Annotated in this window: 47 protein-coding genes and 10 pseudogenes (2 of these 57 running past the window's edge); 42 read left to right on the forward strand and 15 right to left on the reverse strand. The window is 38.3% G+C overall.

Annotated elements, in window-relative coordinates; translation table 11 throughout:
* Together ABFG93_RS21695 and ABFG93_RS21700 are read left to right on the forward strand one after the other, a co-directional pair.
* Nucleotides 1–609 carry the 3' portion of a glycoside hydrolase family 32 protein gene (locus ABFG93_RS21695; protein ID WP_347553182.1) on the forward strand. The gene continues 189 nt to the left of window position 1, outside the view, so the window shows 609 of its 798 coding nt (coding positions 190–798); its start codon lies beyond the left edge, outside the window; its stop codon occupies nucleotides 607–609.
* Nucleotides 519–1,199 (forward strand): glycoside hydrolase family 32 protein, encoded by a 681-nt coding sequence (locus ABFG93_RS21700; RefSeq protein WP_347553183.1) that lies wholly within the window; start codon nucleotides 519–521, stop codon nucleotides 1,197–1,199. The genes ABFG93_RS21695 and ABFG93_RS21700 overlap by 91 nt, the downstream gene beginning before the upstream one ends.
* Before the next feature lie 533 nt (nucleotides 1,200–1,732).
* Here ABFG93_RS21700 and ABFG93_RS23215 read toward each other — a convergent pair.
* A complete protein-coding gene (locus ABFG93_RS23215) occupies nucleotides 1,733–2,011 on the reverse strand; it encodes a histidine phosphatase family protein (RefSeq protein WP_431522113.1) in 279 nt (92 codons plus the stop codon).
* A gap of 248 nt (nucleotides 2,012–2,259) precedes the next feature.
* On the opposite strand from ABFG93_RS23215, the gene ABFG93_RS21705 reads away from it, so the two are divergent.
* The 10 genes and pseudogenes from ABFG93_RS21705 to ABFG93_RS21750 all read left to right on the forward strand — a co-directional run bounded on the left by ABFG93_RS21705 (nucleotide 2,260) and on the right by ABFG93_RS21750 (nucleotide 13,418).
* Entirely contained in the window at nucleotides 2,260–2,889 is a 630-nt protein-coding gene (locus ABFG93_RS21705) for a hypothetical protein (RefSeq protein ID WP_347553184.1), read from the forward strand.
* Between the two features lie 192 nt (nucleotides 2,890–3,081).
* Nucleotides 3,082–4,161 (forward strand): hypothetical protein, encoded by a 1,080-nt coding sequence (locus ABFG93_RS21710; protein ID WP_347553185.1) that lies wholly within the window; start codon nucleotides 3,082–3,084, stop codon nucleotides 4,159–4,161.
* A 200-nt stretch (nucleotides 4,162–4,361) separates the two neighbouring features.
* Nucleotides 4,362–4,814 carry a hypothetical protein gene (locus ABFG93_RS21715; protein WP_347553186.1) on the forward strand — a complete coding sequence of 151 codons (453 nt, stop codon included), beginning with the start codon at nucleotides 4,362–4,364 and terminating at the stop codon, nucleotides 4,812–4,814.
* Nucleotides 4,815–5,662: 848 nt separating this feature from the next.
* Nucleotides 5,663–6,136: a DUF4367 domain-containing protein gene (locus tag ABFG93_RS21720; RefSeq protein ID WP_347553187.1), complete on the forward strand. Its 474-nt coding sequence runs from the start codon at nucleotides 5,663–5,665 to the stop codon at nucleotides 6,134–6,136.
* 349 nt (nucleotides 6,137–6,485) lie between these two features.
* Complete coding sequence (locus ABFG93_RS21725; RefSeq protein WP_347553235.1) at nucleotides 6,486–6,875, forward strand: DUF4871 domain-containing protein; 390 nt, start codon at nucleotides 6,486–6,488, stop codon at nucleotides 6,873–6,875.
* A gap of 2,164 nt (nucleotides 6,876–9,039) precedes the next feature.
* The gene (locus tag ABFG93_RS21730; protein ID WP_347553188.1) at nucleotides 9,040–9,816 is read left to right on the forward strand and encodes a peptidoglycan DD-metalloendopeptidase family protein; all 777 of its coding nucleotides are present in this window, start codon (nucleotides 9,040–9,042) and stop codon (nucleotides 9,814–9,816) included.
* Between the two features lie 30 nt (nucleotides 9,817–9,846).
* Nucleotides 9,847–10,203 carry an SH3 domain-containing protein gene (locus ABFG93_RS21735; protein WP_347553189.1) on the forward strand — a complete coding sequence of 119 codons (357 nt, stop codon included), beginning with the start codon at nucleotides 9,847–9,849 and terminating at the stop codon, nucleotides 10,201–10,203.
* Nucleotides 10,204–10,743: 540 nt separating this feature from the next.
* A pseudogene (locus ABFG93_RS21740) lies at nucleotides 10,744–11,169 on the forward strand (NAD(P)/FAD-dependent oxidoreductase); the annotation flags it as partial.
* A 161-nt stretch (nucleotides 11,170–11,330) separates the two neighbouring features.
* Entirely contained in the window at nucleotides 11,331–12,308 is a 978-nt protein-coding gene (locus ABFG93_RS21745; RefSeq protein WP_347553190.1) for an ornithine cyclodeaminase family protein, read from the forward strand.
* A 294-nt stretch (nucleotides 12,309–12,602) separates the two neighbouring features.
* A complete protein-coding gene (locus tag ABFG93_RS21750) occupies nucleotides 12,603–13,418 on the forward strand; it encodes a YitT family protein (RefSeq protein ID WP_347553191.1) in 816 nt (271 codons plus the stop codon).
* Between the two features lie 280 nt (nucleotides 13,419–13,698).
* On the opposite strand, the pseudogene ABFG93_RS21755 reads toward ABFG93_RS21750, so the two are convergent.
* Nucleotides 13,699–14,069 (reverse strand): annotated as a pseudogene (locus ABFG93_RS21755) (YolD-like family protein).
* 483 nt (nucleotides 14,070–14,552) lie between these two features.
* Between ABFG93_RS21755 and ABFG93_RS21760 the strand changes: the two are divergent.
* The 7 genes and pseudogenes from ABFG93_RS21760 to ABFG93_RS21790 all read left to right on the forward strand — a co-directional run.
* Nucleotides 14,553–15,506 (forward strand): CobW family GTP-binding protein, encoded by a 954-nt coding sequence (locus ABFG93_RS21760; RefSeq protein WP_347553193.1) that lies wholly within the window; start codon nucleotides 14,553–14,555, stop codon nucleotides 15,504–15,506.
* Nucleotides 15,507–15,752: 246 nt separating this feature from the next.
* Nucleotides 15,753–16,101: pseudogene (locus ABFG93_RS21765) on the forward strand (GTP cyclohydrolase, FolE2/MptA family); the annotation flags it as partial.
* A 177-nt stretch (nucleotides 16,102–16,278) separates the two neighbouring features.
* A complete protein-coding gene (locus ABFG93_RS21770; RefSeq protein ID WP_347553194.1) occupies nucleotides 16,279–17,289 on the forward strand; it encodes a permease in 1,011 nt (336 codons plus the stop codon).
* Between the two features lie 16 nt (nucleotides 17,290–17,305).
* Nucleotides 17,306–18,280, forward strand: coding sequence for a TIGR03943 family putative permease subunit (locus ABFG93_RS21775; protein WP_347553195.1), 975 nt, complete (start codon nucleotides 17,306–17,308; stop codon nucleotides 18,278–18,280).
* Nucleotides 18,281–18,396: 116 nt separating this feature from the next.
* Nucleotides 18,397–19,539: an NAD(P)-binding domain-containing protein gene (locus ABFG93_RS21780; protein WP_347553196.1), complete on the forward strand. Its 1,143-nt coding sequence runs from the start codon at nucleotides 18,397–18,399 to the stop codon at nucleotides 19,537–19,539.
* Between the two features lie 36 nt (nucleotides 19,540–19,575).
* Nucleotides 19,576–19,845: pseudogene (locus tag ABFG93_RS21785) on the forward strand (GTP-binding protein); the annotation flags it as partial.
* Between the two features lie 7 nt (nucleotides 19,846–19,852).
* A pseudogene (locus ABFG93_RS21790) lies at nucleotides 19,853–20,143 on the forward strand (group II intron maturase-specific domain-containing protein); the annotation flags it as partial.
* 154 nt (nucleotides 20,144–20,297) lie between these two features.
* Here the strand turns inward: ABFG93_RS21790 and ABFG93_RS21795 are convergent.
* The 6 genes and pseudogenes from ABFG93_RS21795 to ABFG93_RS21820 all read right to left on the reverse strand — a co-directional run bounded on the left by ABFG93_RS21795 (nucleotide 20,298) and on the right by ABFG93_RS21820 (nucleotide 25,489).
* The gene (locus ABFG93_RS21795; RefSeq protein ID WP_347553236.1) at nucleotides 20,298–20,900 is read right to left on the reverse strand and encodes a biotin transporter BioY; all 603 of its coding nucleotides are present in this window, start codon (nucleotides 20,898–20,900) and stop codon (nucleotides 20,298–20,300) included.
* A 68-nt stretch (nucleotides 20,901–20,968) separates the two neighbouring features.
* Nucleotides 20,969–21,397, reverse strand: a pseudogene (locus ABFG93_RS21800) (radical SAM protein); the annotation flags it as partial.
* Between the two features lie 95 nt (nucleotides 21,398–21,492).
* Nucleotides 21,493–22,197 (reverse strand): dethiobiotin synthase, encoded by a 705-nt coding sequence (gene bioD / locus ABFG93_RS21805; protein ID WP_347553197.1) that lies wholly within the window; start codon nucleotides 22,195–22,197, stop codon nucleotides 21,493–21,495.
* Nucleotides 22,197–23,375 carry an 8-amino-7-oxononanoate synthase gene (gene bioF, locus ABFG93_RS21810; protein WP_347553198.1) on the reverse strand — a complete coding sequence of 393 codons (1,179 nt, stop codon included), beginning with the start codon at nucleotides 23,373–23,375 and terminating at the stop codon, nucleotides 22,197–22,199. Before bioF ends, bioD begins: the two co-directional genes overlap by 1 nt.
* Nucleotides 23,335–24,720, reverse strand: a complete 1,386-nt coding sequence (gene bioA, locus ABFG93_RS21815; RefSeq protein WP_347553199.1) for an adenosylmethionine--8-amino-7-oxononanoate transaminase — start codon at nucleotides 24,718–24,720, stop codon at nucleotides 23,335–23,337. Before bioA ends, bioF begins: the two co-directional genes overlap by 41 nt.
* Nucleotides 24,707–25,489 (reverse strand): 6-carboxyhexanoate--CoA ligase, encoded by a 783-nt coding sequence (locus tag ABFG93_RS21820; protein WP_347553200.1) that lies wholly within the window; start codon nucleotides 25,487–25,489, stop codon nucleotides 24,707–24,709. The genes bioA and ABFG93_RS21820 overlap by 14 nt, the downstream gene beginning before the upstream one ends.
* 965 nt (nucleotides 25,490–26,454) lie before the next feature.
* Between ABFG93_RS21820 and ABFG93_RS21825 the strand changes: the two genes are divergently transcribed.
* Both ABFG93_RS21825 and ABFG93_RS21830 read left to right on the forward strand, forming a co-directional pair.
* Complete coding sequence (locus ABFG93_RS21825; protein WP_347553201.1) at nucleotides 26,455–26,640, forward strand: hypothetical protein; 186 nt, start codon at nucleotides 26,455–26,457, stop codon at nucleotides 26,638–26,640.
* Nucleotides 26,641–26,659: 19 nt separating this feature from the next.
* Nucleotides 26,660–26,983 carry a hypothetical protein gene (locus tag ABFG93_RS21830; protein ID WP_347553202.1) on the forward strand — a complete coding sequence of 108 codons (324 nt, stop codon included), beginning with the start codon at nucleotides 26,660–26,662 and terminating at the stop codon, nucleotides 26,981–26,983.
* A gap of 254 nt (nucleotides 26,984–27,237) precedes the next feature.
* Here the strand turns inward: ABFG93_RS21830 and ABFG93_RS21835 are convergent, their stop codons facing one another.
* Both ABFG93_RS21835 and ABFG93_RS21840 read right to left on the reverse strand, forming a co-directional pair.
* Nucleotides 27,238–28,173: an NADP-dependent oxidoreductase gene (locus ABFG93_RS21835; protein ID WP_061860143.1), complete on the reverse strand. Its 936-nt coding sequence runs from the start codon at nucleotides 28,171–28,173 to the stop codon at nucleotides 27,238–27,240.
* Between the two features lie 136 nt (nucleotides 28,174–28,309).
* On the reverse strand, nucleotides 28,310–29,044 hold the full coding sequence (locus ABFG93_RS21840) for a winged helix-turn-helix domain-containing protein (RefSeq protein ID WP_347553203.1): 735 nt from the start codon (nucleotides 29,042–29,044) through the stop codon (nucleotides 28,310–28,312).
* A 441-nt stretch (nucleotides 29,045–29,485) separates the two neighbouring features.
* Here ABFG93_RS21840 and ABFG93_RS21845 point away from each other — a divergent pair, with 441 nt between their 5' ends.
* The 5 genes from ABFG93_RS21845 (at nucleotide 29,486) to ABFG93_RS21865 (ending at nucleotide 32,196) form a co-directional block, all read left to right on the forward strand.
* Entirely contained in the window at nucleotides 29,486–29,803 is a 318-nt protein-coding gene (locus ABFG93_RS21845) for a hypothetical protein (RefSeq protein WP_279774050.1), read from the forward strand.
* A 58-nt stretch (nucleotides 29,804–29,861) separates the two neighbouring features.
* Nucleotides 29,862–30,128: a hypothetical protein gene (locus tag ABFG93_RS21850; RefSeq protein ID WP_347553204.1), complete on the forward strand. Its 267-nt coding sequence runs from the start codon at nucleotides 29,862–29,864 to the stop codon at nucleotides 30,126–30,128.
* Nucleotides 30,129–30,547: 419 nt separating this feature from the next.
* On the forward strand, nucleotides 30,548–30,985 hold the full coding sequence (locus ABFG93_RS21855; protein WP_347553205.1) for an SRPBCC domain-containing protein: 438 nt from the start codon (nucleotides 30,548–30,550) through the stop codon (nucleotides 30,983–30,985).
* 190 nt (nucleotides 30,986–31,175) lie between these two features.
* Complete coding sequence (locus ABFG93_RS21860; protein ID WP_347553206.1) at nucleotides 31,176–31,526, forward strand: hypothetical protein; 351 nt, start codon at nucleotides 31,176–31,178, stop codon at nucleotides 31,524–31,526.
* Nucleotides 31,527–31,776: 250 nt separating this feature from the next.
* On the forward strand, nucleotides 31,777–32,196 hold the full coding sequence (locus ABFG93_RS21865; protein ID WP_347553207.1) for a GNAT family N-acetyltransferase: 420 nt from the start codon (nucleotides 31,777–31,779) through the stop codon (nucleotides 32,194–32,196).
* A 59-nt stretch (nucleotides 32,197–32,255) separates the two neighbouring features.
* Here the strand turns inward: ABFG93_RS21865 and ABFG93_RS21870 are convergent, their stop codons facing one another.
* On the reverse strand, nucleotides 32,256–32,525 hold the full coding sequence (locus tag ABFG93_RS21870; RefSeq protein ID WP_347553208.1) for a hypothetical protein: 270 nt from the start codon (nucleotides 32,523–32,525) through the stop codon (nucleotides 32,256–32,258).
* 250 nt (nucleotides 32,526–32,775) lie between these two features.
* Nucleotides 32,776–33,543: a DeoR/GlpR family DNA-binding transcription regulator gene (locus ABFG93_RS21875; protein ID WP_347553237.1), complete on the reverse strand. Its 768-nt coding sequence runs from the start codon at nucleotides 33,541–33,543 to the stop codon at nucleotides 32,776–32,778.
* 419 nt (nucleotides 33,544–33,962) lie between these two features.
* On the opposite strand from ABFG93_RS21875, the gene ABFG93_RS21880 reads away from it, so the two are divergent.
* The 6 genes and pseudogenes from ABFG93_RS21880 (at nucleotide 33,963) to ABFG93_RS23230 (ending at nucleotide 41,218) form a co-directional block, all read left to right on the forward strand.
* On the forward strand, nucleotides 33,963–34,940 hold the full coding sequence (locus ABFG93_RS21880; RefSeq protein ID WP_347553209.1) for a substrate-binding domain-containing protein: 978 nt from the start codon (nucleotides 33,963–33,965) through the stop codon (nucleotides 34,938–34,940).
* A gap of 72 nt (nucleotides 34,941–35,012) precedes the next feature.
* Entirely contained in the window at nucleotides 35,013–36,569 is a 1,557-nt protein-coding gene (locus ABFG93_RS21885) for a sugar ABC transporter ATP-binding protein (protein WP_347553210.1), read from the forward strand.
* A complete protein-coding gene (locus tag ABFG93_RS21890; RefSeq protein ID WP_347553211.1) occupies nucleotides 36,566–37,561 on the forward strand; it encodes an ABC transporter permease in 996 nt (331 codons plus the stop codon). The genes ABFG93_RS21885 and ABFG93_RS21890 overlap by 4 nt, the downstream gene beginning before the upstream one ends.
* A 72-nt stretch (nucleotides 37,562–37,633) precedes the next feature.
* A pseudogene (locus tag ABFG93_RS23220) lies at nucleotides 37,634–38,653 on the forward strand (glycoside hydrolase family 32 protein); the annotation flags it as partial.
* Nucleotides 38,654–38,701: 48 nt separating this feature from the next.
* Nucleotides 38,702–39,139, forward strand: a pseudogene (locus tag ABFG93_RS23225) (family 16 glycoside hydrolase); the annotation flags it as partial.
* A gap of 321 nt (nucleotides 39,140–39,460) precedes the next feature.
* Nucleotides 39,461–41,218, forward strand: coding sequence for a GH32 C-terminal domain-containing protein (locus ABFG93_RS23230; protein ID WP_431522114.1), 1,758 nt, complete (start codon nucleotides 39,461–39,463; stop codon nucleotides 41,216–41,218).
* 101 nt (nucleotides 41,219–41,319) lie between these two features.
* Here the strand turns inward: ABFG93_RS23230 and ABFG93_RS23235 are convergent.
* Nucleotides 41,320–41,542: pseudogene (locus ABFG93_RS23235) on the reverse strand (IS3 family transposase); the annotation flags it as partial.
* A 623-nt stretch (nucleotides 41,543–42,165) separates the two neighbouring features.
* Here ABFG93_RS23235 and ABFG93_RS21905 point away from each other — a divergent pair.
* The 8 genes from ABFG93_RS21905 to aspA all read left to right on the forward strand — a co-directional run bounded on the left by ABFG93_RS21905 (nucleotide 42,166) and on the right by aspA (nucleotide 54,569).
* Entirely contained in the window at nucleotides 42,166–43,923 is a 1,758-nt protein-coding gene (locus tag ABFG93_RS21905; RefSeq protein WP_347553212.1) for a cache domain-containing sensor histidine kinase, read from the forward strand.
* A 43-nt stretch (nucleotides 43,924–43,966) separates the two neighbouring features.
* Entirely contained in the window at nucleotides 43,967–45,154 is a 1,188-nt protein-coding gene (locus ABFG93_RS21910) for a response regulator transcription factor (RefSeq protein WP_347553213.1), read from the forward strand.
* Between the two features lie 18 nt (nucleotides 45,155–45,172).
* Nucleotides 45,173–46,438, forward strand: a complete 1,266-nt coding sequence (locus ABFG93_RS21915; RefSeq protein WP_347553214.1) for an ABC transporter substrate-binding protein — start codon at nucleotides 45,173–45,175, stop codon at nucleotides 46,436–46,438.
* A gap of 146 nt (nucleotides 46,439–46,584) precedes the next feature.
* The gene (locus tag ABFG93_RS21920) at nucleotides 46,585–48,060 is read left to right on the forward strand and encodes a glycoside hydrolase family 68 protein (RefSeq protein ID WP_347553215.1); all 1,476 of its coding nucleotides are present in this window, start codon (nucleotides 46,585–46,587) and stop codon (nucleotides 48,058–48,060) included.
* Nucleotides 48,061–48,223: 163 nt separating this feature from the next.
* On the forward strand, nucleotides 48,224–49,711 hold the full coding sequence (locus ABFG93_RS21925; RefSeq protein WP_347553239.1) for a glycoside hydrolase family 32 protein: 1,488 nt from the start codon (nucleotides 48,224–48,226) through the stop codon (nucleotides 49,709–49,711).
* A 929-nt stretch (nucleotides 49,712–50,640) separates the two neighbouring features.
* Nucleotides 50,641–52,068 carry a Na+/H+ antiporter NhaC gene (gene nhaC / locus ABFG93_RS21930; protein ID WP_347553216.1) on the forward strand — a complete coding sequence of 476 codons (1,428 nt, stop codon included), beginning with the start codon at nucleotides 50,641–50,643 and terminating at the stop codon, nucleotides 52,066–52,068.
* A 39-nt stretch (nucleotides 52,069–52,107) separates the two neighbouring features.
* Nucleotides 52,108–53,124, forward strand: coding sequence for an asparaginase (locus tag ABFG93_RS21935; protein ID WP_347553217.1), 1,017 nt, complete (start codon nucleotides 52,108–52,110; stop codon nucleotides 53,122–53,124).
* A 32-nt stretch (nucleotides 53,125–53,156) separates the two neighbouring features.
* Nucleotides 53,157–54,569: an aspartate ammonia-lyase gene (gene aspA / locus ABFG93_RS21940; protein WP_347553218.1), complete on the forward strand. Its 1,413-nt coding sequence runs from the start codon at nucleotides 53,157–53,159 to the stop codon at nucleotides 54,567–54,569.
* Nucleotide 54,570: 1 nt separating this feature from the next.
* On the opposite strand, the gene ABFG93_RS21945 is transcribed toward aspA, so the two are convergent.
* On the reverse strand, nucleotides 54,571–54,924 hold the full coding sequence (locus ABFG93_RS21945) for a helix-turn-helix domain-containing protein (RefSeq protein WP_347553219.1): 354 nt from the start codon (nucleotides 54,922–54,924) through the stop codon (nucleotides 54,571–54,573).
* A gap of 130 nt (nucleotides 54,925–55,054) precedes the next feature.
* Between ABFG93_RS21945 and ABFG93_RS21950 the strand changes: the two genes are divergently transcribed.
* Entirely contained in the window at nucleotides 55,055–56,032 is a 978-nt protein-coding gene (locus ABFG93_RS21950; RefSeq protein WP_347553220.1) for an asparaginase, read from the forward strand.
* A 148-nt stretch (nucleotides 56,033–56,180) separates the two neighbouring features.
* Nucleotides 56,181–56,369 (forward strand): annotated as a pseudogene (locus ABFG93_RS21955) (IS110 family transposase); the annotation flags it as partial.
* A 690-nt stretch (nucleotides 56,370–57,059) separates the two neighbouring features.
* On the opposite strand, the gene ABFG93_RS21960 reads toward ABFG93_RS21955, so the two are convergent.
* On the reverse strand, nucleotides 57,060–57,671 hold the 3' portion of the coding sequence (locus ABFG93_RS21960) for a collagen-like protein (protein ID WP_347553221.1). The gene runs 495 nt beyond the window's last position; 612 of the gene's 1,107 nt are visible here — the last part of the coding sequence; its start codon lies beyond the right edge, outside the window — the gene reads right to left on this strand; the stop codon is at nucleotides 57,060–57,062.

Here is a 57,671-nt window from a genome sequence, read left to right on the forward strand (position 1 = left end):
TGGGAACAGTTAGATATTGCGTTATACCCTGATGCGCTTGGAACTATATTTTCGGGGAGTGTAGTGGTGGATTGGAACAATACTTCTGGATTTTTTCCAGATGAACCTGGCTTAGTAGCTATATTTACTCACCACTTACATGAGGAAGGGAAAGAACCTGTTCAAAGTCAAAGCCTTGCATTTAGCCACGACCAAGGGAGGACTTGGACAAAGTGTCAGCATAATCCAGTCCTTGTTGATCATACAAAAATAGACTTTAGGGACCCGAAAGTGATATGGCATAAAGATAAAAGTCGATGGGTGATGGTTTTGGCCACCGGTCAAACTATATCCATTTATTCCTCTACCAATTTAATAGAATGGCAATTTGAAAGTGAATTTGGAGAATTAGTAGGTTCTCATGAAGGCGTATGGGAATGTCCTGATTTGTTTGAGCTACCTGTTAATGGAAAAAACAAATCTGAATGGGTGCTGCTAGTTAGCATTGGGGATAACCCTGATCTTGATAACGGTTCACGGTGCTGGACGCAGGAAAAGATAATTATGCTGGGGTCAGCTTTTCTGATATACCTGAGAAGGATGGGAGGCGGATTTACCTTGGTTGGATGAGCAATTGGCGCTACGCAAATGACGTTCCTACCTATGGTTGGAGAAGTCAAATGACGTTGCCGCGCGTTCTTCAACTCCATCAAGACCAGGACGGTTATACAATTATTCAAACCCCTGTGGAAGAGTTGGATTTCTATTTGACAAAAGCCCAAACGCTAAGTGATGTGATTATTTCAGATGAATCACCAATTCAGATGAAGTTGGATGAACCTTATTTTATAATGGATTTTGTTATAGAAAATGTGGACGCTGCTTCTTATCAACTTATTTTACAGCACACAGCTAATCAATTTACTTCCATTCATATCGATATGGGAAAGGGGGAACTATCGCTTGACCGAAGTACATCTGGTAAAGTAGATTTTTCCGAAAATTTTTCTCATGTCCAAACCGTAAAAATTGATCGTACAGATGTATTGAAACTTTACGCAGTAGCTGATTCTTCTTCCATAGAATTATTTATTAATGATGGAAAATACGCTTTAACCAGTCTGGTCTATCCCTATAAAATTAGCTCAGAGATTACCTTATCCAGTTCCGGAGGTAAAGTTAAGATAGCTGACGGCACTATTTTAATCCCAGCTAAATAGAATTGTCTTTAAAGAAATGAGCTTAAGGAGAACGTATTCATATCATCAGTTATACTCATTATTTGAGTTTAAACTTTCTATTGAAGAAGAGTATGGAATGGAGAAAAAAATCTTTATAAACTATTTTAGGGCGGCAGCACTGACAGACTGATCAGAAAGACCAAAACGCTTTCTATCATTCTGTAGGTGTCGCTTCGATCCTAAAGCGCCCGATAACAACGGTCTGTAAGCTGTCGCTAACAGTCCGTACGTTCCTGGTCCCTTTGCGCGAAGCGCCGGACTGAACGAGCCGAAGAGAACTGTGCCATGGAAGGCAGCCTACGGGCTGCCTTTTTTTTTGTTTTTTTCTGGAGCGTACAAAAGCGCCATCCGATTAAGGCTCAATCCGGGTGAGCCTCGATCTCTTCCCGGTTTGAACCTAAGGCGGATCACCAGCCAGTCAAGGATGTCCTCCTTTTTGGTTTTGCCAGGCGGGCGCTAATTCCCGAAAGGGTATTTTTTTGACTTTTGGCACGTAGGACGAACAAATCGCCTCACCGGACGGATGAAGAGAACCCCTTTTCAATGTTCTCCCGTTTCATCATTACGTCACAAGGAAGCGTTCGCCATTCTTGTTTTTGTGGAAACATTCTTGGAGATACCAGGGGACTAACAATGGTTTTAACTTCCGCGCTTCCTATCCATATTTGAGCAGTCTCTAGCGTTCTTTGAGTAGGACTAATAATGAGCGTGTCTTCGCTTTTTAGATGAAAAGTATCTCTTAATAAATATGCTTGCTTTTTTCCTTCTTTCGTTAAAGAAGGATTTTTTATTTTTTTACTTAATTATATTATCTATGGCCATATGGGTTGTGGTCTCTAAAGAGACAGAAAAACCTTCAAAAGAAATAAACTCGTGGAAAATGATAACATTACTGACTGCCTGGTTCTTTGTCTACTTTAGATATAACTATTACGCTTTTTCAGAGCCTGTTGTTATAGATTCATTAACGAGAGCGTTAGTTGAAAATTTCCTTCAATAAATCTCGAATTCAAGTCTTTCGCTAAAGGGGGCTATATTTTTGAAGAACAATCAAGAGTTTAAAGGTCATTGGCAAAGGTTTATTATCTTTTCGCTTTCCATTGGGCTGATAGTTGGATTTTTTTCCGTGATTTCCGACTACATCCCAAGTATAGGTGAGAAAATAATGATTCTTGAAATCGCCATTTCGTATTTAGCGGTAATGATAAACTCCTTACCAGTCTGGTTTATACTTGCTATGATTATTGGTTATAAATTTGGACGAAATATTAAGGAAGCATTATTATTTGGTGCTTTATATACAATCATCGCAATCACATTTTATTTCTTGTTTGGCTACATTTATGAAAGTTTCATTTACGAGGGGGTTATACCTGTATCAACATCTTTTAAAGATCAATTAAAAGTCTATGCAGAATGGTACGGAGCCTCAACTGTCGGTGGTCTTGTAGGGGGAACGTTGGGATATCTATTCAAAAAGAATCGGTTTGTTTTATTGTTCTTGGTTTTGGGGATAATTTTACAATTGTTTGTAAATGGTGCAAGAAGTTGGGACAACCCTGTTGGCTTTGCTCAAAATATGAGTTTTTGTCTAATGATAATAAGCATTTTTATCTATTTAGTGATAGTCATGAAAAAGAATAGTAATAAGGAACAGAGTCCCGCCTAACGAGGTGTTTTGGGAAAAAGGTTAGTTTGTAAAGAATAAATAAGGAGTTAACATAAAAGAACAGCAAGATATATCTTGAATTCGAGTCTTTCTGTATCGGGGGCTAATGTCTAGTATAGATGATATTGTCTTCGCTAAAGAGGACCTGATTTTGTTAAACAATTAATATATTTTAATAAGGAAGTTGATTTAATGCAGAATGAAAATTCATGGAGAGAAGATTTAGTTAAGATATCAGATGCAAAGCAATGGATAATTTCAAATATTCCAGGTGTTAAAAGTGTAGAAGGACCGGTAGAAGTATTCAGGTCCAATGACTGGGGAATGACAGCATCATTTGAAATTAAAAAAACTAGTGAGAGCATGGAAGTTGTCTTGAAGGTTGGATTCCTACCTCTTTTTAAAACCTCACCATCTATATACCGGACATTGGAAAGGTTAAATTCTGAGCATGTCGTATCCTTTTTGACGGGTGAAGTTAAAACTTCTCAAACTTGGCTTCTCTTTGAGAAGTTTGAAGGAAAACAAGTTAGAGAATTAGATAATGTTGACTTAATACACGAGATGGCAGTCACAATGGCTCGTTTACAAGTTGACTTCTTGAATTTAAGTGATCCAGTTAAAAAAGATATTCCTGTTTATGACTATCAGCAGTTAAAAGGGGTTCTGGAAGAATATATTTCTCAGGCAGTCGAAGAATTTGCACCTGTGTGGAATTCTGAGGCTCTACAATTGAATGAAAAATTTAATTTATCTGTCGAACACCTTAAAGCAATTTCAAACCCGGAAAATTTAGAGAACATGATAGAAGTTACCCATGAGATTTGTGATGAATTAGCCCAAATGGGTGCTCCTCTGTCTATCTATCACATTGATTTTCATACAAACAATGCATCTTTAACAGAACAGGAAGAAATATTACTTTATGATTTTGAAGAAGCTGTGATTTCTCATCCTTTCTTTGTATTAGATAAGTTATTAGACGAAGTTTCAGACCGTGATGAAAAAACGAATCTTGAGAACCTAGATATTCAATGGACACCAGCACAAAGAGAGCTTAGGGATACATATCTCAAAGAGTTTGATGATATTGATGAACCATTAAAACTAAAAATGTTTGATTTGGCAATGATGGTGTCACCGTTACTATACGGTTATCTAGGTACATTTTTCCTTAAACAAGTAGGATGGGAGAAGTCCACACCGGGCTATATGGCTGAAAGTTTTATTGCTGCGTTTTCTCGTATGAAAAGTTACAAAAGTACCTTGTAACGTATTGCTCCTCAACACTAGAAAAGCGTCATTTTGACCTTTATTCATAGACATCTTGAATTTGAGTTTTCCGCATAAGGGGGCAAAACAGGGAATCGAACATCATGATTTCCTGTTTTTTCTATATTTCAAAAACAGAAGCTTGATTGGATGTAACACATTACTATTAGCTAACGTCAAATTCTTTGAGGGGGATAAATATGAAATCACTTAAGTATTTAATTATCCTTTTATTGCCTTTAACTATGGTGACAGGTTGCTTGCAAAATAGCGTTGATGAAGAGCCACCAGATTTAACCGTTAATATTGAGAAAAAGGATTTTCCAGCAGTAAAAGGAACATATACATGGGAGACGGAAGGGTTATTTTCAAATGAGGCGGTGATTGCCGATGCTGCTGCTCCTTATCAGATAGCTGAGGATATGAATATCGAAACTGTAAAACATGGTGAAAAAGCCACTTTAAATTTTTCTGATGACACAACCCCAAAATTAAACGCTTATACTTGGAAAGATCAAAGTCGAAGTAAAGAACTGGAAGTAAACCAAAATAAAATATTACTACCTTCTGAGAAAGGGAAATATGTTGTAGAGGTAATGGCCCATTGGCCAAATGGAGAAAGTTCTTATACATTCTTGGTAGAGATCAAATAAATGGTATTATATTTCAAAAAAAGAAATTATCCTGATTTCAAGTCTTCTGGATAAGGGGGCTTTAATAGAGCAACAAAAAAGCCCGATTTCTCAGCATTAGAATTGAGAAATTGGGCTTTTTAATATTAGAATTTTCCTTAACACTGTAAATCTGCATTTCCATGACGATACCCTATTTGGATCTATTTATTTTTCATTATTCAAACATCATTATTCTCAAGTTAAATTTCCATCTCTAATGATAAGGCGCAAAATTAAAAGAGCCGAACCTATAACAAGACCATATAAAAAACAAGGTCATTACATCTTCCAGTATGAGTTTTTGGTTCAAAAATAATGGATCTATGATTAACTTTGCTAATGCCATAAGAATTGCCGGTGTAAAAATAAACATTAAGCCTATTAATGCTTTCTGCATGGGTAGCACCTCCATATCTATTCAAAATTTCCATAATAATCAATACCTCTATTTATACTTATAAAAACGCTCTGCAATATAACTATTATTGTACGTTTTCTGGGTTTTGCAATAACACCCAACAAATCATACATAATGTAATTGTGTATGATTGACGAGTAAATAGAAGAAAAGAAGCCTTTGTTTCGAAGGCTTCTAATTGTTTTGATATCAATAAAAGATCTTACATACAGTAAAAAGTTGCAGCATCATCTTCAATTGAATATGGTTATTTTAGGAATTATTTTCAATGTGAAATTCCATAAACGGGCAGTTTAATGGAAGATTCAGGTTCGAGATAATAGACGTTTGAAACTGGATCAGAGATATACACTATGATGAAACTTTGTTTAATGTTGTTTCGTAACAATGTTGAGAAGGGGGATTTTTTATGAAGAAATTATTTTTTCTACTACTAACCCTACCATTAATGTTATTGGGGTGTAGTAGCGGTAGCGATGTAACCTTACATAGTTTCGACAATTCGGTATTAAAGGAACAAACTAAAGAACAATCCTTCCAACCTGAATTACCTACAAAAGTTCCATTTAAGGTTACGGATGCACAATTTAGTCCGCCACCAAAGCAAGATACTGTTCTTACGTTTGACTTCTATAGTCAAGGAGAGAGCAACAACCATTTAAGCCTTATGGTTGTCAAAGGTAAAATCGCTTCTACTGAAAGGGAATTTGAAGAAGTGGAAATCGGAGATGAAAAAGGGGGATATGCCGTTAATGGAGCAGGAGCACAAACTCTTAAATGGAGTAAGGGTGACGTCGATTATGCTCTAACGTATTTTGCCAAACAGTCAGATGACCAGATTTCAAAAGAACAGTTGATAGAAACCGCAAAATCATTTGAATAAAATCGATTTACATTTTAGTGCTATTAACCTGCATATTCTAGAAAATCGGAGCTTATCTGTAATAAGATAGGCTCCTTTTAACTGGAATTAAAGATTGAGTTATGCAGATTTATTTGAAATAATTGGTATTAGAAGTTTGAAAAGGTAAGGATTTTTGAATAGGGACTTATAATTTTAAAGGAGGATTATGTGAAATTCGCAAAGTATATTTTTGTGTCATTGATGTTGATTATGCTATTTGTGATGTAACGATACGAATGAAACGGAAGAAACTATTAATAGTATTGTATCCGTAAATTCTTCCAAAACAGAAGAGACAAAGCCACCTGTAAATGTTGATAAGAAGGTTATTCAGAACATTGATTGGGAAGTATCAGAAACATTCAATTCTGGAAGTTATGTAATGAGAGGATTACCTGAAAAAATCGGCTTAATTGATGCACCGTTCAAAAAGAGTATTGTTAAAAAGTATATGTGGCATTTTTGGGGCGACATACCAGATGGAGAGTTAACGGTATTAGCTATTAGAGAAGGGAGTAATGAAATTGTTCCTGCACTAATTGTTCCATCTCCTGAAGAAGAACGCTTTGTTTGGACTTATGATTCTCCTGGTGGACCAAACAATGGTGCTGATGCTTCTTTGCCTTCTAATATGCAGTTAGATAAGAAAGGGAAATGGGCACTATTAGTATACCTTGGTGAAAAATATTTTGACAACATAGTGGTTGAAGTTAACTAAATTCATTTATACTAATGAGTTTCGGTTGCTCAACAATCTCGGAGCGTTTACTTAATAAAGTGGAAGTGCTTAGATAAGAGAAATAAAAAAAGAAAATGGACTATGTGGGATTTGGAGGAGGAATACCATTAAAACAATAGTTACCAATATTGCATTTGCAATATCTACTGTTTTTTCTATCGTGTTAATAGTTGAAGGCGATGATTTCTTTGGTATTGCCATTCTAGTTTGTCTTATGGTTATTTATGACTACATACGAGAATTAGAGAAGAGAACAGGTGTAAAAAAGAAACATAGGGTCAGAGGATTAATAACTTACTTCGTTACTGGATTCGCTTGTGCCTTAGTCTATTTTCTATAATCGATAAGGTTGATCTGCACAAATATTAGAAGCATAACGGTATTACATAATCTCGGAGCGTTTGTGGAGTAACCCCTATTTTCGCCTAGGCGAAAATAGGGGTTTTAATGTTGAGGTGTTCTGAAGCTATTAATTACAAATGAACGAATCATCCATATTCAAATTATGTATGATTCACACAAAGACGATGAACGTAGTCGTAGCAAGGGTTTGTATATCATTTGTAATCGAATTTAATAGAGCTTTGTTTTGAATCATACACAATATATAATTAATATATATTGTGTATGATTCATTTTTGTGGAAGGAGGTTGTGAGAATTGGAATATGTACAGCCTATTCGAGATAGAAAGAAGATAGCAGCCATGAAAAAGTATCTGAAAGGCAGCAACTTAAGGGATCATTGTTTGTCCTGGGATCGGTTCAGGCTTAAGGATTTTTGATCTATTGCAATTGAAAATAGAAGATGTCATGGTTCTTTTTCTTTCTCTTTCTTGATCAGTGCAGTGGTTAGATTGATTATTGAGATAGTTAAGTTAACTAATACTGTGACCAAGATAATCACTTCATCCATCATTTCACCCCCTTTCATACGGGGATTACGCAGTTAGAGCACTCTAAAATAATGAAATTTGAGAAAATTCCTTGTTTTTTTTCTTTAGAAGTGATTTTCGCCATGAGTTACTACTCTTTGATCTTCTCACTTCGGAGAGAGTTACCTTTGAAAAAGAAAATAATCAATGGACGGCAACAAACATAGAAGATTTATTTACTGATACTGATCCTGTTAAGAAAGAAAAAGAAGGAAATTAAAGGTTTATTCAATGAATGGCGAGGGAAGTATGGGGCTTTTGTAATTGCATTAAGTTGCTTATTTAGCGCAATCAATAGTTGGGGATCGAATTGGATTCTTACAGCTGTTTTGGTATTAGGCGTATTGGTCTGTGGAATGATAGGATATTTTGATATTAAAACATAGTTTGCTGAATAACGAACTATAATGCTTACTGAAGATCCAATAAAAGAATAAATAAAAGGGTGATTTTCTTGGTGAAGAGTATTGAGGATACAGATGTTTTTAAACAAGCTGTAAAGTTACTCCAATCGAGGAGCGTTTGCTTGATAAAATGTTGCGCTCTATGTAGGTTAAGGACAGGATAATTGAATAAGGTCGAACGTCCTCCCCCGGCTACCTAAAGAATAACCTATAAAAAATAGGCTAACCAGAAATGACTGGCTAACCTTATAATACGAAAGGGAGTGATTGTTTAGTAATGTGCTCAATTCTTTGGAACCCAAAGAGAGTATTTCACTCTCTTTATTTAACTGCTTGTATAATCTTAGTTTTTCGAGGAAATCAATGGTCTTTAACTTCAAGAAATTCTCCGTTTTTTCAGTGAAGATAGAAGTAACCTATACATACAGCAATCCCCCACACTTTAAAGTGTGGGGGATTGTATTATTTATATTTAATCAAGGGGGAAGGAGTTCGGGGAAACTCCTTGAGTCACAGATTATCATAAGCACCATGAAATTATGATATTATGGGAGAAATTTGACAATTGAGTGGTGATGAAAGCGCATCTTCTATCGCATTGCTATTTAAAATTGTAGCCGTTTAGTCCCGTTTTATTATCTTCATGGTTTTTCTAGTCCTTGAACCTGTATCTAAGCAACCACGTCGTTTGTATGAATTAAATTAATTTCATGAAATGACCTACAATTAAACAACCAAGCATGTAACAATAATGTTGTCAATTATTTTTTGATAATTGAAAACATTACTTGTTTGGAGGAGAAATAATGAAGTCATTTGGATTTAAAGTGATTCTCGTAGCCATTCTTCTTTTAGGAACAGGGTTTTTTAATTCAAGTCAAGCTTCGGCAGTTGGACCTTCTTTTCAAATGCCTTTTCCGTGTGGACAAACCTGGGAAGGTCAGACTCGGACCAATCATAATCCACAGAATTCTGTTGATTTTAATCGGTCGAATGATCTAGGGGATAAGGTTGTTGCCTCTGCTTCTGGTCAAGTCGTAACGGTCAGAAACCTTGGGAATTCAAGCTATGGAAAATATATTGTGATCGATCATGGAAATGGATGGTCGACCTTATATGCTCACTTGAATTCTTTTAGCGTTTCGAGTGGACAGAGTGTCTCTCAAGGGCAAAAGATTGGAACAGTCGGTGGGACAGGGAATGTCACGGGTCCCCATCTTCATTTTGAACAACGGTACAATGGATCAGCTCAAAAAATCAAATTTAATGGTTCTCAGATCACCTATTATGGTGCAAAGAACTATACGAGCAAAAATTCCTGCTCTAATGAAGGGGTAACCGGGACTGTCCATACGGAATCAGGTGTTTCACTTAACATTCGCTCTGGACCTGGAACTAATTACGGAATTGTCGGGTCAGTTGCAGATGGACAAACGGTCACGATTTCTTGTCAGAAACATGGAGAGACCGTTACGGGTAAATATGGGACGAGTGATCTCTGGAACTATATTGGAGAAGGGTATATATCTGATACGTATGTGTATACCGGATCAGACGGACAAGTTGCCCCGACCTGTAATTAAAGTACTATTCTAGTGAAAAGAGGGAGTTAGATGGGTAAACTAAAAATGATAGGCATGGTATCTGTTATGATGGCATCCTTGTTCTTTTCTTCTAGTAATGCTCTTGCTGTCCAGCATTATACGATTTCTACTAACAGTGGTGTTCCTTTAAATATGCGAAGTGGTCCAGGAACAAATTATCCGATTATGCTTTCCATTCCTAGTGGTTCAAGCGTCCCATACTATTGTTACGCGCGTGGTACAACGGTGACTGGGAAGTATGGAACGAGTAATATCTGGGATCAAATTCAGTGGGAAGATTCCCGTGGAGTAATGAATATTGGTTACGTCTCGGATACGTATGTCTACACAGGATCAGACGGTCCGGTAGGTGTACGATGCGACTAATGTAAGAGAATGAAAATGCAATGGCTTAAAAGTGAATCCCCTCATCTTTGAAATCTTCTTATCAGAGATGAGGGGGTTTTTTGATTCTTTTTTTTAACATTTCTTTTTATCATATACCAGGAGCTATTTTTCCTTATAGGAGATAACATGAGTAGCTAATCTTAAGAAGAAGAGTGGAGAAAAGCCTTCTGAACTTTGTTTATAAGTCAATTTATGAAAATATCAATTCATCATATTTAGTTTTATTTATTTCGGAAAGCTACGTCATTATAATAAAGAAGGTAGATGGGGATTCTATTGCATTATACAAAAGCTTCCTATGTATTTAATAGGAGAAGTTTTCACGTTATAGTATTGTATTTCTGTTTTATAGGATCTGCTCAGTCAGGTATGTCGTCAGTTTCAAAAGTTATTCCGTCATTGGATGTTTCTAAAATCAATTCTCCATCTGACTTACTGTTATCAATGACGACGAGGTTGTCAATAAGGGTTAAATTTCGAAAATGTATATAGCTATGTTAATACATAAAACCCCAAATCGGTGGGGAGAGGCGTGTAGATCCAGTAACGGATAAATATGGCGTTGCGTTAGTCTTTGAGCCCACCGAAAGCCAAAACTTTTTAATCGGAAGTAGTCGGCAATTTCATGGTTACAACACAAAAGTGGATCATGAAGTCATGAAATGCGTAGCAAAAAGAGCGGTGCGTTTCTTCCCTGAAATGGGTGATATGACGGTTATTCGAACATATGCAGGATAACGACGATGGACAGCTGACCACCTTCCAATCATTTCACATGTTGAAAAGATGTCGGGCTTTTATATAGCAGCAGGACATGAAGGGGATGGTATCAGCTTAGCTGCGATTACAGGGAAAGTGATCGAAGAATTGATCAACGAAGAAGACACGTCCATACCAACTGAACGACTTCGTTATGACCGTTTCAATGTTAAGGGAAAGCAATAAGACGAATGAAGCACAAAAGTAAGAAGGTTTGTAAGATACAAAAATGCTGTAGGAAGTAGCATTGAAGTAGTTAATGCATAAAGGGTGAATCCCTTAAAAAATGCCTTAAATTATTTATTGAAAATATAAGGTATGAAGGAATCAGGAAAGGATGAATAAGTTTGTTAATCTTAAATACTGAAGAACAAATAAGTTTGGTAGATATGAATGAAATTATAGAATGCGCAGCTGTCGCATTAAAGGAATTTTCAGCAGAAAGAACAGTTACCCCTATTCGTGCCGCTTTACCCTTTCATGATGGCCAAAATACTGCATTAGTTATGCCTTCAGTAGCTGAAGAACTCGGGGGCGTTGGATTAAAAGTAGTAGCCGTAGCTCCAAATAATAAGAAATTAGGGAAAAAAACCATAAATGGTGTGGTGATGCTATCAGACTTCAACACTGGAGAACCCACCGCTCTATTAGAGGGATCTTATTTAACAATGATTAGAACAGGTGCCTTATCTGGTGTGGCCACGAAATATTTATCCCGTCAAGATTCTAAAAAGCTATGTATTATCGGTACAGGAGAACAAGCTAAAGGTCTGGTTGAATCCGTACTCGCTGTTCGAGAGATAGAAGAGATTTTACTTTATAATCGTACAGAACAAAAGGCACAAGAATTTGCTGAATATATTAGAAAGAAATTTAATAAACGTGTGCGAGTATATTCAGACTCAAATGAAGCGGTAAGTGAAGCTGACATTATTGTTACTACAACAAACTCTTCAACACCGGTTTTTTCAAAGTCATTAAAACAAGGGGTTCATGTGAACGCAGTAGGTTCATTTAGACCGTCGATGCAAGAGTTACCCTCTCATATAATGCCTTCAGCCGACAAAGTAGTAGTGGAATCAAAAGAGGCAGCATTAGAAGAAACCGGTGATTTACAAGTTCCAATTAAAGAAGGCATTTTTAAGCCGAATGACATTTATGGAGAGCTTGGGCAAATTGTAAGCGGAGAACTGAAAGGCAGAGTCAGCGATCAAGAAATCACCGTGTTTAAATCAGTTGGCCTAGCGGTAGTGGATATTATTGTAGCCCAATATCTTTACAATAAAGCAATCGAAAATAAGGCAGGGACTAGTATTCAATTGTAAGGTTACCGGGTAATGGGAAATTTTTATTTATACTAAGAAATCACAAATGGGAGTAAAGAGGTACAAAATTAGCGAATAAAATCACCTTTAAAGTTTAAAATTATAGAATGTAAATGATTTTTTTCAGCAATTGGTATTAACCTCAAACCTGATTTAGTGTTTGGGGTGAAACGATGGGCGGCATGGTAAAATCATCCGCCCATGACCTTTATTATCAAGGGTTTCGCTTACTGGCTTGAGTAGTTTTTTTTATGAAGAAGTATTTCGGTTCTACATGAATAGGAGTTCATCTACATGAATCGTTTATATAAATATATAATATTGTTTTTATCGTCTCTTGTCTTAGGATTTGCTTATAATATGTTTTATCTCCCTCATGAAGTATTATCAAGTGGAGTAAATGGTCTAGCAATGGTATTTGGACTACTTACCCCAATTAATTCTGGTATTTGGCTTGTCATATTAAACATACCTATTTTGTTTATGGGGTGGCTGAGGCTAGGAAGAGAATTTGTATGGAATAGCATATTTTCTGTATTCATCACATCTATTTCTATGCAGTATATTCCTTTATATAAGATAACTGAAGATGTATTGCTTTCAGCTGTATTTGGAGGAGTCATCGCAGGAATATCTATTGGAATTATTATACGTTTAAATGGATCCACGGGGGGATTTGATATTATTGGACTCGTTCTTACCCAAAAACGTGATATCCCTCTTGGCGGATTAATTTTCGGTTTAAATAGTATCGTTGTGTTTGTATCTGGATTCGTCTTTTCATGGGAGCTAGCATTGTATACGATGGCCTCTATTTACATTACTGGAATTGTAATAGACCGTATACATACCCGTCATATAAAATTAAATCTAATGGTGGTAACAAACAGAGGAGAAGAGCTTAAAAGGGAGCTGCTTAATAACTTAATTCGAGGAATTACTGTAATAAATGGTGAGGGTGGATATTCTAAAACAGAACGTAAAGTTCTATATACTGTTATTTCTCGTTATGAACTTGCTAAGGTCAAATCTCTTATTAGAAGTATTGATCCAAAAGCATTTGTTAGTATCAGTGAAACAGTAGAGGTTATCGGAAACTTTAGGAGATAATAAATATTCTACAGTATATCAAGAAGTAGTAATTAATGTTTATAAAGTTAAGTATGACTTCTGTTAAGGCCGTTTAATTTTATATAAAATCGTCGGGTTAAAATTTTTAAATGAAGCACTTTCATCTGATATCTGAAGTTATATGAGGTACTATAATAACTTGCTTTTAACCCCGCAAGCTAATTGACATACTCTTTCATAGTTTTGTTTATTTCCTTTCATGCATGATAAAGGAGATGGGTCTAAATATTCTAAAGAAATACAACTACATCAAGCTGTTTTATAAGCTTTTAACAGAAACTATGTCATTGAATTGAATGTTCGTTCGCCCTTCTTTATCTTGAATATGGAGCCTTTTATTAAGTGAGTCGATTTTTTTGATCTGGATAGTTCTGTTTCGAAAAAACCGTCTTTCCAGATTGTGATTTCTAACTCAGTATTCAACTGTAAGCTATCGGAAATTACTCTTTCAAATTCCTCAATTTGATCCTGACTAATACGTGGTTTTTCCACTTTGTAATAATCCCTAATTGCTTCTTTTAAGAGCTCGCTATGTTCCGTCATAAAAAAGCCCTGATACTTCATCATTCCTCGATCATTAATCATCATTCCTCGATCATTAATCATTATCATCATCTCCTTACTCATCATACGAACATTAGTTCCTATTATTCGAGTTGTATATCCAAATATAGAAATCCAATTTATTCTAATGGTGATTTACGAGCCTTAAGGCGAGGTTCTTTTCTTAAGAAACAAATCTATAAAAACCTTTGTAGGGCGGCAGCACTGACAGCCAATCAGAAAGCCCAAAACGATTTCTGTCATTCTGTAGGTGTCGCTTCGCTCCTAAAGCGCCCGATAACAACGGTCTGGTAAGCTGTCGCTAACAGGCCGTACGTTCCTGGTCTCCTTGCGCGAAGCGCCCGATCGAACGAGCCGAAGAGAAGAGTGGCATGGAAGGCAGCCTACGGGCTCTTTTTTTTGTGTGTTTTCCTTTTGCCCTGCGGAGCGTACAAAATCGCCATCCGGCTAAGGCTCAACCCGGGTAATGATTGCGATTTATAAATCATAATCATTACGATTCATGATAGAATGAATTAAACCTTACTAATTAGAAAGGATGACATAAATATGAAAATACCTGTTTATATGATTAGCGGGTTTCTTGGTAGCGGTAAAACAACTATTCTTCTTAATATGATTGAAGAATGCAAAAGGAAAGGGCTAAAGGCAGGGATTATACTAAATGAATTAGGAGAAAAAAATGTTGAGGAAGAATATTTTGAAGGGCAGTATTTGAAACAATTACTTAATGGATGTATCTGTTGTACAATACAAGACGACTTAAAAGAAACACTCAGGTCGTTTGTAGGAGAAAACATTGACTTACTTTTAATAGAGGGTACAGGGGTTGCGAATCCGTTAGATATAGAAGATGCCTTAATTAGTCCAGAGTTCATTGAGGTATTTGATCTTAGTTCAATGATTAGTATTGTTGATGGGAGCAGTTTTCTTGAATATCAAAATATATTCGCAAGTAGCAAAGAGATTCGTCAATTATTAAATGAGCAAATTTCTTGTGCTACGATGGTCATTGTCAATAAAATGGATCTTACTAAGCCAGCGGCACTCTCAAAAATTGATAAGAAAATCAATGGCATACTGAAACGGAATGTACCAGTTTTTAAAACAAGTTTTGGAAAATTAGAAACTCAGCAATTATTTGATAAGCGATATGTTATTTCAAATCTAAATGCTCACCAAAAACAATCTCATAAAGAACACCAACATAACCACTCTATGATTAGATCCGTCCAAATCAAGGATGTTCCTACCATGAACCGAATTCTTCTTAATCAGTGGGTAGAGCAATTACCGAAAGAAGTTCTAAGAGGAAAAGGCATCGTTGAGTTTACAGAGACACCTGGACTATTTCTTATACAGTTTTCCTCAGGAAAATTACGTTTGGAAAGAGTAAAAGGGAGAGGGATGTTGCCGGTAATCATTCTGATTGGCGACGCTCTAAACGAAGAAAAATTGAATCAAAGTTTTCATGAATTGATTGCAGCGAATTTTGAGATGTAGATTTTGAGAAGAAATCGACGAAAGCCTAAAAGAAAGTGAAATGAGCAACTGCAGTTGTAGCAGTTGCTCATATATGATAGCAAGTTGTTTTATTTTAAAAGAAGATTAGGAAAGGAATTGAGGTTTTACTTTACAAAAGATATAATTCTGTTTAATGTTTAAATCGTAATTATTGTGATTTATATAGGGGTGATTATCTTAAAATTAACAGCTGTTATCTTGGATTTAATAAACCATGCTGAAGTATCATTAGAGATTTGTGAGTACAGTGCTCATAATCAAAGAGGGGAAGTGTCATTAGAGATAGATCTCATTGAATCGAAAATCGTTCCGAAAGATTATAAAGAAGAATTGTTAGAAGTTATTGAATCGAATGCAAGTGCATGGTTACATCCTTATTTTGAAGCGGCCGGATGAGAAAAAAATAACAGAACATGCCTATGAGAACCCAAGGTTTGTAGAAGATTTAACTCGTCTTATAGCAGCGGACTTTTACGAAATAGACTGGATTCAAGCCTTTGATATTACATGTCTAAATGAAGAATCGATTCATTTACACGACGCTTATGCTCATTTGCATTTTTCAAAAGAATAGATTATAAATTCATGTCACATTTCATAATTGATGAAGACAAGCATATAAATAAATGAATCAATCAATCCTCGACTTGCAAATCGTACTTATTATGATTTAATAATTTTGTAATCTGTAGGTTTTAAAATGTGATGCTATCCTTATTTTGGCTAAATTATTTGGTATTGAGGTGAAAGTGTGATTAGGGCGGTAATAAATGGTACGAAAGACCTTATAGGTATATTGATTTTTTTAGTTTTCATTATCTTGTTTCTCTTTAATACGCAGGTTATGGATTATTTCGGACTTGTTATATCTGACAAATGGTTGAATGTAAATGCCATTTTTATCAGTATCCTATTAGAGGCGGTTCCATTTGTTCTTTTAGGTGTATTTGTTTCAGCTCTCATCCAATCGTTTGTTGCTGAAGAGGTTTTGCAAAAGGTCCTACCCAAAAATGCCTATCTTGGATTAGTACCTGCTGCGCTACTTGGAGCAATTTTCCCGGTTTGTGAATGTGCGATCATACCTGTTGTAAGAAGGTTAATTAAAAAGGGGATGCCTCTTCAATTTGGAGTAGTTTTGCTCATGTCTGCTCCAATTCTTAATCCGATCGTTGCGGCATCTACGTACTATGCTTTTCGCCAGGACATCAGCATTCTTTATTTCCGAATGGGATTAGGTTTTCTACTTTCCATCTTCATTGGATTTATTATGTTTCAAATGTTTGGGAACTCAAATCAACTAAGGTGGACGAAGGAAGAGCTTATTGGCAGGACTAGAATGGAACCTTCAATGAAGAAAAACAAGTGGAAGCAAACGTTCTATCACGCCAGTGATGAATTTTTTGATGTGGGAAAATATTTAATTATTGGAGCTTTTCTAGCGAGTATCGTGAACGGATCACTTGATCGCAATATTCTCGCATCCCTTACAACCAATGAAGCTGGTGCAACAGGAATCATGATGGGATTAGCATTTATCTTATCTCTTTGTTCTGAAGCGGATGCATTTGTTGCATCGTCATTTTCAAATCATTTTTCAAGTACGTCTTTACTGGCATTCCTTGTTTATGGTCCAATGCTTGACCTTAAAAACACATTGTTGTATCTTGCGTATTTTAAAACAAAGTTTGTATTCTTTTTACTTGTGACTATCACTGCAATCACCTATTGTTCTATTTTACTTGTCGACCTTTTTCTAATCTAAGAGAGGAGGGAAGGAGTTGCACTCAACAACAAAGTCGAATGCTTCTTTACAATTCCATATGTTCGTTAGAGGTATTATTTTGATTGGTTTCTTTTTAATGATTATTAAACTCGTACTTAATGAATCACTTCATTTATACATTGCCCCGAAAATGCTACCCTTTGTTTACTTTGCTGCAGGATGTTTTTTTATTATCGGTGTTATTCAGTTTTTCAAAAGCATGTCCTCTAACCTTGAGGAGGATATTGAATGCAATTGTGGCGCGGATCATCAAATGAAAGGATCCTTCTTTCGAAAGGTAATCATTTATATCATTTTTATCCTCCCAGTTGTGGGAGGGCTAGGGTTACCCCAAAAAGTTATTGATAGCTCTGTTGCTGCGAATAGGGGGATACAATATGGTGGAGGCTTATATACAAAGCCCCCAGGAAGTTCATCTTCTGTATCAGAAGATGATAATGACCCAAGCGAACAAAATGCTGATGAATTTCTTGAAGATCCAGAAGCTTATTTGGAAAAGATGGATGAAAAGGTGAAGAAAGAAGCAGCCCAAGACGATGTTCAAACTCCTACCGGATATTCAGCTAATTATAATAAATACGATGAGCTTGCTGAGAAATATACGAAGTTAGATCACCTTGAAGTAACTAATGAAAATTATCTAGATGTCATCACAACAATTGATCTTAATGTAAAACAGTTTATTGGAAAAACAATGTCCATCAAAGGGTTTGTTTATCGTGAACCTAATTTTAATAATAATCAAATAGTCGTAGCAAGGTTCGGTATGAACTGCTGTGTAGCGGATGCCAGTGTATATGGAACGTTGGTCGAGAGCAATAAGGTCGCTTCACTTGAGGAGGATTCTTGGGTGGAAATTAATGGAGTTATCAACAAGACATCTTACAATGGTGAAGAGATGATGCTTCTAGTACCAGATAAAATTAAACAAATAGACGCGCCAAAAGATCCGTATGTATACCCATATTAAGAGTGCAGGGAGAGAAGTCTTTCTCTCCTTTGCCAAGGTGATTATATTGGATTGCGTTCTATAATGAAGTATTATACGCTATAAATCGTAATTGTTTCGATTTGAGGAGTGGTGTTATGTATGAATGGATTATTATAGGTGGAGGTATACACGGTTGTACGCTTGCAACATCTCTTTTGAAAAGCGGCAAAATAAAAAAAGAGGAGATGTTAATAATTGATCCTCATTCCGGTCCGCTTGAAAGGTGGAAAGAGAGAACGGAGCGCATCCAGATGCCCTTTCTTCGTTCTCCCTCTGTTCACCATATTGATGTATCTCCTTTCAGTTTAGAAAAATACGCCAAAACAACTCAGTATGATAAGCCTTTTTACGGTTATTATGATCGCCCTTCTTTGGATCTCTTTAATGAACATGCAACATCCGTTTTAAAAGAAGCTAATCTACAAGATGTATGGCGTCAGACAAAGGTGATGCAAGTTAGTAAACAAAACCCATTTTGGGAGATTGAAACAGAAGATCAACACATTTATTACGCAAAAAATAGTGTGATTGCGATTGGAAATAACGATCTTAACTACCCTTCTTGGGGAGAAAATATGAGCAGTGGATTTCATCTTTTTGATCCTGCATTAAACATGCAAAGCATTAAGCCCCCACTACTTATTGTTGGAGGGGGAATAACCGCAGCACATGCTGCTATTAGTCTGTCTCATCGTTTTCCTGGAGAAGTTACTCTGATTACGCGTCATCCATTTCGTATACATGACTTTGACAGCGATCCGGGGTGGCTTGGTCCAAAATATTTATCTGCCTATTCTAAGATTAAGGACTATGATGAAAGAAGGAAGATGATTCAGCAAGCAAGGCATCGAGGCTCTATTCCTTCTGAACTTTACAACCGATTACTTCATTTAAAAAAGCATGAAAATCTCTTCATGATACAAAGTGAGATTGAAACTGCTTGTAGTGAATCAAACGTCTTTATGACACGAGAAGCAAAGAAGCTCAGGCCAGCAACTGTCCTTTTTGCTACAGGGTTTAAAGCCTCTCTCTCAAATCAAAGTTGGCTGCTTAACTTAATTGCAAAGGAAAATCTTATTTGTGCTAACTGCGGCTATCCAATTGTAGAAGAAAGTCTTGAGTGGTGTCCGCATTTATTTGTAATGGGCCCTCTGGCAGAGCTCGAAATAGGTCCAGCTTCACGCAATATTATTGGTGCCAGGAAGGCGGCTGAACGAATCATAAAAAGCATAAGTTAAGAAATCGTAAATATTCTCATTTAAGGAAGTGAGTATATAGATAATAAAGTCCCTGTGACAGTCTTAAGTGGATACCTGGGATCTGGCAAAACAACGTTGCTCAACCACATTCTCGCGAACAGAGAAAAGAGGCGAATTGCAGTCGTTGGGAACCGATATGAGTGAAATTGTCATTGATGCTGATTTAATAAGGAATGGATTTTCTAGAACTGATGATAAGTTGGTAGAACTTCAAAATGGCTGTATTGTTGCACATTGAGGGAAGATTTGATTTTGGAAGTTAAGAAGCTTGTTGAGGCTGGTGGGGGGCATTTACTATAGCTTGATTGATACACCTAGTGTGGTGAAGAAGCTTGAATCATGGCTACATCGGAGACTGCGCATGAATCGCTGGAAAGAATGGAGACTCCCCAAAACGAAAGTCAGAAAACTGATGAAGTTGGGAGCTACCGCACAGAAAGCCTATGAGTGGGGGAACTCACGAAAGGCTTACTGGCGAATTGCAAGAAGTCCAATCCTACACAAAGCCCTAGGCACCACCTACTGGTGGCGCCTAGGGCTTAAGAGTATCATTGCCAGATATGAATTTCTGCGTCAGACATAATTGAAACCGCCGTATACTGAACCGTACGTACAGTGGTGGTGTGAGAGGGATGGAGTTTAGTCACCTTCCCCTATCTCGATTACCAGATAGGATTACTTACTTTCTTTCTTGTATGTTTCTTCACAGATTCTGGTAAATTTGTTTCTAGTCAAGTTTAGTTCCGTAAATGGCGTTTCTCTTCGTTTTCAAACCACCACTCTTTTTGGGGAATGGCTTGTTTTAAAGCAGGGTATAGACGCACGGCCAACAGGCTGGTAAAAATTGCGAGAGCTATATCTATGCCTACAGTACTAAACAATCCAGCAGCCAGTACATGTGACAAATTAGTAGGTACGCCTAGCCAGAGGTTTAATGCTAGATAAAGATAAGGGACACCTATGGCGTAAATAATAACAGTTCCAATTAGGTTGGCGACAATGAAATGTTTGAGAGCAGGCTGTTGTACGCGTTCAATAATGAATCCGATGACATAAGCACCTGCAGTGAAGCCAATTAAATACCCGAACGTTGGCTGCAAGACATACATAAGCCCTCCGCCTTGTGTAAATACAGGAAGTCCAGCTAAACCAACGAAAAGATAGATCAATTGACTTTGCAACCCTCGCTTGCTTCCTAATAATGAACCCGCTAAAAATACCACAATAATTTGCAGTGTAAAAGGGACAATGGGCAGCGGAACTTTTATAAAGGCGCCAATCGCAGTCATTGCTGCAAATATAGCTACTAGTGTAAGTGATAAAGTGCTGGAATTTTTCAATTTATTCACTCCTTTCCTTCTCCAAAACGCACTGAAGGAAATGATTTTACGTCTATCGTCAGTGGTGCCTCGAAATTTCGGGATAGAACTTTTTCTCTACCTGAAACGCGAATTTCTTTGGTAGTGTTAATGAAGCGGAATAGACATAATACCTTCAAACAATAAGTCGGAGTCAGTTCATTTGTTCCTTCTAATAATATTCCATCAATCGCATGCAAAAAGTTAACTGGAATTGAATCGGCGTCCAGCTCTTTTAACGCGTGAGCCATGTCAATCACATTTTGTTTTGACTCCTTCATTCCAACGATGACGCCTGAACAAGGGGAAATTCCAGCTTCTTTAGTATGATTAACGGTAGCAATCCTGTCATGGTATGTGTGACTTGTAGTGATCTGATGATGATGCTGTTCAGAGGTGTTGATATTATTGTTGTAGCGGTCGACCCCAGCTTCTTTTAACTGCCGAGCTTGTTCAGGCTTCAGCAAGCGGAAGGCCGCGAAACTTGATTATTCTAGCAGGCTTCATCTACTCTTAATCCTGATGCATTTATATCCTTATATAAATGATCACGTCGTATTGATATCAATGTGATCTAAAAGTTACGGACACTTTCTTTGAAAAAAGAAAGAGCCATCTTAGTTTGAAATAGCTCCGACAGGGTCTTCCTGTCCTTCTTTTCAATTTGTGGAATGATTCCAAGCACCGGAACCTTGCAGAATTGCTCGATCAGTTCAGGGTTCGTCTGTTCAACAACTTCTTCTTTTTCAGGCTTTAAACCATTGATGACCACCCCGATTACATTTAGTCCGCATCTACGTGCAAAGTCGACTGTCAAAAAGGTATGGTTGACGGTACCTAGATTTGGACGGGCTACCACAATGACCGGAAGATTGATCTCCTTCATTACATCACTGGCAAGAAAATCCTCGCCGTAAGGTACCGCAATACCGCCAGCCCCCTCTACGATCGTATAGGAGTGGCGATTTTTCACATTCTTCCAGCTATTCATCACATCTTGTTTTGTGACTTGAACATCCTGCCGTTTAGCAGCTAAATAAGGAGCCAATGGTTCATCAAATTGAAAGGGGGTAATGTCTGATGGCGGGGATTCATCACCAGCCATGGTTTTTAATATCATAGTGTCACTTTCTGGATCTTCTCTATGAGCACCGCTTAGCATTGGTTTGAAGACACCGACATCAACATTCTTATCAGACAAAGCGGCAGCTATGCCAGCTGCGACAAATGTTTTTCCGATGCCTGTGTCCGTTCCAGTAATGAAAACACCTTTTCCCACTAAATCACCTCAAGTTCTTTTCCAACCTTATAAAAAGTCTTGGAGATTTGTTGTATATCCTGCTCTGTATGTGTCGCCATGATGGTCATTCGGATTCGGCTCCCTCCATACGGCACACTTGGGGGACGGATGGCCGGGGCAAAGATCCGGTCTTTTTCAAGGCGCTTTGAAAAATCCATCGCTTTATTGGTCTCACCAATAATTATAGGGAAGATCGGGGTTTCCCTGCCCCTCAAGTCAAAGCCAAATCCTAGCAATTCATCCCGAAGGAGGTGGACTTTTTGCTGTAAATCCATTTGTAGTTCTGGTTGACTTTCGATAATGTCGATAGATTTCAATGTAGCTGCAATGGTGCTGGGAGGGAGAGCGGTTTGAAATATAAAGGACCGCGCTTTGTTTCTCAAATAGTCAATGAGAGACCTTGACCCAGTGACAAACCCACCTTGGGTACCGATGGATTTACTAAAGGTTCCTACGGTCACATCGACAGAAACCTTTAGGTGATCAGCTGTTCCGCGGCCATTTTTACCTAAAACCCCTGTAGAGTGAGCGTCGTCTACGATGACATATGCACCATATTTCTCTGCCAGTTCCTTGATCTCACCCAATGGAGCAATATCACCGTCCATGCTAAAGACCCCATCGGTAATGATGAATTTTCGTTTGTAATGTTGACTATAGATTAATTTTTCTCTTAGGTCTTTCATATCCATATGACGGTAAACCATTGATTTAGCCTGACTGAGTCTGCATCCATCAATGATACTAGCGTGATTGAGTTGATCGCTTAAAATAACATCTCCCTTGCCTGCCAGACTGGATACTGTCCCAATGTTAGCCAAGTATCCACTGGAAAAGACAATGGCTGCCTCATCTTTTTTAAAGTCAGCGATGCGCTTCTCCAGTTTTTCATGCAAATTTGTATTACCTGTCGTCAGCCTTGATCCAGTGCTACCTATACCATATTTTTTCATAGCCGTAATCGCTGCATCAACTAGTCTCTTGTCTGCCGCTAAACCTAAATAATTGTTGGAGGAGGCCATGAGGTATTCCACTCCATCAACATTAGCTTTATTAGAAGAATCAGAAGGGGAGATGGTTCTAAGTTGTCGGTATAATCCTTTTTCTTTAACCAAGTCAACTTCTTGTTCTAGCCACTTGTAACTTTGTCCTATCAATTTGAAGCGCCTCCTCAATAGTTACACGCTCAATGGCTTCTTTTATAATTTCAATCATTACTTTTAAATCTTCTTTTATAGAGGCAAGTGGTGGCATAAAGACGACAATATCTCCGGTAGGTCTTGTTAAAAGCCCTAACTCCCGCATTTTTAAAGATACTCTATAGGCAACTCGGCTTTCGAAAGGAAAAGGCTCTTTCGTTTCTTTATCATAAACGATCTCGATTCCACACATAAAACCAAGCTGACGAATGTCGCCGACATGTGGCAGTTCTGCTATATCTTTAAATAATTCATGCAGGTATTCGGATTTTTGTGCTACCTGCTGAACAATTTGATCTTTTTCGAACAGGTCTAAATTAGCTAGTGCGACTGCACAGCCAAGCTGATTCCCAGTATAGGAATGTCCATGGAAAAGCGTCTTCAGGTTTGTGTAGTCATCATAAAATGCGTCATAAATCTTTTCGGTTGTATATGTAATAGCAATAGGCAAGTAACCGCCGGTAATTCCTTTTCCAGCCGCCATGAGATCTGGTTCTACCCTTTCATGTTCGCATGCGAACATCTTACCGGTACGTCCGAATCCAGTAGCTACTTCATCAATAATCATCAGGACATCATATTTAGTACACAGTTTCCTTACGCCAGATAAGTATCCTTCGGGCATTACAATCATACCGCCAGCCCCCTGTACCATTGATTCAATGGTCAAGCCAGCAATTTCTTCATGGTGATCCTTTAGTATGGACTCGAGTGTTTCAAGTGCTTCATCACGGCATTTTTCGGGGGTCTCACCAGGATAGCGGTAGACATTGGGAACAGAAGTTTTAAACCCTTCAAACATGAGAGGGCCGTAGATTTTGTGAAAAATATCAATAGATCCTACACTAACTGCCCCGATCGTATCTCCGTGATACCCATTTTTGATCGAAACAAACTTTTGCTTGTTTGTTTTACCGATATTCTGCCAATACTGATAAGCCATTTTTACTGCAATTTCAACTGCTTCTGCACCGCTGTCAGAATAAAAAACTCGACTTAACGAATGAGGAGCTATCTCGACTAATTTTTCGGCCAATTCGGTAGCGGGTATGTTCGTCATTCCCAGCAAGGTGGAATGTGCAATCTTATCTAGCTGCTCTCGGATCGCATCATCCAACTCTTTTTTTCTATGTCCATGTACATTCAGCCAAACAGAAGAAAAAGCATCGTAGTATTCTTTCCCATCAATATCTTTAACTTTAATTCCTTGTCCACTTTCAATAATTAAAGGGTTCTCATCATAATCTTTCATTTGTGTAAATGGCAGCCATAAATACTTTTTACTTTTCTCAATTAAATCCATAATTCTCCTCCATTTCTATTAATACTGGCATTTCCTCTAAATAGTGTATGTATGAATCAATCGGGTGGTCGCCATCGATGAAAAATACGCGTCCTCCCACTTCGTCACCATATTCCTTTAACTTTGTGATTCTATGATATCCTCCAGCAGGACTAGCAACGTAGCCTTTAATATAATCAGGATCATCACTCCAGCAAAGCTCTGCTACTGTGAGAGGGTGGGAGCATACCTTCGTCGCTAGAGTCAGGGCTTCTTTCATACGTTGATTTATCGCCAGTTTGCTTTGTTTACACCATTTTTCAAAGTTTTCTTTTTCCCAGTCTAGAAGGGAGACACGAACTCCCTTTTTCTCTCGGTCATCCATGCGCTCGCCCGTTTTGGCATTGATAATGAGCGCGCCTCGACTGTCATCATTTCTTTCTAATAGATTCATAGCTTTTTTAATGACGTTATGTGGGATTCCGTGATGAGACAGAAGAGAGGAGGCTAAATTTTTCCCCTGTGGAGCATCGGATACATCAAAGGTAGAGACAGGTAACGGCTTGATACTTTGGATATGCTCTTCAATCTTATCTATGGTTAATTGGAAGAAAGATGGATCACCACGCGTATGAGAAAATGCCTTATCCATCAATTCAAGAGCTTTTACCTGCATATCAGCTTTTGTAGAAAGGTGTTCTCCACCAGATATATGCTTTGCTCCTTTTTCATGGGGACCACCAAGTGCTGCTCTCATTCTTAAGCTGTATAATCCATTATCCTGCATCATTTCAATCAGCCTTCCTCCACGATATTTAGCATGTTTTTTCAGTGATATAGGTGCAATTTCAGAAATCCCAACGCTTGTTCTTAGACGAACCTGCTCATCTCCACTGAAGAGTTTCCGTGCGTTTACCTTAGACAGTAACTGAACAAGGCCCTTGTATCTTTAGAAAGTATAGAAGAATACAACTGAAAATGTCAACCTTATAAAATAATTAGTTAACATAAAGGTTATGCTCCATCCATATGAGGTTAAGGGAGAGTTCTCTGGTAGGGTTGAGCGTCTCCCCCTTTTACGTGCTTTTTTAAAATTTTTTGGAGGGTCATTGTCATGATTGATAGCTTTGGTGGAAAAAGTTATTGAAGCAGTTGAAAAATATGATTTAAAACACATGTTCTTTGGATTAAATGGGGATGAAACAGTACGTATTATTTTTCTGTATTAACGGATAAATACATTGAGAACAGTGAGCATTATTTTCCTTTAATGGAGCAAACTCTTGAGCAGCTTATGAAAGCATTATCTAAATGCATTTTCCTGACGCTACCCCTGATAGTTTGAGAATAGTACATGTGACCGCATTTGTTCTCTTCGGACAAATCGGAATTGTAATCAGCCTTTTAAGTTTAATGAAAGACAGATAGATACAAACGAAATATCTGAATCCTCGGTAATTACAATAAATAAAGGCGACAATTTTTATTTATTCCATATTTTGAAAATTATGCTATGATTATATTTGTAAGTGGTTCTAGTGGGGGGTAGCCATTCGTTTAAATCGGGTGGTTTACAAATCTGCTCCCCTAGAGAAAGTGAAACACATGAGAGTGAAATTCTCATTAAGGTTCAAGGTTGAAGTTGACCTGAACCTAGTAGCTGTCATTAATTTGATAGTTGCACTCAAAGACCTCTTCCTGTAAAAAGGGTTGAGGTTTTTTATTTTATAAGAGTAATAATTTAAGGGGGATATCATGTTAGCAGCAGTATTTGGATTAATTGGTGCGTTAATTGGAGGAATAGTAGCATATAAAGCAACAGAGAAGCAATTAAAAGAGGATAGAAAGACAAGGACTATAGAAAGAGATATAAACTATAGAATTGCAGAAATGATGGTCTTCGTTTTTCTATCTGAAGAAATAAAACATAATCTAAAATAAGACAACTTGGAAAAGACTTTTGGAAAAGGATTCATTTGAAGAAATTAACAATCCAAGTAGCTATCATATGAACTTACCTAATGATGTAGAATTCAGATTTAAAGAATATAATACAATAAAATATGAATTGCTAAAGTATCCAGAGTGGAATGTTCTAAGAGCAATGAATGTATATAAAATGTTTAATATGGCCAGCCGAATTAAAAATTTTAATGAAGTAACAAAGAGTGAATATTTGTTTTTTAAAAAACAATATAAAGATGCGCACAATATTTACTATGAATCTCAAAAAGAATTCTATAATATTCAACATGAAGAAGGAAATAACCATTCGACCACTTGAATGAATGGGCTTTCTTCGAATCTTTCTTATTTTATGTAAGTTCTTAAAACATGGGCATGGGGTACCGTCACATAGCCATCAAGTTAAAAAAATTGTTGTTCCCCAAAACGAAAAAAATGAGCTGATTATAACTGTAGAGAGATAAATTTTTCGTTTTGGGGGTATTTCAAAATATTAGCTTGATGGGCATGTGGCTGTACCCCTAATAGAAGAAAAGTTGAACTTGATCAGTTCAACTCTCCTTAATTTTCGAATTAAAACTCAATGACGATTTTGCCCAGTCGCGTGCCTTCAATTAACTGTGTAAATGCTTGTTGAAAATTTTGCAATGGATAAACTGTTTCAATTACGGGAACAACCTGTTCCTTTTCTAAATAACTTAAGATTTCTTCGAGATTTTCGCTTGTTCCGTGGGCTACAAACAAATAAGGATTGCTTGCAGTAGATGTTTCCGGAGTGAGCCCGTCAAGCTGGGGGTTTGCGTTCACAAATACTCCATTCTCTTTAAGCAACTTCTCGGCATCCTCAAACTTCATGGAGCTTGCCAAGTCGAAAATAATGTCAAATTTTCTATTTAAATCTTCTGCAGAAACTTCACGATAGTAATAAGCTTCATCAGCACCAAGTTGCTTAAGTTTATCTAGCGAGCTTTTCCCACCAATAGCAATCACATGCGCATGATGTGCTTTAGCGAATTGAATAGCATAGACACCTACACCGCCATTAGCACCAATGATTAATATTTCCTTTTGATTGGAGGCTTGGGCTAATTTTATAAGGCCTTTATATGCTGTTTCAGTGCTAACCGGGAGTGCAGCCCCTTCGGTAAATGACAAACCCACAGGTAGTGATGCCAGATAGTCTTCATTAACCGAGATGTATTCAGACATTGTCTTAGCTTCTTTGACAAAATTAATGCTACCAATGACAAAGTCACCTTTTTTAAATCGTTTGCCATCAGATTCCACAACTCCACTAAATTCAAGACCCAGATTTACTTGATGATTTTTGATTTCCTCCGCTAGTAGTTCTGTATCATCATTCAAGGCAATATATTCTTCCCATGAGCTCAATGGAACAGCTTTGACTTGTATGAGCACTTCACCTGCCTGAATCATTGGTTTTTCAACTTCACCCAAGTAAAATTTATTAACTCCTTTTTTCTCTGGATCAATTAATAAGGCCTTCATGTAGATATCCTCCTCTATTTGTGGTTTCGAACTTATTTTATCCAACCATAGATTCTTCAACATGAAGTTTAAATGAAGTTGATCAAAAAAATATAGTCTTCTTGAGTAGATTCAAGAAGGCTTTGTAGATCATTAATCAATTAGATATCCGGTAACCTACGCCACGGACAGTAAGGATATATGTAGGTTTTTTTCGATCGTCTTCCAGCTTACTCCGCAAACTTTTAATATGCACATCAACGAAATTGCTACTGCCAAAGTAATCTTCACCACACAGCTGATCGACAATTTCATCACGCGTCAACGCGGTACCTCCGCCGGAAATGAGCAGTTTGAGCAGGTTGAACTCATTTTTGGTCAACTCAACTTTTACCCCCGATTTATAAACAGAAAACTGCTTCAAGTCTAGTGTAATGTTTTTATAACGAAGATGGCTTGTATAAGGCCTTGGCAACGCTTGGGTTTGGTTTATGATCTGACTAATCTTCTTCACTGCTTCCGGGACCGGACACGGCCATATCAGTAATTCATGCTCATTACTGTCTTGCTTCGCCCAATGTCCGTCTACTACAAGCAGAAGCACCGATCCCAAATGGGATGGTGTCTTTAGAGGCTCGTCTGCTACCGTCTTCGAATGGTCAATGATGACCAAATCGCTTTGAAGAGTGGCTAAAACAGGATCATTCTGATTATGAAGTACGAATACATCATAGCTGAGAACCATCAGCTCCATCGCCAGCGGAAGTATCCTGGTCGGAACTTTACTTATAATGACAATTCGTCTTGTAATTTCACAAATCGGACTTTCTTCAAATCCGATTGCATCGTGTAGATGTTGCTTTGTGTCATTCGCATCTAGAAAATCTTGCACACAGATATCCCCCTTTATTAATATTATTTCAAGTATCGATCGTAACCAGCCAGCCAATCAAAATAAATCAAGAAGATTGCAAGAACTGTATATAGAATCTACTGTTTTGTTTTTGTAATCAGTGATTTGAAGGTTGAATGCTCATGAAGAATTATATTTCTTTAAGACCGTAAAACCAAATAAAGCTCAACTCGGTATTGTTAAGATGAGTTTATTGTATCTCAAAATTCACAAAGCACCAATATGATGCTTACTTTGAATAGCCATTCAACCCCGTTTAGGAAGGTAAATCTTATAGTTCGCATGTCACAAACCGTCATATCATCGCGACATAGAGACGCAACCAATACGACAAGGGGTTGCGTAAGAAAGGATCTTCGACTGAAGTTTCACATGGAATCATACATAGATGAGTTTGAATGAAATGAGGGTGAACAATCGATGAGTGTAGATCAAAAAGCATCCATACGAAGTATTTTAGACGTATTGGCACAAGAAGGGGTAAAGACAGGCGATGTGGCTAAACAACTACCTGGAATCAGTGAAAAGCGATTTAGAAACGCATTAAAAAAAGCAGGATATGAATTTAGAAACTCTGGTCAAAAGGGTTGGTTTTTTATTGGCGAAGGTGATGAACCCCTTGATAAAAGTATTCTTGATTATGTGAAACCAAGTTCATCAACTAAGAATGAGATTTCACCTACAGTTCATCCAGCTTTCACACAAAGTAATCAGCAGTTCACAGAGAGTAATAAATAAGGAATTCACACATCATTCATCTAGTATTCACGAACAGTTCACCCAAGATGAAGTCTATATGATTAAGGAAATGCTTAAATCATGGCAAAAGGTTGCTTCAACTACACAAACCAATGAGCAAAGTCTTTATGAACATGTTAAACAGTTGCCACAAAGCGAAAAAACAAGAAAGACGATTGTGATTGATCGTGTCATTGGTAAACGTTTAGATGAGTTTTGTGAAACCGAGAGGATCAATAAATCTGATGTGTTGCATGTAGCTACCGTCAGCAAAACGAAGAAAATGTACGCTAAGAGATACGTTGCGTTAAATTTGTGCTTTTAAGCCAAATTATGTTGTATAGCAGAAATGAGATTAACACATAAAAAACCTTTATTTCATTTAGATTTGAAATAAAGTCACGATGTTTATAAAAAAGACGCGAAGTTTTGAATAAAGTCGCGATATTATAACCCTTTGGATTAGTTATCTAAAGGTTTTTTTATAGTGAAAGGAAAAGAACATTTGAAGTTGAAAAGTTGACAATAGAGTTGTTCCGTTAAAGGGCCTATTGTTGAAGAACAGCAGGGTTTTGCAAGCGAATCATGATTGGTTAAATTAGCGATGCAATTAGTTGAAGACTACTAATTGTTAGCAACCGTTACTTTTGACTAAATAGAATCATACCACGCACATACGTTCTGTTTTTTGTTATAATTTTTAGGGAAGGCTAAAAACATTGCATTGATAAAGGAGATTTTAAAATGAGTAAAGAACTAACTGTTCGTACCGAAATTTTAATTGATACACCAACTGCTAATGTATGGGAGATTCTTGTTAATCCTAAGTACGTAGCTGAGTGGGATGAACTCCCTGAGGATTACCCCCAAGAACGTATGACAACCGGAAGTAAAGTGGTATGGGATCTTCCAAATGGAGAGCAGTCCATAACAAAACTGATTAAAGCTGATGAAGAGAATGAATTAGTAATTGCGCTCTACGGTACTGGATGGGAAATTAAACCTAATGAAGGAGACGTTGCCTATCATTACAATCTTCAAGCTAAAGGTGACAAGACTTTATTAAAAATAATTATAGGCGATTTCTCCCTTATTAAAGATGGGCAAATGTATTACGATGCGTCAGTTGAATTTGCCAATAATTCAAAAACAACCATTAAAGAACTTGCAGAAAGTCTGTAATTATTAAGGTAAACTATTCACGATAAGGGGCGCATGAATTGAACAACGATGGACTGTTTCAGCAGTCCATTTTTTCTTTTATCAAAGGGGCAGGTAAGTTGAAGAGTATATTATATGTGGTCTTCAGCTTTTTCTTTATTTCATATCAGTCACCTACATTTTTGATGAAAAAATCGGAGGAGAGATTCAGATGGTTGATGAAAGATTTAATCTTACAAATTTATTTAATCTCTATAAGCAAGCAGAAGAAGAGACTAGTACTATTATTTTCGAAACCCAGATTAATAGAGGAAGATTTCTGTTTATGAGCTTTTTTGCAGAAGATGATGAAATTGCAAAAGACAGGATATTCCTATATCTAAGGAATACCAAAAGAATGGTAAATGTTAAATTGTATGGTAATCACCTGGGAGGAAATTTTTACATTTACCTCAATCAGTCCCTTAAAGATAGGATAGTTGAGGAATTGCAGCTTAACGAAAATTCTTTGGTTGAGTTTTACCCCAAACAGTTGTGTAATTATAAACAATTCAATATCTGAAGGCTTGTTTTTTTTGTACAAATATAGTTTTCTTAATGTTTTATCTTGAGGATTACCAACAGTCAATTTTTTTATAGAAAACAAATATATTTTTTCGGCCTCATCAATTGCTCCAGTTTGATTGACAATACTTACATTTTTTCTTAATAATGAAAAATACCTTTCTAATAGTAGTAATGATCTAAATATCTCGGCATCAAGTCTTCAACTATCTCGGAGCAATAAATGAATTAACAAGGGAGGGAAATCAATGCTCTTGGAAATACAAGAGGATGTTTTTGTTGAAGATCTTGAGGAGATGAAAGAAGTTTATCAATCGGTAGGTTGGATGAAGCATACCAATGATGTTATCAGACAAGTCTTTGATGCAAGTAATATTAAAGTGATTGTAAAAGTAAACAATCGTATAGTTGGTTTTGGCAGAGCTATTTCAGATGGAATATTCAATGCCGCAATATATGACATTGTAGTACATAAAGAATTTCAAAATAAGGGTATTGCCAAGCTGATGTTAAGTCATATATTAGAACAACTTAAAGACGTTTCTTGTGTTCATATGATCTCCACTACAGGAAATGAGGAATTTTATAGGAAACAAGGGCTTAGAAAAGTTAAAACCGGCATGGCTAGGTATTTAAATAGTGAATTACATAATGAATATCTTGAATAGATCTTTAGCAAAACCGGTTAATAGGTATTGCAAGTTTTGTCCCTTATGATAGAAGGCTATTACAGCAAAGAGGATCCAACAAACGCCATTCCGATGACAATACCAATAATAGCCCAAAACAGACTGAATGCCAGGCTAACGATCAGTGTTAGGATCGGCACAAAGGAGACGATAACAAAGAGGAGGAATGTTAAACCAAACGCTGCCCATGATTTAAAAAGAAAACCCACAATAGCAGAAACCACTAATGTTTCAAAACCTAATAAGGTTCTGCTGCTTTCTTGATGCTTATATCGCCTTATTCCACTTGCGATCGCTTTTGAATCCACCTAGACAGCTCCTTTCTAGTTACTCTTATTGCATACGACAAAACCTTGCTCTAAACCTGCGTAAAAGTAAAAAGCAAGCTTTATTCTAGTATTGGATGTTCTTCTTATTATCTTGAGACGGACGAAGATCCTCATAATACTGCTCAACTGTTGTACGAGACCAGTAAGGTTTTCCTGCAATCCTCTTATCTTCAGGAGGAAGCTTTAAAACTGTCCAACTAAGTGTAGACTATCCACAATCTCTCTAATGTTATACCTTCACCATATGTACATTGACATTATAACTATTCATTTTTTCCTCAAAATTAGCTGGTACATTGTTATCTGTAATACAAAAATCAATTTCCGTAAGGTCAGCAACTTTGGCAAAATTAACTTTACCAATTTTGCTATGATCTGTAAGTAACAAGGTATGTCTGGCATTAGTAATCATCATTCGTTTTATACGCGCTTCAGTAAGGTTAGGGGTGGTTATAATTCCATTATTCAGATCCAAACCATTTGTCCCAATAAATGCTTTGTCAATTCTAATCATGTTGAGTGCCTGCTCAGCGAAGGGCCCGACCAATGCTGAGGTTTCCCTCCGTAAATTGCCTCCTAGCAACATCACTTCTAAACCTGTATCTGCTAATTCCTGCATGATAATAATAGAGTTGGTCACTATCGAAAGGTTGGAAAAAGTTTTTAACTTTTTTACAAGCTCATAGGTAGAGGTTCCGGAATCTAATAGAATAGCATCTCCGGGGTTAATGAATTCTACTGCTTTTTTTGCAATGGCTTTTTTTTCTTCAATATAATCCTTTTTTCTCTCCCCAATAGATTCCTCGAAGCTAACAGGTTGTAGGAGAATAGCGCCGCCATGGGTCCTTTTTATATTATCTGTTTCCTCAAGTTCCTTTAGGTCTCTCCGTATCGTTGAATCCGAAACCTTAAACTGACGGCTTAAATCGTGTACAGATGCCCGTGACATATGACGCAAGTATTCAAGAATTTGAGATTTGCGTTCTTCCATAAACATTGTAATCACACACCTTTCTCCTTCTTCCTATTATTATAATCGATTTTTGTGGATGAAAGAAAAGCAATCATTAGATTTCAAGGTATAGGAGGACTGATCCAATGCTCATTTGTTAATAAATGAGCGTAAATAATCATAGAGTTGTATGGGTTTTAGTAACCATAAAAACTAGTGTCCACTTGATTAATGCTGAAAATACAAGTGTTTATTAAATATTTTAAATTTTTCGAAAAATCATTGACAAAAATTATTCGTGCATATATCATCATTAATAAGCAAAAATAATCAACTAGTATATGCTATAGATGGAAAACAAATCAAATAGTATTTATTTATACTCGGTTGGTGGGAAGGGGGGTAATAATCCTAATTTTGTAAGCGTTTTATAAGAAACGATTATGTAAGGAGGAAGGAAAGATATGAAGGTAAGGTATAAGAGCTTTTCTGTAGTGTTGATGGGACTATTACTACTTTTTACGACTGCTTGCGGAGTGAGCAATGAAACTTCTGGGCAAGGGGGCGAAAGCGCTGACAATTCTGGGGGTGAAAAGCTGAAAATCGGCTTAACGTTAAATAACCTGGCTAATCCGTTTTTCGTTTCGATGAGTGAAGCAGCGGAATCCTATGCTGAAGAGATGGGTGCTGAAATTATCGTTCAGGCTGCTGATGCAGACTTAGCGAAACAAACCTCCCAAATTGAAAATTTTATAACCCAGGGTGTGGACTTGATTTTACTTAATGCTGTTGACTCTGAAGGGATCGCAGGTGCTGTTGCACAGGCGGATGCCGCCGGTATTCCTGTTATAGCTGTTGATGTAGGGGCAGACGGTGGGATAGAGTCGACGGTTACCTCTGATAACTATCAAGCAGGTGTCCTTGCTGCTGAATCTATCATTGAGGACCTTAATGGAAAAGGAAATGTAGTTGTGATTGATGGGCCTCCTGTAACCGCTGTAAAAGATCGAATTGCCGGGTTTGAAGATACCATAAAGGATACGGACATCAAAGTGATTGCTAAACAAAACGGGGAAGGAAATCGAGAACAAGGGTTAAAGGTTATGGAAGGCATTCTGCAGGCCAATGAACCTGGTACGATTGACGCCGTTTTTGCTAATAACGACCCTGTGGCTATAGGGGCTGAAATAGCTCAACAGCAGGCAGACCGCCAAGATGAATTTTATATCGTAGGTGTCGATGGATCGCCTGATGTGATCGAAGCGATGAACAAGGAAGGAAGTTCTATTGCTGGTACATCCGCACAATACCCAGACAAAATGGTTAAAAAAGCTATGGATATAGGGATAAAAGTTTTAGAAGGTGAATCTGTAGATGAAGTGGTCAAAATTCCAGTTGATCTAATTACACAGGAGAATATAGATTCATATTCTGGCTGGTAAGAGTTCCAAACCTCCATGCAAGGTCCTTCTGTTAAGGACCTTGCATGAATCTGGGAAAGGGTGTGGAAGTTCATGCTTACAAATGAAAAAGTAAGAACATCTGATGTTACGGTAGAACCTGTCCTCAGTATGGAAGGGATATGCAAAACTTTTTCAGGTGTTACCGTTTTGAAAGATGTCAATATCGACCTTTATCCCGGTGAAGTACACGCTTTAATGGGAGAAAACGGTGCAGGAAAATCAACGTTAATGAAAATATTGTCTGGTATTTATACCCCAGACCAAGAAAGCGGTGCAATTACGTACAAGGGTGAACAAATTTCTTGGAAAGACCCGCTCCACGCAAGGCAAAAAGGGATCAGTGTCATCCATCAAGAGCTGAACCTCTCCTCGAACCTCTCAATCAGTGAAAATATTTTAATGGGGACGAAGTATCCAAGAAATAAACTTGGTATGGTTAAGTGGGGGGAAGTACATAATCGTGCCAGGGAAGTATTAGCTTCCATGGGACTGGATTTAAACCCAGAAGTCTTAGTTTCTTCACTCAGTACTGCGCAGCAGCAAATGGTTGAGATAGCAAGAGCGCTTTCATACAATGCAGAGTTGTTGATTATGGATGAACCGACAGCTTCTTTAACAGATAAAGAGATTGATCGGTTATTCCAAATTATCAAAGATTTAAAGAAAAATAGGGTAGCTATTGTATACATCTCACATCGTATGGACGAAATTTTTAAAATTTCTGACCGTTATACTGTTTTAAGAGATGGAGAATGGATTCAAAGTGGACCAATTGGCGAAACAAACCCAGATCACTTAGTAAGTTTAATGGTTGGCCGTGATATGAAAGACCTTTTTCAAAGAACATCTAGTAACTATATAAAAACAGAAATGGCTAAACCAGCATTAGAAGTTAGAAACTTGAGTGATTCTACCTTTGTTAAAGATCTTTCTTTTAAAATTTATCCTGGTGAAATCGTAGGTTTTGCCGGATTAGTAGGGGCCGGGCGTACAGAATTGGTCAGGTCAATATTTGGTGTTTCTAATATTCAGGATGGTGAAGTCTATATCCAAGGAAAGCAGGTGTACATTAAGTCCCCTATAGATGCGATTAAATATGGGCTTGCTCTCGTGCCGGAAAGCAGAAAGGAACAAGGATTGTTTCTGGATATGTCTGTAAAAGAAAATATTTTAATGGCCAAATTAGACACATTTATAAAAAAAGGAAAGATCAACTGGAAGGCGTTAGATCTTTCAGCTGAGCAATATATTCAAAACTTGAGAATTAAAACTGCTTCAGCCGACCAAATTATCTCGGGATTAAGCGGCGGTAATCAGCAAAAAGCTGTAATCGCAAGATGGCTCTCGACCAATCCAAAAGTATTGCTTTTAGATGAACCTACACGTGGTGTTGACATTGGAGCTAAAACCGAAATACACAAGATCATATCTGAACTTGCTGATCAAGGTCTTGCTGTATTAATGATTTCATCTGAGCTTCCTGAAATCATGGGAGTAAGTGACCGAATTTGTGTGATGCATGAGGGACGTATTATGGGAGAACTGCACAAATCGGAAGCAACACAGGAGAAGATTATGAATCTTGCCACAGGGGGGAAAGGAAAATGAGATCCACTTTGTCACCAAATCCACAGCCAAACACCCAGTCAAATACACAACCAGGATTTAACATCGCACACAGTCTGTCACTTCTATGGAACCGCCTTGGAATGATTATTATTCTTGTTTTGTTATGTATAGTGATGACGATCATCGCACCCAACTTTTTAGAAACTTCTAACATGACCAATATCCTAAAACAAGTTTCCGTAATTGCTATTTTGGCAGCTGGTATGACGATTGTCATTTTGACTGGCGGAATTGATTTGTCTGTAGGTTCGATTGTGGCTCTATCAGGAGTTGTTTCTGTAATGGCTTCCCAAGCTGGGGTCAACCCTATTTTAGCTATGATGCTTGGTATAGGAGCAGGGTATGTCATTGGTTTTATTAATGGCTTTTTTACAGCGAAAATTGGGTTACCGGCCTTTATTGTAACATTGGGTAGTATGACTTACGTCAGGGGACTTGCCTATGTATCAAGTGGAGGTTACCCTGTGGTCCTTGAATCGAGTGTATTTAAGTTTATCGGTGCAGGTTCTATTCTTTCCATTCCAACACCTATTTATATCATGTTATTTGTATATATTATCATGTTTTTCGTTTTGAAATATTCCATGTTTGGCCGTCACATCTATGCCATCGGAGGTAATGAAGAAGCAGCCAGACTAACAGGGATCAAAGTTAAGAAAACACTTATCAATGTTTATTCGATCAGCGGCCTGCTCGCCGGGTTAGGTGGAGTAGTCCTTGCAGGCCGTCTTTATTCCGGTCAGCCTACAGCAGGGAATATGTATGAATTAGATGCTATTGCGGCTGTTATTTTAGGGGGATCAAAACTGACGGGCGGCTCTGGAAGAATCCAAGGGACGATTATTGGAGTTTTGATTATGGGGGTCATCACAAACGGACTGACTCTCATGGATGTTAGTTACTATTGGCAGCTGGTTGTAAAAGGCGGGGTTATTATATCTGCTGTATTAATTGATCGGTTACGTTCCTAATGTATCTTATTTATCCTATTTAAGGAGAGTGGGAAATTGATAAAAAGAACAGGGAAATGGCTGTTAGTCTTTCTGACCTGTTTCATTGTTGTATGTCTGCCATTTACTTTAGCCATTGCCGAAGAGAATGGTTATTATGATGAACCACATCGCAATCAATACCATTTTTCCCCTGAAGCTAATTGGATGAATGATCCGAATGGAATGGTTTATTACGAAGGGGAGTACCATTTATTTTATCAGTACCATCCATATGGGAATACATGGGGGCCGATGCATTGGGGCCACGCAGTAAGTAAAGACCTTGTAAGTTGGGAACACTTGCCGATTGCTCTTTTTCCAGATGAACATGGCTCCATCTTTTCTGGAAGCGCTGTCATAGATTGGGATAATACAGCTGGTTTTGGAAAAGAGGCAATGGTAGCCATTTTTACTCACTCAGGACCGGACGGGCAGGTACAGAGTCTAGCTTATAGCCTTGATAATGGAAGAAGCTGGGATAAATATGAGGGGAATCCGGTGATGCCAGATCCACCCGTTGCAGACTGGAGAGATCCAAAGGTCTTTTGGCATGAAGAATCAAGTCAGTGGGTTATGTCTCTAGCGGCTAAAGATAAGATTATGTTCTATAACTCCCCTAACTTAAAGGATTGGGAATATGCCAGCGAGTTTGGACCTGATGGAGGTATTCAAGCAAACAGTCTAGATAGGGTCTCTTATGCCGTGTCAGCTGACAAAGGCGGTGCATTTACCTATGAGGGTGACATCACCCTCCATAAAAAGAATGGCAGAGAAGGAGAAGGAGGGCTGGTATTTCGTTCTGATAAGGATGCTCAAAACGGTTATGTTGTCCGCTTAGATGCAAAAAGCGATACAGTAATATTAAGTAAGAATGTGGAAGGAATAAATGAGGAAATGACTCGTCACTCGATGAAGTTCGACACTTTTGCTACCTATCATTTGAAGGTTGTTGTAGAAGAAGAACGGATACAGGTTTATGTTGATGAACAGCTTGTCGTTGACCAAGAAGACAGCACGTTTGAAAATGGTTTCTTTGGTTTAACCGCAGAAAGCTCAACAGCGAGCTTTCGTAACGTAGAATTTGAGAATACATCAAATTTTTTAACAAACCTATCTAGCTGGAATCCCATAAATGGCACATGGAAGAACTCTTTAGCTGGGAAAACGGGAGCGTATGAAGGTGATGCCTTTACAATTAGTGAAGAAACTACAGATAATTTTTTGTATGAAGCGGATATAAAAATTTCTGAACATAACGGCGGGGGAGCTGGAGCACTGGTTTTCCGTGCTGATGATCTTGCAGAAAACGGGTATTTCGCGAATATTGATGCCTTACATGATGTCATGAAAGTCATGAAAATTGAAAATGGGGAGATTAGTGTACTAGCTGAAAAGTCCGTACAGGTTGATACCGAACACACCTATCACATAAAGGTAGCGGCATTTGATGAAAACATTAAAGTCTATTTAGATGGAACGCTAGTACATGATTTAAATGACGGATCTTTTTCAAGTGGTAAATTAGGGTTAAATGTATGGAATTCCTCGACTTTATTCCAGAATGTCCAAAAAGGGAAAAACATTCATACAGATCGGAATACCATTGTTAACCCTGATTTTGAAACAGGGGATCTAACTGGATGGCAGCCGGTAAACGGAAATGCCTTCACAAATGATCATGTTACAGACGTCACCGATTATTGGGGAGGGTCATTTGACCAGCAGGGAAATTATCATTTATGGGGTTTTTCCGATCAACAGGAGGGAGATCGTGCGACAGGCGAGCTGCATTCTTCTTATTTTAAGCTTGGTGGATCGGGCGAAATTAATTTCTTATTAGGTGGAGGGGATGACCTCAGTAATCGTTATGTTTCTTTAATGAGGGCTGCTGATGATCAGGAGTTAATTCGTCAGGCGAACTCCAAATTTAACAATGATGAAACATATAAACGGTATAGATGGGATGCTTCGGAATTTATCGGAGAAATTCTTTATATTAAAGCTGTTGATCAGTCTACGAGCGGCTGGGGGCATATAAACCTTGACGATTTCCATGTTTACAATGAAGGCCCAATGCCAACAGACGTTGATCAAGTGGCAGAAGAGCCAAAAAGTGATAAAATTCGTCAAAGTGGAACGATAAAAGACTGGTCTGCGATCACCGGTGAATGGGTGCCTTCCACACATGGGAGTAATGGGGGGATTTGGGAATGTCCTACCTTAGTAGAGCTTCCTATTGATGGAGATCCGACTAACACGAAATGGGTCCTGCAAGTGAGCATTAATGATGGTGCCCCGGCTGGGGGGTCAGGAATGCAGTACTTTGTTGGAGACTTTGATGGAAAAACCTTTACAAATGAAAATCCTTCCGAAGAAATTCTGTGGACCGATTATGGAGCTGATTTTTATGCAGCTGTAGACTGGAACGGAATTGAAGGCGAGAATGGTGAAAAATATTGGCTGGGCTGGATGAGTAACTGGCAGTATGCGAACCATACACCAACGACTACTTGGAGAGGCTCAGGGACACTCCCACGTAAAATGGAACTTACTCAGACAGATGAAGGTTCTCGTTTGAAGCAAACACCAATTTCTCTTAATAGCATACAGGATAATAGCAACGCAATCTCTTATCAGAATAAAAAAGCTTCAGAACTCAATAATCTTCTGACTGAATTTTCTGGAGATTCGTATGAGCTGATTGCTGAATTTGATATTTCAAATACGAATGCAAAAGAGTTTGGGTTTAAAATCCGTAAAGGAGAAGAAGAACATACAACGATAGGATATGAAGTCGATGATAAGACGCTGTTTGTGGATCGTACTCATTCCGGTACTTTCGATTATGGCAGCAATGTATTAGAGAAGCATAAAGGCCCTTTATCTATAGAAAATGAGACTGTGAAAATGCATATTTTTATCGATCGTTCATCTATAGAAGTATTTGGGAACAATGGGGAAACAGTGATTACTGATCAAATCTTCCCTGATCCGTCTAGTCAAGGATTAGAAGTTTATAGCAATACAGGTGACGTCACTTTAAAATCGTTGGATATATACCCGTTGAATAGTATTTGGAAAGAAAAAAGCGGGTTTCAGTCTAAGCTGACAAGCTGGAAACCGATCTCAGGGAATTGGGCAGATACGATGGATGGAAAACAAGGGCAAAGCAGCGGTGATTCTTTCATTCTTTCTGACGAGACGGGGAGTGACTTTAAGTATGAGGCCGACATCAAAATTCTCGATTCAGATTCACACCCGGATGATCCTAGTAAAGATTTAGTCGGAAACATAGTGGGGGCAGGTGCCTTGGTCTTTCGATCAGATTCGTCAGGTGAGAATTCGTATGGGGTCAATATTGATGCGAAACATAATCAGGTGAAACTTACTAAATTTACTAATGGCATCGGTACAGACTTAGCGGCCTACAACCACGGAAATATAAAAACTAATAAAAGCTATCGCTTAAAAGTGGACGTTTCAGGTGATCACATAAAAGCTTATTTAGATAACAACCTGGTGATTGATACAAGAGATCAGTCATATAAAGAAGGACACTTAGGTCTGAACGTATGGGATGCAACGGTTTTATTTAATAAAGTGAAATTCAAACCAAATAAAAAATCACAAGAATAAATAAAGAATATGGCAGAACCATCGAATTGAACTATCAAGTCTTCAATGGCAGCTCCTTGATTGAACAGTACCCCTAAAAATGGACAGTTTAATATAAGGTACTAGGCTGCTAATAGGTGACCTCGGTATTGTACCGGGGTCATTTTTTGTAAGGACCCCTGTTATCGACGATGATGTAATACTCCATATATTCTTCAATAGCTTGCTTGACTTCAAATACAGATGAACACGCCTTGAGGTCCCATCTCTCATGTGCCCAAAAAAGGACTCCATCGGGGGCATTATCCCAACAGTTACCGCGCGAGACATCGACTGATCTAAGCCTATTACTTACTCCTCGTAAATCCCTTTTCCTTAGCTGTTTAAAAAAGTTATGAGCTTATTCTTCACGAGAAATTTTATTACCTCATTCCGCTCAATTTCTTCCACCTTTTCTTCTATGCGCCCCCCCTTATTTCCTTTGAATGTCAGCGCCTCTTAACATGTTTCTAAACCTATTTGTTTAGTGATATTTGAGCTACATCTTAGGGCTAGATTAGGTCCCATCATGGTGGTTTGAGTGTTATGTGAATAAATAAGATCTTTCTGCTGTATCTAATGGCCGCTGGTTACCGAGAAAAGAATCCCCATTTAAATAACTTTTTAATTCTGCAAAGTCCGTTCGTGTGGAGAGGCAATATAAGGTGCTCGAACAAATAAATCTTTTGAAAGAAGTATGTCTGGACTATTGTCGTATAAATAAGCCGTTTTTAGCAGTCCTTCCATCCCGGAGACTATTTCTATGAATTCAACTGCTTCCTTAAATACAATTCTTCCTGTCAAATGAATGCGGTAGCGTGTTACTTTTGTTAGGTTGACGATACATGGTTAGATGGTATAGGTTAAACAATTATAGAACGATTATGGATACTCCCCATCCATAGCTTCCTAGAAAGGGGAATTCTGAAGTGAATAGCATTCAAAGCCGTTTGTTGCTCATGTTGGTCATCTTTATCCTTCTCCCCTATTTTTTATCTGTGCTGCTCATTTATGGCTACACTAAAAATAGTGTAGAAAAGCATGAACTTGCCAATAGCCAGGGGCAGATAGAAGATAGCTCAGAGGAATTGCAGCAATACCTTAATGAAATGTTGAGTCTCCCTTACCTATTGTATCGTGACGAGGATTTGTTCCGTATTTTTAAAAATGAAGTGGAAGATTCCAGTTATTTAGAAAAAAGTATTCAGAATTTTTACTTGATGCGTAAGGAAATCCGTCAAGTGCGTTTCTATATGGATAAAGGAAACGAGTCATTCACTGTTTATAACGCTATGGTAAGTGCTCGTAAATCAAAGCCTGATTTCTTAAAGCAACCTTATATTAAACAACTATACAAATCGAATGTCAAACATATCATTGAGCCGCCACATCCCATAGAGAATTATAATAATGCAGCAATGGTGCCACAATCTGATCAAACAAAAGTAATTACCCTTCATCATAAAATGACCAATGTATTTACGGAGGAATTTCTGGGGGTCATCTCTATGGATGTTGAACTGAATAAAATTGCTCAAATTGCCAATGACTTGATGGAAGAAAAAGAGGAGTCTGTGTACCTCTTAAATGAAAATGATCAAGTGATTTACAGTAGTGACACTGAGCTGATCGGCCACCCTGCTTCTACAAAGTTAAAAACACAGCTGCAACAAGAAGAGGGGGAGAACGAGGATATCCTCCTATCTAAAACATTATCAGCCCCATTAAATGAATGGAAAATAGTGAAAGTCACCCCTAGAGAAGTTCTGTTCCATGAGGTGCGACAAACCGCTTATAAAAGTATTGTGGTCGGTTTAGGAGTTGGAGTCTTAGGGTTTATAATGATCAGTGTGATTACCTATAAAATCACTCATCCGATAAGGCGACTTACCAAAAAGGTGCGTACCATTGACGGTGGTCATACCAAGGTGCCTTTTGATGACAGAAGAAATGATGAGATCGGTTATTTGGAAAAGCATATGAAAGATATGATGGACCGCATTAACCTCCACATTGACCGGGAATATAAGCTGGAAATTGAAAATAAGGAAAACCAGTTAAGAGCCTTAAAGTCACAAGTGAATCCGCATTTCCTATTCAATGCTCTTCAATCCATCGGTGCTGTGGCTTTAAGATCAAATGCTCCAAATGTGTATCAGCTGGTGATATCATTATCAAAGATGATGCGATATTCTATGCAAGCGAACGAATGGGTAAAAGTCAAAGAGGAGATAAACTATATAGAAAGCTACCTTTCCCTGCAAATGGAACGGTTCCGTCATGATATTCATTATTCCATTGAGATAAGTCCTAAGGTATTGGAAATGAAGATTCCCAGCGTAATTCTGCAGCCACTTGTTGAGAATTTCTTTAAGCACAGTTACGAAGAGGGGTTTACCGATGCCCATTTAAGAATTTCCGGGAAAATGAAACGCGAATTCCTTTATTTTATAGTAGAAGATGATGGAGCAAGCCTGTCAGACAATGAACTTCAAGCATTAAGAAAAAACATTTATACATCTTCTCACAAAGGGGCGTACGCAAAAGAACATATTGGTCTGAAAAATATCAAAGATCGGCTGGTTCTTAATTACGGAGAAAAAGCGGGGATGAAAGTGGATACGAATCAAGGACAGGGTTTTACAGTGGAGATTTTCATCCCTGTCGATAACAAGATTACTGAATAACTCTCCCCAGTGGGAATTCGTTTTATAGAAGGAGGAAAAAGGTGTGAAGGTGTTAATTGTTGACGATGAAGTGAATGTACTTGAAGTCATTCGATTTTTAGGTGAATGGGAAACTCACGGTGTAACGGAGATCTTAGAAGCTAGTCAAGGGGAAGAAGCAAAAACAATTATAGAAGAAGAAAATCCAGAAATCGTTTTTACGGATATTAAAATGCCTGGTATGAACGGAATGGAACTCATCCAATGGCTGAATTCTATCTCCTACCAAGGGAAAGTCATCTTAATAACGGGGTATAATGACTACTCTTTCATGCGCCAAGCCATTAAACACAATAGTTTTGATTATTTGTTGAAGCCTATCGAAGCAGACGCTTTCAATGAAACTTTGAAGGAGGCTGTCGAGACCTGGAAGAAGGAAGAGCAGGAACGTCAATCAGATGAACCGCTGGATGAGGACTACGTAAAATTAAGGTTGGACCAGATTGTCACGGCAGCTTGCATGGGAGAACCTTTCGACGTGAATGATCTCCTGCCCTCACTGCCAGCAACTGAGGTTTATGAAATGACATTGCTTTCTTTTTATCACATGCATCATGCTGAACCGTACATAAAATCATTGGCTGATAAACTCATAGAGCAAAAATTAGGAAATGCATTCTCGCTTCAAAACGACCGTAACCTTTGTCTTGTTTTAACTTTGGAGAATGAATGGGTCACGGTAGAAGAATGGATGAGCGAGAATTTTGATATCCCTGTTCGTCTTGTGACCAGCGAACACCCACAGCCCTTAAGGAAGCTATCAAGTTCGTTCCGGGATCTACAGGTAGCCTTGGACCATCATCAATACCGGTCTATTCATCGCCTAGAAGATTTGAATAACGCTCGCCGTATGAAGGACATCGTGTCCTATGTTGACACCTATTATATGGAAGAGTTGAGTTTGGAAAAATTATCAAATTTATTTTTCTTCAGTCGTGAGCATATCTCCCGTAAGTTCAAACAGGAGACCGGTCTACCTTTGTCAAAATACGTAACGAAACTTAGAATCCACCAGGCGAAATGCTGGTTAAGAGATACGGATGAAACGATTTATTGTATCTCCTTATTGCTGGGTTATCAGGATGAGAAGTACTTTTCCAAACTGTTCAAAAAAGTGACAGGTTTAACACCTTTCGAGTTTAGAAACAGGAACAAAATGAAATGGCAAGAAGAACATTCAGCTTATGTGTAAAAACTCTGAGGTGATGGAATGACAAAAAAGATTCTTCATATCGGTTTAATTGGTCTGCTTCTTTCTGCATGCCAGTCAAATTCTCCAGTAGAGGAAGTGACAAAAGAACCACAAAAAGTCACCCTGAAAATTCGGAACCCTAAAATCGAAATTGCCTCCCCTTTTGAACGGATGGTTCGTGTTTATGAAGAAGAGCATCCCGGTGTCGAAATCGAAGTTCATACAGTAGGAGGGGCACTAGATGATTTCTCTGACTTGAAAGCCCAGATGGCGGCTGGAGAGGGGCCGGACATCTTCACAAATCCAGGTTATGAAAGCGCCCGATTATGGAAGAATTATTTAGAGGATCTCTCTGATCAACCCTGGGTGAATGAAGCTTATGAAAATTCCCTGGAGCCTATAACGATTGATGGCAGCATTTACGGAATGCCAATGAACTTGGAAGGTTATGGTTTTATTTATAACAAAGACTTATTTGCTGAAGCCGGCATCGAATCCCTTCCTTCCACTTTATCTGAATTAAAAGCTGCGGCAGAGAAATTGCAAAGAGCTGGGATTACTCCATTTGCCACTGGATATTATGAAAAGTGGAAGCTGGGCGACCACTTGATAAATATTGCTTTTGCCCGGCAAGAAGATCCTGCTGCTTTTATAAAAGGGTTAAATAACGGAACAAAATCTATTGAAAACAATTCAAAGTTCAAGGACCTCATAAAGTTACTGGATGTCACAGTTAAGTACGGGGGGGAAGAACCTCTATCCACTGATTACACGATGGAGATCCATAAATTCGCATCAGGAAGAGCAGCGATGATTTTACAGGGTAATTGGATCCAACCAATGATTGATCAACGTTCTCCCCACATGAACATTGGCATTCTTCCGGTTCCAATTAATGATAAACAGGAGAAGAATCCATTAGTAGTGAATACTCCTAGTTATTGGGTGATCAATAAACAAACGACCCCGGAAAAGAAAAAAGAAGCTAAAAAATTTTTGAATTGGATGGTTCACTCGAAACAGGGACAGCGGTTTTTTACCGAAGAGCTAAAGTTCATCCCGGCTTTTAAGCACCTCGAGGTAAAAGAATCCGGCCCGTTGGCCAATGAAATCATGCGATTTTATGATGATGAGCGTACAGTATCCTCCAAGTGGATCAATTTCCCAACGGGTATGCGGGAAGAATTCGGATACACTACCCAACAGTATATAAAAAATGAATTAAGCAGGAAACAGTTGTTGCAAGCCTATCAGAAATCCTGGGAGCAAGCTCAGAGGAAGTGAGCATGCTCTCAGGATTTTTGGATTCTCTTCATCAATTCACGACTAAATTCATATCAATATCGTCCATATCCAATTTCCAAAAACTCTCTTATACTTTTAATTGTACTTAGGTCGGGCCCGACAAAAAACATTCTAGGGGGAAAAACATGAATCTGAAACGTCTTGCCAAACAAGCGACGGTATTGACACTCAGCACAGTCATTCTAGCAGGGGGAAGCGATCTCGCCCATGCGGAGCCAAAAGCTCCAGAAGATTATAAAGAGGACTATGGCACTTCTCATATCACTCGTGCTGATATGAAGGATATGATCAAACAGCATGGGGATGAGGATTACACTGTACCAAAATTCGATGCATCAACCATTCAAAACATCCCTTCCGCTACAAGGGTTAATGAAGAAGGAAAAGAAATTAAATTGGATGTGTGGGATACATGGCCTCTTCAAAACGCGGACGGAACTGTAGCGGAATATAAAGGATATCATATCCTTTTTGGTTTAGCTGGTAAACCTGGAAATCCTGAAGACACATTTATTTATTTGTTCTACAAAAAAGCGGATGAAACATCAATCGACGCTTGGAAAAATGCGGGACGTGTATTTGACGAAAATGATAAGTTCGAAGCAAACGATAAATACTTAAAAAATCAATCAGAAGAATGGTCTGGTTCTGCCACGTTCACTTCTGACGGAGAAATTCGCTTGTTTTATACAAACCGTACTGATTTTAACGTAGATAAAGAGCTTTACGGAAAACAAACATTGACAACTGCACAAGTAAATATCTCTGAACTAAAAGCGGGAACTCTTCAAGTGGACGGTGTCGAAGATCATAAATCAATCTTTGAAGGCGGCGACGGATCCGTTTATCAAAATGTACAGCAAGCTTTTGGAGGCGATGAGATAAACTGGAAGGAAAACCATACCTTCAGAGACCCTCACTATATTGAGGAAAATGGTCACAAATATCTTGTATTTGAAGCAAATACAGGAACAGACTATGGGTACTCTGGAGAGAAGTCTCTCTACAATCAGGCCTATTACGGCAACAGCAACCATTTCTTCCAGAACGAAAAAGAGCAGCTCTTGAATAGCCCTAAAAAAGAGTATGCTGAGCTAGCGAATGGTGCTGTCGGAATTATTGAAATCACTGACGATTATAAATTGAAAAAAGTCATGAAGCCTTTGGTTGCCTCTAATACAGTAACAGATGAAATTGAACGCCCGAACATTTTCAAACAAGATGGCAAATGGTATCTATTCACAAGTGCCCGCGGATCTAAGATGACGATTGATGGCATTGATAACGAAGATATCTACTTGCTTGGTTATGTATCAAACTCTCTAAACGGCACATTTAAGCCAATGAACAAAACAGGTATTGTTCTTCACCACGACCTTGATCCATATGATATCACTTGGAACTACGCGCACTACCTAATCCCTCAGGAAGGTACGGACGAAACCGTAGTTACTAGTTATATGACAAACAGAGGATACTTTGAAGATCATAAGTCCACATTTGCTCCAAGCTTTAAAGTAGAGCTGAATGGTAAGAAATCATCTGTTGTTGAAGATAGCATACTTGAGCAAGGTCAAATCAAACTGCATGATGAAGAGTAAAATTTCGATGAGAAGAAAATGCCGGGATCATTCGGCATTTTCTTTTTTTTATCATAAGCAAAAGATATGGAGGTAAGGAAATATGAATGTTTTTAAAAATCATCCGAGAATGTGGCTGGGAGCCTCCTTCCTCATCCTTCTTTTTTTAGCTCTTATACTTTACATGTGGCAACAGAATAATTCTAAGGTATCTCCAGGTCCTAATTCAGAAAAGGAGCCGTACTCATATCGGGCGAATTATCATTTCACAGCTCCCGACAATTGGAAAAATGACCCGCAAAGACCCATCTATTTTAATGGGAAGTATCACTACTATTACCTCTATAACAAAGATTATCCGGTAGGAAACGGAACGGAATGGCGCCATGCGACCTCTAAAGATCTGGTTCACTGGAACGACGAAGGTGTTGCTATCATGAAATACACAGATGAAAACGGCGATCCATGGTCCGGATCTGTGGTGGTGGATTATCAAAATACAGCCGGTTTTGGGAAAGACGCCATTGTGGCTGTAGTAACCCAGCCGTCCGCAAATGGTCAGCAAGAGCAATACCTCTGGTATAGCACCGATGATGGTCAATCGTTCTCCCGTTACAAGAACAAACCCATTATGACAAATCCTGGAACAGAAGCCTTTAGAGATCCTAAAATTATTTGGGAGGAGAAGTCAAAAAAATGGGTCATGTTAATGGCGGAGGGGTCAAAAATCGGTTTTTATAAATCTGAAAACCTGAAAGACTGGCATTACACAGGCGGGTTCCAGACTGAAAATATCGGACTGATCGAGTGTCCAGACCTATTTCAAATGCGCGCTGATGACGGCAGCATAAAGTGGGTAATGGGCGTTAGTGCAAACGGCCAGGCCAAAGGAAAACCAAACGCGTATGCGTATTGGGTCGGTCATTATAATGGTAAAACCTTTGTTCCCGATCATGAGGAGCCTGAGTGGCTTGATTACGGTTTTGATTGGTATGCGGGGGTAACCTTTGAAGACGGAAAAAGTGAAGATAAGCTCGATCACCGCTATGCATTAGCATGGATGAACAACTGGGGGTATGCGAATAACACTCCGACGTTAGAAGAAGGTTTTAATGGCCAGGACTCGATTGTCAGAAAAATAGAATTGAAGAGAGATGAACAAGGTAGTTATTTTCTTGCTTCCCAGCCAAATAAAGAAATCGATCAACTGATACAGTCTACTGATACCTATCCTAAGCTCAAGGTTGCTGGCTCAAAGACACTTGATATCAAGGGAGATGTCTATCAATTGGAAGCAGACATCCTCTGGTCAGAACTTAAAAATGTAGGGATCAGACTCAGGGAATCCAGCGACAAATCCCGTCATATCGATGTTGGGATTTTTCCAGAAGAAGGGTACTCCTATGTAAACCGCGGCTCTACAAATCATCCCGATGATACAAATCAGATGCTGGAAAGCCGAGCACCGGTGGATATTAATAAAAAGAGTGTTCATCTAAAAATACTAGTTGATAAGACAAGCGTTGAAGTATTTATCGACGATGGGAAAGTTGCTCACTCCAATCAAGTCTTTCCTCCCAAAGAGGACCAAGGAATTACTCTTTTCTCTGAAGGTGGAAAGGCAATTTTTGAAAATGTAGCAATTAAGCATATGGGTTCCATCCATGACTAACCTCTTAATAATGTTAGGAGGGTTTAGTCCCTCTTCTCTTCCCTCTTGTAGTCTCTATAATAGAAGTCTTCCAATGAAATAGGTGGTAGAGATAAAGACATTAAGTTAAACACAAAAAGGATTAGGAACCAACATCTTGCATCCTCAAAACCAAAGAATTAACGTTGAACATTCAGTAATGAAATTAACAGTACTTTAAATTCTTTTGGTTTAATAAGGGGGGAGTGTATGAAGCATCCCCCTTATTAGCTCCACAATCAATTAAACTATTAACTAGCAATGTTGGAAACTCCAATCCTCTGCTCATTAAGTATTACCTACTCTAACCAGGGACTGAATTAATTATAAGATCCACTGTATTAGGACTGAATTTTGACTGGATATTCTTCATTAATACTGATATCTTATTTCACCTCATACTAATACCGTAAAGTCGGAACACCGATTATATAGGGGGTTGTACATCTTTTCTTCTAGTATTTATTTAGTTCAGGGTATGGGGCGGCATGATGTGATAACCCCCTAACCCCTGTTATGATAGGGTTTTGGAACCTTACATATAAGTTTTGACTGGATTTTTCTATAAAAAGCTTAAACATCTAAAAGTCTCTCTTAAGATAATCAATCTTAAGGGAGGTTTTTTTATGGTTAGATCCCGACACACTTCGAATTGTTATGCCAAAAAAAAGATAGAATTTAATGAAAAAGCCTCCTGTAGAACGATTCACACCCTATTGGCATCTTCAATTCTAATAACTTATGGACTAAAAACTGCCCAATTAAGTAGTAAGTGGAAAATATAACCCTTGAAAATTCTCAAAATGCGTAAATAAAATTTAAAAATTCGCTTATTTGTGGTATTATGATGAAAAATGTTCTCGAATTGCGTACTTAAGGTTGTTGTTAAAAGAAAATAGGAGGAGATTGCAATGAGTAAAGCAAGGTTACCGTCTCTATTGGAAGTTTGTAGTGTGTTGGTGGCGTTTTTGGCTGTCGTTTTCTCTTTTACAGCTCTTTTTGAATTACCTATTCAACTAGCATTATTTGTAGGCTGGTTTATCGTCATTTTACTTGGTTTGAGGATAGGATTTACTTATGATTCATTGCAAGGTTCGATTATTAAAGGTATTTCGAATGGATTAGAAGCTGTCATCATTTTGATGGCTGTAGGTGCTCTGATCGGTACATGGATTGCAGGAGGAGTCGTTCCGACAATTATATATTATGGTTTGGACTTCATTCATCCGTCCATATTTTTGTTGGCTACTTTAGTTATATGCGCTTTAACTTCCCTTTCTACAGGAACTTCTTGGGGAACGGTTGGAACAGCTGGGATTGCAATGATGGGAATTGGAGAGGGCCTCGGCTTGCCACTTCCATTAGTAGCAGGTGCAGTCTTGTCTGGTGCTTATTTCGGGGATAAATTGTCACCGCTTTCAGACAGTACGGTACTTGCAGCATCAATGTCAAAAGTCAATGTCATATCCCACGTGAAATCGATGCTGTATTTGGATGTCCCGGCATTTGTAATTACAGCGATACTTTTCACCATAGCCGGATTCAATCATGGTAGCGGCAGTGTTGACTTAGACAGGATCAATTCAATTATGGGTGCATTGGATGATACGTTCAATATCAGTCCTCTCATGCTGGTGCCGACGTTAGTTGTAATAGGCTTGTTGGTATTAAAGAAGCCTTCCATCCCTACTATTTCATTTGGTGCGTTGGTGGGAGTCGTTTGGGCCGTCCTTTTTCAAGATACTAATTTCGTACCTGCACTTGAAACTGCTTACAATGGCTTCCGTTTGGAGTCGGGTTCCGAATTCATTGACAACTTGCTTAACAGGGGCGGAATCAGCGGAATGCTTGGTTCTATCGCAGTAATCATTCTTGGTTTGGGCATTGGCGGTATGTTAGAAAAGATCGGGGTATTAACGGTAATCATGAATACTTTCGTAGAAAAAATTAAAAACGCAGGAAGCTTATCTGTTTCGACGCTCTTTGCCGGCTTATTCACCAACATTTTTGGGTGTGCAATGTACGTCTCCTTAATCCTGACTCCTAAGCTTATGGAGAGAAGCTATGACAAGCTTCACATCGATCGAAGGGTTTTGTCGAGAAATACGGAAGTTGGCGGGACAATGACATCAGGTATGGTTCCGTGGTCTGATAACGGGATATTTATGGCGGGGATACTCGGTGTTTCTACATTATCTTATCTACCATTCATGTGGATGAGCTTTGTGTCGATCGCGCTTGTCATTATTTACGGATATACAGGTAAGTTTATTTGGTACACGAACTCTGAGGAGAAGGAAACGGATTCAGAAGAAGATGTGACACATTTGGCTAAATAACAACAGAAATACAGCATGCAAAGAAAGGGTGTTCCATAGATGAAAAAAATTCTTCTTATCGGTACGGGCGGCACGATTGCCTCGGTTGAGAGCGAGCGAGGTTTGACACCTGAACTTAGTCCTGAAGACATGATCCGAACTTTGGTGAGCCAATTCAACTGTGAAGTGGATTGTACGGTATCGTTGAACTTAGACAGTACAAACATTTATCCGAACCACTGGATTGAACTGGCAACAATCATTTACAACAACTACGAAGAATATGAAGGCTTTGTCATTACTCATGGTACAGATACTATGGCCTATACTGCGGCAGCATTGGATAATATGTTATTACATTTAAATAAGCCTGTTATTTTGACGGGTTCTCAAATTCCGATGTCACTAGTGAATTCTGATGGGGAAAGAAATCTGATTGATGCTGTGCATTATGCCTCTGATGGGATGGCTGGCGTATATATTGTATTTAACAAGCGAGTAATCAAAGGAACAAGAGCTGTGAAATTAAGGACAAAAAGTAAACATGCTTTTGAAAGCGTTAACTATCCATACGTCGCTTATGTAGATAATTCTTATATCACTTATCACACGAAGCCTGAAGAAATAAGTAGAGATCAAGGGATCGAATTAGAAACTAGAATGTGTACAGATGTTTTTGTACTTAAGCTGTATCCTGGGATAAATAAGGAGATCTTCCAGTTCATTTCTAATAACTACAAAGGCGTCATCATCGAATGTTTTGGGAGCGGAGGCATTCCTTTCTACGAAGTGGATTTAGCGGAAGAAATTGAAGCGCTGATAAAGTCAGGAGTAGTGGTTGTCCTTACTACTCAATGCTTAGAAGAAGGAATTGACATAGATTTATATGAAGTAGGGCGCAAGATAGACCGACACAAAGTAGTGATCTCAAACGATATGAACACAGAAGCTTTGTTATCGAAGTTAATGATTTATCTTGGGAAATACCACTCTATGAAAGAAGTGATTCACTACATCAACCTGGATATAGAAAGTGAAAGCAATGAATATCTATTTAATTGTGACGTATCGCTATAAGGTTCGATTACAACATTTCAGGAGGTTACATCATGTATAAAGTGAAAACTAGTCGAGTTGAAAAAGACTTCTTAGGTGAAAAAGAGATTCCTATAAATGCATATTATGGCATACAAACCTTAAGAGCATCTGAAAACTTCCCGATTACAGGCTATCGTATCCATGAATCTTTAATCACCTCCGTTTCCATGGTGAAAAAAGCAGCAGCAGAAGCGAATATTTCAACTGGGCGTCTTTCATCCCATCTGGGAAATGCTATTATAAAGGCATCTACTGAAATCATTCATGGAGAGCATCATGATCAATTCATCGTAGACCCGATACAAGGAGGTGCAGGAACTTCCATTAACATGAATGCGAATGAAGTAATATGTAATCGAGCTTTAGAGATATTGGGACAGGAAAAAGGTGATTACCCATATCTTAGTCCTAATACCCACGTGAACATGTCCCAGTCTACCAATGATACATTCCCGACGACCATTCATCTTGCCGTACTATCACAACTGGACCAGCTGCTAGTCTCTATGCGTAAAATGAAAGGTGTTTTTATGGAGAAAGCAGAAGAATTCGATCATGTGATTAAAGTAGGTCGAACACACCTTCAAGATGCCGTACCTATAAGATTAGGGCAAGAATTCGGAAGTTATGAAAGAATGATTGGTAGAGACATTGAGCGGATCAACAGCTCCTTTGAGAATTTATATGAAATCAACTTAGGTGCAACGGCAGTCGGGACAGGGTTGAATGCGGATCCTGATTATGTCAGCGGAGTAGTAAGTAATCTTAGAAAAATAAGTGGATATCCTTTGGTGTCTGCAGAAAATTTAGTCGATGCAACAGCTAACACAGATTTATATACTGAAATTTCGGGTCATCTGAAAACCTGTATGCTAAATATGTCCAAGGTGGCTAATGATCTTCGACTAATGGCTTCTGGGCCTCGGGCAGGTATGAATGAAATTGATCTTCCGGCTCGCCAGCCGGGTTCATCAATCATGCCTGGTAAAGTAAACCCGGTGATGGCAGAAGTCATCAACCAAATCGCTTTTCAAGTGGTTGGAAATGATCAAACCATCTGCCTTTCTTCTGAAGCAGGACAATTGCAATTAAATGTAATGGAGCCAGTCCTTATCTTTAATTTACTTGAATCCATTAAAGTCATGAAAAATGGTTTTGGAGTGTTTACAGATTATTGCGTTAAAGGTATTAAGGCAAATGAATCCGTGATGAAGAACAATGTAGAGAATAGTATAGGCGTAGTAACCGCCTTGAATCCTTATATTGGTTATGAGAAAGCGTCTGAAATCGCCAGAAAGGCGCTTTATACAGGGCAGACGATCAGGAATGTGTGTTTAAAAGAAGGTGTACTGACAGATACGGAATTAAATCGAATCTTAGATACACATAAAATGACTAGTCCTGGAGTGTTAAGTGTGCATTGATCTACGCTTTTCTTATCAGTCTTTTTGCTCGAACAAAAGCAATGAAATCAGTCAGTTCGTCTTTAGTCAAACGTTCATCGTCGATACGGATCTCCCATTTTTCATTCTGGTCGAAATGATCTAACTGAATCGTTTTATTATTTATGGGAGACTGGCTGTCCTCAATACGATTCAATAAGTAATCGATAGATGTATCCATAATATCGGCCAATTTAATAAGCGAGTCTAAAGAAGGTTGTCGGTAGCCCGATTCATAACCTGCATATGTACTTTTGGCAATCCCTAATTGATCTGCTGTTTCTTGAAGCGTCCACATTCTCTCTTTACGAAGCTTAGTGAGTCTAGTTAATTTCATTTGGTAATCCTCCCATTAACTAGTATAGCTTAATTATGGTTCTGACCAAAATTATTCCTATTTGTTATGGTAAACTAGATAAAATTCAGTTAGAGTTTTTGACTCTTCTTAATAAAAAGGTGTGGAGATAATGAAAAAAATTCTTCTATTGTCAACGGGCGGAACGATAGGTTGTATACAAACAGATGAGGGTCTGATACCGGGAATTCCCATCGAGGAGTTAGTTCGTTACTTGCCATTGAATGAAAACGAAGTGCATATAAGTACGGAAACAGTTTTGAATATAGACAGTTCAAATATGCAGCCGGAACACTGGGAAGAAATTGCAAAAGCTGTTTATAACAATTATCACCATTTTGATGGTTTTGTCATAACACATGGTACGGATACCTTATCCTATACCTCAGCTGCATTATCATATCTTTTGCCGAATTTACAGAAGCCGGTTGTTTTGACTGGCTCGATTCAGCCGATCGATGCTAAAAAAACGGACGGGGTCAAAAACTTAACAGATGCTGTTACGTATGCAACCAAAGGCGCTGCAGGTGTATTTGTGGTGTTTGGCGGCAGAGTGATCGAAGGTACAAGAGCAGTCAAGATGAGAACGGAAAGCTATGATGCTTTTGAGAGTATTAATTATCCATATATTGCTTATATTGAAGGGAATCACATACAACATAACATGGAGGTCACTGATAAGGCGGATGGGGAACTGAGGTTAGAAAGCGGGTTATGCACCGATGTTCATTTATTTAAATTGTATCCTGGTGTCAAACCAGAAATCCTGGATTCCATCAAAGATCAATTTAAAGGAGTGATCATCGAAACCTTCGGGAGCGGAGGCCTTCCTTTCTTGGGGCGAGACCTTTCTAAGACGGTCGAGAATTTAATCCAAGAAGGCAAAATTGTAGTTATAACTACGCAGTGTCTAGAGGAAGGTGCTGACTTATCTCTTTATAAGGTGGGACGGTTGATCGATCAAAGCAAAGTCATCCTTTCTAATGATATGAATACAGAAGCCCTATTACCGAAGCTGATGTGGGCAATGGGAAAAACCTTAAAACTCTCCGAAGTGAAAGAAATCGTAGAAAGTTCCAATACCCCATAGCTGTTTTTATGAGAAAGTCAAAGGAAATGAAAAGACCGGTCATAATTAAGTTGAAACACTGGTCATACAAGCATTTTCAATCCGTAAATTTTATGTATTTAAGATACTCAGAGTATGGGCTGCATGATGTGATAACGTCCAACCAGCTTTTAAAGCCTTACATGAGTATTATACAACTCGGCCCAATAATCCATTGAAGAAGATGCAATCTATGATTGCTTTGTGCAACAAGTTAATTCGTATTTTGTTCGCTATCGGTAAAAAGAAGTTTGAATTTAGTGAAGAAAGAATGTTAAGCGATATTCCTCATATGGCATTATCACAGGAAGCAGCATAGATTACGCTAGTTTATTTAGTTCTTTATTAAGACACTTGAAGCACGGATTAGTCAGGCAAATCAATAAAAATACGGACAATTATCCTGTCGGGCAGCATAGCTGACATCCACCTCATGGAAAGGTTGAACGAAGAATTTTGGAGCAGAGACTCTGTGAGACATGGGAGGGTTGACCTCCATGAGGTTTGTGGAGATCCACACATGTGCGATCATATTTTCGCTCATTACCCACTTTTTGGAAGGGAGTGGTTAAGTGGATAAGCCTTTTATTACTCTAAAACTCCAAAATTGTCCATTAATTCAACTTAATCCCATGATTCAAGCTATTATTAATAATGTACAACTATAAAAACTTAATAAAACTAGAAAAATCGAAAGATTATCCTTTCTTTATAGAGCGAGTTTACTGGAGTAAGTCTTATTTTATGGGAGTGATATTATCAAGCATTTATTTCTGTTTTTCCCTACTGGTTGCATTTTTCTTAATTTCTCCTTTTCTTATTGAACTCACGGTGTAGTTTATTTAGTTCAATAAGTTATAAAGATATTTCCCAACATTCAGGAGTTTGTAACCATCAAGAAAAGGAGCTCGAATCAGCTCCTATTTCTATATGTGAATGATGTGGTACTGTTTATTGTTATTGCTAATTTTTTATTTTAGTGTTTAAACGTTTCGTTCTATTTACCCGTCTATTGGAGTCTCGTGATAACAAGATGTGCTGATACAGGTCTGGTCCCTCCAGCCAGAGGAGTAATCGTTAGGGCAGTTGAATTGCCAGCTGGATTTCGTACAGTTAGTACTGAATCGACGGATGTCGTTTCTACAAGAGCCATCCCTACTATTTGAGAAGTACCTGTGGCTCTTCCCACCACGGTATAGGCTAGGTCAGCACCATTGAGAGTTAGAATCAATTGTCCAGCTTCGCTCACACTCACCTGAAACAAGACCTGATAAACACCAATTTCTGATAAATTAAATGAACTGGGACCTGTACGGGTAATACCGCCCGTTCCACTAGTAGGCCCATCTTGTGGAAAACTTACGTCTGTATTAGGAGCTACTGTTGCTGCATTATCAGGAGGCATCAATGCAAAAAAATCTGCAAAATCTAATACCCCTCCTGCTGGTCCCGCTGGTCCTGTTGGCCCTGGAACTCCTTGTGGTCCTGTTGCTCCTGCTGTCCCTGGGGGTCCAGGAATTCCTTGTGGCCCTGCGGGTCCCGTAGCTCCCGTAGGTCCTGTAGCTCCTGTAGCTCCTGTTGGCCCTGGAATTCCCTGTTCTCCCTGTGGTCCTGTTGGCCC

Source organism: Pseudalkalibacillus hwajinpoensis (assembly GCF_039851965.1).
Lineage (GTDB): Bacteria > Bacillota > Bacilli > Bacillales > Guptibacillaceae > Guptibacillus > Guptibacillus hwajinpoensis_E.

Excerpts from the sequence above, each read along its gene's own strand:
- ABFG93_RS21710 (WP_347553185.1), top strand. The coding sequence starts at position 3,082 with ATGCAGAATGAAAATTCATGGAGAGAAGATTTAGTTAAGATATCAGAT.
- ABFG93_RS21715 (WP_347553186.1), top strand. The coding sequence starts at position 4,362 with ATGAAATCACTTAAGTATTTAATTATCCTTTTATTGCCTTTAACTATG.
- ABFG93_RS21720 (WP_347553187.1), top strand. The coding sequence starts at position 5,663 with ATGAAGAAATTATTTTTTCTACTACTAACCCTACCATTAATGTTATTG.
- ABFG93_RS21730 (WP_347553188.1), top strand. The coding sequence starts at position 9,040 with ATGAAGTCATTTGGATTTAAAGTGATTCTCGTAGCCATTCTTCTTTTA.
- ABFG93_RS21735 (WP_347553189.1), top strand. The coding sequence starts at position 9,847 with ATGGGTAAACTAAAAATGATAGGCATGGTATCTGTTATGATGGCATCC.
- ABFG93_RS21750 (WP_347553191.1), top strand. The coding sequence starts at position 12,603 with ATGAATCGTTTATATAAATATATAATATTGTTTTTATCGTCTCTTGTC.
- ABFG93_RS21760 (WP_347553193.1), top strand. The coding sequence starts at position 14,553 with ATGAAAATACCTGTTTATATGATTAGCGGGTTTCTTGGTAGCGGTAAA.
- ABFG93_RS21780 (WP_347553196.1), top strand. The coding sequence starts at position 18,397 with ATGTATGAATGGATTATTATAGGTGGAGGTATACACGGTTGTACGCTT.
- bioA (WP_347553199.1), bottom strand. The coding sequence starts at position 24,720 with ATGGATTTAATTGAGAAAAGTAAAAAGTATTTATGGCTGCCATTTACA.
- ABFG93_RS21820 (WP_347553200.1), bottom strand. The coding sequence starts at position 25,489 with ATGATGCAGGATAATGGATTATACAGCTTAAGAATGAGAGCAGCACTT.
- ABFG93_RS21825 (WP_347553201.1), top strand. The coding sequence starts at position 26,455 with ATGTTAGCAGCAGTATTTGGATTAATTGGTGCGTTAATTGGAGGAATA.
- ABFG93_RS21835 (WP_061860143.1), bottom strand. The coding sequence starts at position 28,173 with ATGAAGGCCTTATTAATTGATCCAGAGAAAAAAGGAGTTAATAAATTT.
- ABFG93_RS21845 (WP_279774050.1), top strand. The coding sequence starts at position 29,486 with ATGAGTGTAGATCAAAAAGCATCCATACGAAGTATTTTAGACGTATTG.
- ABFG93_RS21850 (WP_347553204.1), top strand. The coding sequence starts at position 29,862 with ATGATTAAGGAAATGCTTAAATCATGGCAAAAGGTTGCTTCAACTACA.
- ABFG93_RS21855 (WP_347553205.1), top strand. The coding sequence starts at position 30,548 with ATGAGTAAAGAACTAACTGTTCGTACCGAAATTTTAATTGATACACCA.
- ABFG93_RS21860 (WP_347553206.1), top strand. The coding sequence starts at position 31,176 with ATGGTTGATGAAAGATTTAATCTTACAAATTTATTTAATCTCTATAAG.
- ABFG93_RS21865 (WP_347553207.1), top strand. The coding sequence starts at position 31,777 with ATGCTCTTGGAAATACAAGAGGATGTTTTTGTTGAAGATCTTGAGGAG.
- ABFG93_RS21875 (WP_347553237.1), bottom strand. The coding sequence starts at position 33,543 with ATGTTTATGGAAGAACGCAAATCTCAAATTCTTGAATACTTGCGTCAT.
- ABFG93_RS21880 (WP_347553209.1), top strand. The coding sequence starts at position 33,963 with ATGAAGGTAAGGTATAAGAGCTTTTCTGTAGTGTTGATGGGACTATTA.
- ABFG93_RS21885 (WP_347553210.1), top strand. The coding sequence starts at position 35,013 with ATGCTTACAAATGAAAAAGTAAGAACATCTGATGTTACGGTAGAACCT.
- ABFG93_RS21890 (WP_347553211.1), top strand. The coding sequence starts at position 36,566 with ATGAGATCCACTTTGTCACCAAATCCACAGCCAAACACCCAGTCAAAT.
- ABFG93_RS23230 (WP_431522114.1), top strand. The coding sequence starts at position 39,461 with ATGAGGGCTGCTGATGATCAGGAGTTAATTCGTCAGGCGAACTCCAAA.
- ABFG93_RS21915 (WP_347553214.1), top strand. The coding sequence starts at position 45,173 with ATGACAAAAAAGATTCTTCATATCGGTTTAATTGGTCTGCTTCTTTCT.
- ABFG93_RS21920 (WP_347553215.1), top strand. The coding sequence starts at position 46,585 with ATGAATCTGAAACGTCTTGCCAAACAAGCGACGGTATTGACACTCAGC.
- ABFG93_RS21925 (WP_347553239.1), top strand. The coding sequence starts at position 48,224 with ATGTGGCAACAGAATAATTCTAAGGTATCTCCAGGTCCTAATTCAGAA.
- nhaC (WP_347553216.1), top strand. The coding sequence starts at position 50,641 with ATGAGTAAAGCAAGGTTACCGTCTCTATTGGAAGTTTGTAGTGTGTTG.
- ABFG93_RS21935 (WP_347553217.1), top strand. The coding sequence starts at position 52,108 with ATGAAAAAAATTCTTCTTATCGGTACGGGCGGCACGATTGCCTCGGTT.
- aspA (WP_347553218.1), top strand. The coding sequence starts at position 53,157 with ATGTATAAAGTGAAAACTAGTCGAGTTGAAAAAGACTTCTTAGGTGAA.
- ABFG93_RS21945 (WP_347553219.1), bottom strand. The coding sequence starts at position 54,924 with ATGAAATTAACTAGACTCACTAAGCTTCGTAAAGAGAGAATGTGGACG.
- ABFG93_RS21950 (WP_347553220.1), top strand. The coding sequence starts at position 55,055 with ATGAAAAAAATTCTTCTATTGTCAACGGGCGGAACGATAGGTTGTATA.